This is a genomic window from Stenotrophomonas sp. 63632_Sma, assembly GCF_056482875.1.
In genome coordinates this window covers 1-56,289 of record NZ_CM151220.1, presented here as the reverse complement: position 1 = coordinate 56,289, position 56,289 = coordinate 1, and the positions used below count along the sequence as shown (strand labels likewise).

The 56,289-nt window shown below is 66.3% G+C and carries 50 protein-coding genes (1 of these 50 only partly in view); 17 read left to right on the top strand and 33 right to left on the bottom strand.

What is annotated here, in order from left to right; translation table 11 throughout:
- Together pyrF and ACZK45_RS00245 are read right to left on the bottom strand one after the other, a co-directional pair.
- Positions 1-94: the 5' portion of an orotidine-5'-phosphate decarboxylase gene (pyrF, locus tag ACZK45_RS00250; RefSeq protein WP_478057826.1), read on the bottom strand. It extends 632 nt beyond the left edge of the window; only the first 94 of its 726 coding nucleotides appear in the window; the start codon lies at positions 92-94; its stop codon lies beyond the left edge, outside the window.
- Entirely contained in the window at positions 91-1,014 is a 924-nt protein-coding gene (locus ACZK45_RS00245) for a 5'-nucleotidase, lipoprotein e(P4) family (RefSeq protein ID WP_032128687.1), read from the bottom strand. The genes pyrF and ACZK45_RS00245 overlap by 4 nt, the downstream gene beginning before the upstream one ends.
- A 101-nt stretch (positions 1,015-1,115) precedes the next feature.
- On the opposite strand from ACZK45_RS00245, the gene ACZK45_RS00240 reads away from it, so the two are divergent.
- On the top strand, positions 1,116-1,766 hold the full coding sequence (locus tag ACZK45_RS00240) for a YceH family protein (protein WP_032128686.1): 651 nt from the start codon (positions 1,116-1,118) through the stop codon (positions 1,764-1,766).
- A 98-nt stretch (positions 1,767-1,864) separates the two neighbouring features.
- Here the strand turns inward: ACZK45_RS00240 and ACZK45_RS00235 are convergent, their stop codons facing one another.
- Positions 1,865-2,392, bottom strand: coding sequence for a GNAT family N-acetyltransferase (locus ACZK45_RS00235; protein ID WP_125892999.1), 528 nt, complete (start codon positions 2,390-2,392; stop codon positions 1,865-1,867).
- A 341-nt stretch (positions 2,393-2,733) separates the two neighbouring features.
- On the bottom strand, positions 2,734-4,710 hold the full coding sequence (locus ACZK45_RS00230; protein WP_032128682.1) for a UvrD-helicase domain-containing protein: 1,977 nt from the start codon (positions 4,708-4,710) through the stop codon (positions 2,734-2,736).
- A gap of 101 nt (positions 4,711-4,811) precedes the next feature.
- On the opposite strand from ACZK45_RS00230, the gene ACZK45_RS00225 reads away from it, so the two are divergent.
- Positions 4,812-5,432: a thymidine kinase gene (locus ACZK45_RS00225; RefSeq protein WP_008264720.1), complete on the top strand. Its 621-nt coding sequence runs from the start codon at positions 4,812-4,814 to the stop codon at positions 5,430-5,432.
- A 95-nt stretch (positions 5,433-5,527) separates the two neighbouring features.
- The gene (locus ACZK45_RS00220; RefSeq protein ID WP_032128680.1) at positions 5,528-6,232 is read left to right on the top strand and encodes an SEL1-like repeat protein; all 705 of its coding nucleotides are present in this window, start codon (positions 5,528-5,530) and stop codon (positions 6,230-6,232) included.
- 42 nt (positions 6,233-6,274) lie between these two features.
- Here the strand turns inward: ACZK45_RS00220 and ACZK45_RS00215 are convergent, their stop codons facing one another.
- The 4 genes from ACZK45_RS00215 to ACZK45_RS00200 form a co-directional block, all read right to left on the bottom strand.
- Entirely contained in the window at positions 6,275-7,879 is a 1,605-nt protein-coding gene (locus ACZK45_RS00215; protein ID WP_012509627.1) for an OpgD/OpgG family glucan biosynthesis protein, read from the bottom strand.
- A gap of 105 nt (positions 7,880-7,984) precedes the next feature.
- A complete protein-coding gene (gene mutM, locus ACZK45_RS00210; RefSeq protein WP_478445266.1) occupies positions 7,985-8,797 on the bottom strand; it encodes a bifunctional DNA-formamidopyrimidine glycosylase/DNA-(apurinic or apyrimidinic site) lyase in 813 nt (270 codons plus the stop codon).
- A 19-nt stretch (positions 8,798-8,816) separates the two neighbouring features.
- A complete protein-coding gene (locus ACZK45_RS00205) occupies positions 8,817-9,149 on the bottom strand; it encodes an EF-hand domain-containing protein (RefSeq protein WP_049462410.1) in 333 nt (110 codons plus the stop codon).
- On the bottom strand, positions 9,146-10,348 hold the full coding sequence (locus ACZK45_RS00200; RefSeq protein ID WP_032128677.1) for a DesA family fatty acid desaturase: 1,203 nt from the start codon (positions 10,346-10,348) through the stop codon (positions 9,146-9,148). Before ACZK45_RS00200 ends, ACZK45_RS00205 begins: the two co-directional genes overlap by 4 nt.
- Positions 10,349-10,499: 151 nt before the next feature.
- On the opposite strand from ACZK45_RS00200, the gene ACZK45_RS00195 reads away from it, so the two are divergent.
- Positions 10,500-11,321 (top strand): ABC transporter ATP-binding protein, encoded by an 822-nt coding sequence (locus tag ACZK45_RS00195; RefSeq protein ID WP_032128676.1) that lies wholly within the window; start codon positions 10,500-10,502, stop codon positions 11,319-11,321.
- 143 nt (positions 11,322-11,464) lie between these two features.
- On the opposite strand, the gene ACZK45_RS00190 is transcribed toward ACZK45_RS00195, so the two are convergent.
- Positions 11,465-12,667, bottom strand: coding sequence for a DUF4785 domain-containing protein (locus ACZK45_RS00190; RefSeq protein WP_478445265.1), 1,203 nt, complete (start codon positions 12,665-12,667; stop codon positions 11,465-11,467).
- Positions 12,668-12,678: 11 nt separating this feature from the next.
- On the bottom strand, positions 12,679-13,557 hold the full coding sequence (locus tag ACZK45_RS00185; RefSeq protein WP_478445264.1) for a hypothetical protein: 879 nt from the start codon (positions 13,555-13,557) through the stop codon (positions 12,679-12,681).
- 262 nt (positions 13,558-13,819) lie between these two features.
- On the opposite strand from ACZK45_RS00185, the gene ACZK45_RS00180 reads away from it, so the two are divergent.
- Positions 13,820-14,659, top strand: coding sequence for an acid phosphatase (locus ACZK45_RS00180; protein ID WP_049399001.1), 840 nt, complete (start codon positions 13,820-13,822; stop codon positions 14,657-14,659).
- Between the two features lie 112 nt (positions 14,660-14,771).
- Here the strand turns inward: ACZK45_RS00180 and ACZK45_RS00175 are convergent, their stop codons facing one another.
- On the bottom strand, positions 14,772-17,045 hold the full coding sequence (locus ACZK45_RS00175) for a TonB-dependent receptor (RefSeq protein ID WP_478445263.1): 2,274 nt from the start codon (positions 17,043-17,045) through the stop codon (positions 14,772-14,774).
- A 159-nt stretch (positions 17,046-17,204) separates the two neighbouring features.
- Between ACZK45_RS00175 and ACZK45_RS00170 the strand changes: the two genes are divergently transcribed.
- Positions 17,205-18,221: a TIGR00266 family protein gene (locus ACZK45_RS00170; RefSeq protein WP_032129262.1), complete on the top strand. Its 1,017-nt coding sequence runs from the start codon at positions 17,205-17,207 to the stop codon at positions 18,219-18,221.
- A 230-nt stretch (positions 18,222-18,451) separates the two neighbouring features.
- Positions 18,452-19,444, top strand: a complete 993-nt coding sequence (locus ACZK45_RS00165; protein ID WP_019337382.1) for a patatin-like phospholipase family protein — start codon at positions 18,452-18,454, stop codon at positions 19,442-19,444.
- Positions 19,445-19,483: 39 nt separating this feature from the next.
- On the opposite strand, the gene ACZK45_RS00160 is transcribed toward ACZK45_RS00165, so the two are convergent.
- Positions 19,484-21,484, bottom strand: coding sequence for a hypothetical protein (locus ACZK45_RS00160; RefSeq protein WP_478445262.1), 2,001 nt, complete (start codon positions 21,482-21,484; stop codon positions 19,484-19,486).
- A gap of 87 nt (positions 21,485-21,571) precedes the next feature.
- Positions 21,572-22,054, bottom strand: coding sequence for an Lrp/AsnC family transcriptional regulator (locus ACZK45_RS00155; protein ID WP_004153377.1), 483 nt, complete (start codon positions 22,052-22,054; stop codon positions 21,572-21,574).
- Between the two features lie 125 nt (positions 22,055-22,179).
- On the opposite strand from ACZK45_RS00155, the gene phhA reads away from it, so the two are divergent.
- The gene (phhA, locus tag ACZK45_RS00150) at positions 22,180-23,073 is read left to right on the top strand and encodes a phenylalanine 4-monooxygenase (RefSeq protein WP_071228653.1); all 894 of its coding nucleotides are present in this window, start codon (positions 22,180-22,182) and stop codon (positions 23,071-23,073) included.
- 105 nt (positions 23,074-23,178) lie between these two features.
- Here phhA and ACZK45_RS00145 read toward each other — a convergent pair whose 3' ends face one another.
- Complete coding sequence (locus ACZK45_RS00145; RefSeq protein WP_032129266.1) at positions 23,179-24,234, bottom strand: LacI family DNA-binding transcriptional regulator; 1,056 nt, start codon at positions 24,232-24,234, stop codon at positions 23,179-23,181.
- A 239-nt stretch (positions 24,235-24,473) separates the two neighbouring features.
- Between ACZK45_RS00145 and ACZK45_RS00140 the strand changes: the two genes are divergently transcribed.
- The 4 genes from ACZK45_RS00140 (at position 24,474) to ACZK45_RS00125 (ending at position 27,462) form a co-directional block, all read left to right on the top strand.
- Positions 24,474-25,064 (top strand): cysteine dioxygenase family protein, encoded by a 591-nt coding sequence (locus ACZK45_RS00140; RefSeq protein WP_293799116.1) that lies wholly within the window; start codon positions 24,474-24,476, stop codon positions 25,062-25,064.
- A gap of 116 nt (positions 25,065-25,180) precedes the next feature.
- Entirely contained in the window at positions 25,181-25,819 is a 639-nt protein-coding gene (gene eda / locus ACZK45_RS00135; RefSeq protein ID WP_478445261.1) for a bifunctional 4-hydroxy-2-oxoglutarate aldolase/2-dehydro-3-deoxy-phosphogluconate aldolase, read from the top strand.
- Between the two features lie 95 nt (positions 25,820-25,914).
- Positions 25,915-26,943: an alcohol dehydrogenase AdhP gene (gene adhP, locus ACZK45_RS00130; protein WP_182266977.1), complete on the top strand. Its 1,029-nt coding sequence runs from the start codon at positions 25,915-25,917 to the stop codon at positions 26,941-26,943.
- 126 nt (positions 26,944-27,069) lie between these two features.
- The gene (locus ACZK45_RS00125) at positions 27,070-27,462 is read left to right on the top strand and encodes a hypothetical protein (protein ID WP_197617072.1); all 393 of its coding nucleotides are present in this window, start codon (positions 27,070-27,072) and stop codon (positions 27,460-27,462) included.
- Between the two features lie 68 nt (positions 27,463-27,530).
- Here ACZK45_RS00125 and ligD read toward each other — a convergent pair whose 3' ends face one another.
- The 3 genes from ligD to ACZK45_RS00110 form a co-directional block, all read right to left on the bottom strand.
- A complete protein-coding gene (gene ligD / locus ACZK45_RS00120) occupies positions 27,531-30,017 on the bottom strand; it encodes a DNA ligase D (protein ID WP_478445260.1) in 2,487 nt (828 codons plus the stop codon).
- A 3-nt stretch (positions 30,018-30,020) separates the two neighbouring features.
- Positions 30,021-30,938 carry a non-homologous end joining protein Ku gene (ku, locus tag ACZK45_RS00115; RefSeq protein ID WP_180837982.1) on the bottom strand — a complete coding sequence of 306 codons (918 nt, stop codon included), beginning with the start codon at positions 30,936-30,938 and terminating at the stop codon, positions 30,021-30,023.
- Between the two features lie 157 nt (positions 30,939-31,095).
- Positions 31,096-31,494, bottom strand: a complete 399-nt coding sequence (locus tag ACZK45_RS00110; RefSeq protein ID WP_478445259.1) for a hypothetical protein — start codon at positions 31,492-31,494, stop codon at positions 31,096-31,098.
- A gap of 146 nt (positions 31,495-31,640) precedes the next feature.
- Between ACZK45_RS00110 and ACZK45_RS00105 the strand changes: the two genes are divergently transcribed.
- On the top strand, positions 31,641-31,985 hold the full coding sequence (locus ACZK45_RS00105; protein ID WP_032129273.1) for a hypothetical protein: 345 nt from the start codon (positions 31,641-31,643) through the stop codon (positions 31,983-31,985).
- 303 nt (positions 31,986-32,288) lie between these two features.
- Here ACZK45_RS00105 and ACZK45_RS00100 read toward each other — a convergent pair whose 3' ends face one another.
- Positions 32,289-34,379 (bottom strand): TonB-dependent receptor family protein, encoded by a 2,091-nt coding sequence (locus ACZK45_RS00100; RefSeq protein ID WP_478445258.1) that lies wholly within the window; start codon positions 34,377-34,379, stop codon positions 32,289-32,291.
- Between the two features lie 171 nt (positions 34,380-34,550).
- Here ACZK45_RS00100 and ACZK45_RS00095 point away from each other — a divergent pair, with 171 nt between their 5' ends.
- From ACZK45_RS00095 to ACZK45_RS00085, 3 genes are all read left to right on the top strand, one after another.
- On the top strand, positions 34,551-35,753 hold the full coding sequence (locus ACZK45_RS00095; RefSeq protein WP_478445257.1) for an amino acid aminotransferase: 1,203 nt from the start codon (positions 34,551-34,553) through the stop codon (positions 35,751-35,753).
- Positions 35,754-36,175: 422 nt separating this feature from the next.
- On the top strand, positions 36,176-37,192 hold the full coding sequence (locus tag ACZK45_RS00090; protein ID WP_014035428.1) for a class 1 fructose-bisphosphatase: 1,017 nt from the start codon (positions 36,176-36,178) through the stop codon (positions 37,190-37,192).
- A 108-nt stretch (positions 37,193-37,300) separates the two neighbouring features.
- On the top strand, positions 37,301-38,008 hold the full coding sequence (locus ACZK45_RS00085) for a 2OG-Fe(II) oxygenase (protein ID WP_065724008.1): 708 nt from the start codon (positions 37,301-37,303) through the stop codon (positions 38,006-38,008).
- A gap of 54 nt (positions 38,009-38,062) precedes the next feature.
- Here the strand turns inward: ACZK45_RS00085 and ACZK45_RS00080 are convergent, their stop codons facing one another.
- From ACZK45_RS00080 to cls, 4 genes are all read right to left on the bottom strand, one after another.
- Entirely contained in the window at positions 38,063-39,154 is a 1,092-nt protein-coding gene (locus tag ACZK45_RS00080) for a PA0069 family radical SAM protein (protein WP_478445256.1), read from the bottom strand.
- Between the two features lie 147 nt (positions 39,155-39,301).
- Positions 39,302-40,045, bottom strand: coding sequence for a pyridoxine 5'-phosphate synthase (locus tag ACZK45_RS00075; protein ID WP_121504965.1), 744 nt, complete (start codon positions 40,043-40,045; stop codon positions 39,302-39,304).
- Positions 40,046-40,054: 9 nt separating this feature from the next.
- A complete protein-coding gene (locus ACZK45_RS00070) occupies positions 40,055-40,324 on the bottom strand; it encodes a hypothetical protein (RefSeq protein WP_032129280.1) in 270 nt (89 codons plus the stop codon).
- 40 nt (positions 40,325-40,364) lie between these two features.
- Positions 40,365-41,825: a cardiolipin synthase gene (gene cls / locus ACZK45_RS00065; protein ID WP_032129285.1), complete on the bottom strand. Its 1,461-nt coding sequence runs from the start codon at positions 41,823-41,825 to the stop codon at positions 40,365-40,367.
- 138 nt (positions 41,826-41,963) lie between these two features.
- Between cls and ACZK45_RS00060 the strand changes: the two genes are divergently transcribed.
- Positions 41,964-43,166 (top strand): ISL3 family transposase, encoded by a 1,203-nt coding sequence (locus ACZK45_RS00060; protein ID WP_478445906.1) that lies wholly within the window; start codon positions 41,964-41,966, stop codon positions 43,164-43,166.
- Positions 43,167-43,242: 76 nt separating this feature from the next.
- Here the strand turns inward: ACZK45_RS00060 and ACZK45_RS00055 are convergent, their stop codons facing one another.
- The 11 genes from ACZK45_RS00055 to dnaA form a co-directional block, all read right to left on the bottom strand.
- A complete protein-coding gene (locus ACZK45_RS00055) occupies positions 43,243-43,656 on the bottom strand; it encodes an ExbD/TolR family protein (protein WP_032129281.1) in 414 nt (137 codons plus the stop codon).
- Between the two features lie 3 nt (positions 43,657-43,659).
- Complete coding sequence (locus tag ACZK45_RS00050; protein ID WP_012509603.1) at positions 43,660-44,085, bottom strand: ExbD/TolR family protein; 426 nt, start codon at positions 44,083-44,085, stop codon at positions 43,660-43,662.
- A 57-nt stretch (positions 44,086-44,142) separates the two neighbouring features.
- A complete protein-coding gene (gene exbB / locus ACZK45_RS00045; RefSeq protein WP_004132614.1) occupies positions 44,143-44,904 on the bottom strand; it encodes a TonB-system energizer ExbB in 762 nt (253 codons plus the stop codon).
- A gap of 94 nt (positions 44,905-44,998) precedes the next feature.
- Positions 44,999-45,667 carry an energy transducer TonB gene (locus ACZK45_RS00040; protein WP_049399022.1) on the bottom strand — a complete coding sequence of 223 codons (669 nt, stop codon included), beginning with the start codon at positions 45,665-45,667 and terminating at the stop codon, positions 44,999-45,001.
- 143 nt (positions 45,668-45,810) lie between these two features.
- Positions 45,811-46,998 (bottom strand): tetratricopeptide repeat protein, encoded by a 1,188-nt coding sequence (locus ACZK45_RS00035; RefSeq protein WP_032128511.1) that lies wholly within the window; start codon positions 46,996-46,998, stop codon positions 45,811-45,813.
- A gap of 132 nt (positions 46,999-47,130) precedes the next feature.
- A complete protein-coding gene (locus ACZK45_RS00030; protein WP_032128510.1) occupies positions 47,131-47,937 on the bottom strand; it encodes a M48 family metallopeptidase in 807 nt (268 codons plus the stop codon).
- 71 nt (positions 47,938-48,008) lie between these two features.
- Positions 48,009-48,854 (bottom strand): CPBP family intramembrane glutamic endopeptidase, encoded by an 846-nt coding sequence (locus tag ACZK45_RS00025; RefSeq protein ID WP_049399023.1) that lies wholly within the window; start codon positions 48,852-48,854, stop codon positions 48,009-48,011.
- Between the two features lie 67 nt (positions 48,855-48,921).
- Entirely contained in the window at positions 48,922-51,381 is a 2,460-nt protein-coding gene (gene gyrB, locus ACZK45_RS00020; protein WP_032128508.1) for a DNA topoisomerase (ATP-hydrolyzing) subunit B, read from the bottom strand.
- A gap of 112 nt (positions 51,382-51,493) precedes the next feature.
- A complete protein-coding gene (gene recF / locus ACZK45_RS00015) occupies positions 51,494-52,588 on the bottom strand; it encodes a DNA replication/repair protein RecF (protein WP_121504964.1) in 1,095 nt (364 codons plus the stop codon).
- A gap of 993 nt (positions 52,589-53,581) precedes the next feature.
- Positions 53,582-54,682 carry a DNA polymerase III subunit beta gene (gene dnaN, locus ACZK45_RS00010; RefSeq protein ID WP_005411731.1) on the bottom strand — a complete coding sequence of 367 codons (1,101 nt, stop codon included), beginning with the start codon at positions 54,680-54,682 and terminating at the stop codon, positions 53,582-53,584.
- 275 nt (positions 54,683-54,957) lie between these two features.
- The gene (gene dnaA, locus ACZK45_RS00005; RefSeq protein ID WP_005411730.1) at positions 54,958-56,289 is read right to left on the bottom strand and encodes a chromosomal replication initiator protein DnaA; all 1,332 of its coding nucleotides are present in this window, start codon (positions 56,287-56,289) and stop codon (positions 54,958-54,960) included.

Here is a 56,289-nt window from a genome sequence, read left to right as displayed (position 1 = left end):
GGTCGACCCACTCCAGCGCCTGCACGCGGTCCGGCACGTCCAGCGCGAAGATCAGGCGCTCGTCATCGCGCAGCGGCAGCGGCGCGCGGCTCACGGTGCGTAGTCCAGCGCAGCGCGCTTGGCGTCGTGGCGGGCCTGGCGCGACTGGCTGTAGTCGTTGTTGAACTGCGCCGGCTCGAAGCCGCCGTAGGTCGGGTTCGGCAGCATCCACCAGCGCTCGCCGAACCAGTCGTGGTACTGCTGCAGCAGCGCGTCACGACCGTCGTTGGTGTTGGCGGTCACTTCGACGAAATCGCCCAGCTGGTCGCCGAACTGCATCAGCACGCGGTATTTCTGCCCGGCCAGGCGGCGGCGGCAGTTCTTCTCGCTGCCGGCCTGCTCGCAGCCTTCGACCACGGTGCCCAGGCCAAGGAACACGCTGTCATCGGCCACCGGCAGGCCCTGCTCGCGCAGGTTGGCCAGGGTTGCGTCCTTCAGGTGCACGGCGCGGTTGGAGATGTACAGCAGGGTCACGCCCTTGGCGTTGGCGGCCTTGGCGAAATCAACCACGCCCGGAATGGCCTTGGCCTTCTTTTCGGCCACCCACTGGTCCCAGGTCAGCTCGTCGTATTCCTTGCCGTCGCGCACCAGGCGCGCCTGGTAGGGCGAGTTGTCCAGCACGGTCTCATCCACGTCCAGCACCACGGCCGGCTTCAGGCCCTTGGCCTCGTTGCCGCGTTCTTCCGGCACCAGCGCATCCCAGTGGGCTTCCTTCAGCGCGGCATCCAGGTGGTCGGCGGCGGCACGGTAGGTCTGCTCGGTGATCGCCTTGTATTCCTGCGCACGCTGCATCCACAGCACCGCATTGAGGTTGTCGTTGGCAGTGGCATCGAGCGCGCCGTCGGCCTTGGCAGCGGCGGCCGGGGCCTCCGGTGCAGCGGCTTCGGCGGCAGGCGCATCCACGCGCTTGCAGGCGGACAGGCCCAGCGCCGCGGTGGCGAGCAGGGTCAGGGACAGGGAAACGGGACGACGCATGGATTCACCGGCAATCAGATATACCGGCGCATTTTACCGGCAAAGGCGGTCCCGGGACGGCTATGCTTGGCGGTTGACCCGTTGCCCTTCCGGAGGCCGCCATGACCGATTCCACCCAGACCCCCGACGTCCCCCTGCTCGACGCCGTGCAGGCCCGCCTGCTGGGCTGCCTGGTGGAGAAGGAGGCAACCACCCCGGACACCTATCCGCTGACGGTCAACGCCGCCCAATCGGCCGCCAACCAGAAGACCGCCCGCGAGCCGGTGATGAACGTCGATGCCGGCAGCGTGCAGCACGCGCTGCGCCAGCTGGAAACACTGGGCCTGGCCCGCCAGCACTTCTCCTCCCGTGCAGACCGTTACGAGCACCGCCTGCAGGCCGCGCTGGACCTGACCCGGCAGCAGACCGTTCTGCTGGCGATGCTGCTGCTGCGTGGGCCGCAGACCCTGGGCGAACTGGTCACGCGCAGCGAGCGCCTGCACCGCTTCGCCGACGCCGACGAAGCCCGCCACGCCATCGAGCGCCTGCAGCAGCGCGCGCTGCTGGTAGTACTGCCGCGCGCCAGCGGCCAGCGCGAAGACCGCTACATGCACCTGCTGTGCGGTGAAGTGGACGGCGCGGCGCTTGCGGCCAAATACGCCAGCAGCGGCGGTGGCAGCGACGCGGCCGATCCGGGCCTGGCCGAGCGCGTGGCCCAGCTGGAAGCGGCCGTGGCCGAGCTGCAGGCGCAGCTGGCCGAACTGCGCGGCTGATGGTGGGTGCCGACCGTTGGTCGGCACTGCATCTGAATCGTGCCGACCAACGGTCGGCACCCACCGTCAGCTACTACTGTGCCGGCCAGCGGCCGGCACTACCCGACGTCAGCCGCACCCAAGGTGGCGTACAGCCGGCTGGGCGTTTCGATGCCCGGCAACTGGATCACCCCGCGCTCCTGCATGCCCAGGCCCAGCAGGATCTTCCCGGACACCACGTTGTCCAGATCGGTGATGCCGTACAGATCCTGCAGGCCCAGCTCAGCGCGCGCATGCGCGAACACCGCCCGCGCCGCCTCACCGGCATAACCCTGCCCGGCGAATTCAGACAGCACCGCGTAGCCGATGTCCGGCCCCGGCAGGCCATCGCGGCGCACCAGCCCGGCATTGCCCAGCCACGCCCCATCGGACAACCGCTCGATGGCATACATGCCGAACCCATTCAACGCATAGCTGTGCAGCACCCGCAGCGCGATGTACTCACGCGCCTGTTCTTCACTGCGCACGTTGCGGTCACCGATGAAGCGCACGAAGCCCGGATCATTCAACAGCGCCAGCATCTGCGCCGCATCGCGATCAGGTTCAATCGCACGCAGGCGCAGGCGTTCACTTTCAATTGGATGCACGCGCAGACCTCCAGCCGAAACCCCGATTCTGCCTCAACCCCCGGCTGTTGCTTTTGATTTTCTTTTTTCTTTTCCGTGGCTGGCGCGCACGGAACCTGTCAGAGGCCGGGCGGGTGGGCTGGGCGGGACCGTCCGCGGCATGGGCCCGAGGCATGCCTCGGGCGGGTTGGGCAGGACGCCCAACCCCGGTCTTGCCGTGTGCGCAGGACAGCGCACACGAGCAAGCCGCGGCCGAGCCCCCATGGACGGGTTTACGGCGTGTCCCGACCAGCCCACCCGCCCGGCCCACCACGAATGCGCTGCGAACGGCGGCAGCCACGAGGGGCTGCGCCGTTCGCCGGTCAATCGAACAGCGCCTCGATCGCCGCCAACCCCGCACTCGCCCGTTCCTTCTTGCGCACCGCATCGGCCACCGGATCAGCACCATCGCGCTGGATCTCCTCCGCCGGAATCTCCTCGAAGAACCGGCTCGGCTTCAACCGCACGTGCTCACCGAACTTGCGGGTCAGCTTGCTGTAACTCATCCACAACTGGATCTTGGCGCGGGTGATGCCCACGTACAGCAGGCGCCGCTCTTCCTGCAGGTTGCCCTCGTCCAGGCTGACCTGGTGCGGCAGCACGCCATCCTCGCAGCCGACGATGAACACGTACGGGAATTCCAGGCCCTTGGAAGCATGCATGGTCATCATGCGCACCTGGTTGCCGCCCTCGTCCTTGTCGCTGCGCGACAGCAGCGCCAGCTGGCCGGCCAGGTCGGCGGCAGTGGCACCGCGCGGGCCCCCCTCGAACCACTGCGCCAGTTCCTCGATGTTGTTGGCACGGCGCTGGTAACTCGCCTCTTCCTTGGCCTGCTGGCGCAGTTCGCTGAGCAGGCCGGATTCCTTGGCGACCTTGCGGATCATGTCGCCGGAAGTGACCTGCCGGGTCTGTGCGCGCAGGTCACGCAGGATGTCGGTGAAGCGCGCCAGGCTGTTGGCCGCGCGCGGGGGCAGTTGCTGCAGGGCACCGATCGCCTCGGCAGCCTGCGCCATCGGCATGTCCTTCTCCTGCGCCAGCTCGGCCAGCTTGGCCAGCGTGCCAGCACCGACGTCGCGCTTGGGTGACTGCACCGCACGCATGAACGCGGTGTCGTCGTCCGGGTTCACCAGCAGGCGCAGCCAGGCCAGCGTGTCCTTCACTTCCTGGCGTTCCAGGAACATGGTGCCGCCGGTCAGGTGGTAGGGAATGCGCAGCAGCTGCATCGCCTTTTCCAGCGGACGCGACTGGAAGTTGCCGCGGAACAGGATGCAGAAATCACTCCACGGCACATTGCGCGACTGCGCCACGAAGGCGATCTCGGCGGCAACCTTTTCCGCCTCATGTTCGCTGTTGCGGCATTCCCACACGCGGATGCGTTCGCCGTCGGCCTGGTCGCTCCACAGCTTCTTCAGGTGCTCGTGCGGATTGTTGGCGATCAGCGCATTGGCCGCGCGCAGCACGCGGTTGGAGCAGCGGTAGTTCTGCTCCAGCTTGATGATCTCCAGCTTGGGATAGTCGCGCCCCATCTGCTGCAGGTTTTCCGGATTGGCGCCGCGCCAGGCATAGATCGACTGGTCATCGTCACCCACGCAGGTGAAGTTGCCCTTGTCACCGGCCAGCTGCTTGAGCAGCCGGTACTGCGCGTCGTTGGTGTCCTGGCATTCGTCCACCAGCAGGTAGCCGATGCGCTCGCGCCAGGCCAGCGCGATCTCCGGATTTTCTTCCAGGATCTGCACCGGCAGACGGATCAGGTCATCGAAGTCGACCGCATTGAACGCGGTCAGGCGCAGCTGGTAGCGCTCGTAGACGCTGGCCGCTTCCTTCTCGCGATTGCTGCGCGCGGCGGCCATCGCCTGTTCGGGCGACAGGCCGGCGTTCTTCGCGCGCGACACCAGGTTCTTCATATCCTCGATGTCATCAGGCTTGGCCCCGTACATCAGGTCCTTGATCTGCGCAGCGGCATCGTCGGCATCGAAGATCGAGAAGCCGCGCTTCAGGCCAACGGCCGCGTGCTCGATCTGCAGGAACTTCAGGCCCAGCGCATGGAAGGTGCAGATGGTCACCTCGTCGGCGTCCTGCTCGCGCAGGCGCTTGGCCACGCGCTCGCGCATTTCCTTGGCCGACTTGTTGGTGAAGGTGATCGCCGCGATGCGGCGCGCCGGATAGCGGCCGCAGCCGATCAGGTGGGCGATCTTTTCCACGATCACACGCGTCTTGCCGCTGCCCGCGCCGGCGAGCACCAGCAATGGACCTTCGATGTGCAGGACGGCGGCGGCTTGGGGGGGATTGAGACCGTGCATGGGATGGGGATTGTAGCGGGGCCGGGTGACGACCACAGCGGGCCGCCGGTGGGGTTGCTGAACGGCTTCGGCGAAGCGGGGCTGCGGCGTACAATCCGTCGATGGCCAAGCTCTACTTCTACTATTCGGCGATGAACGCCGGCAAGACCACCACCCTGCTGCAGAGCGCCCACAACTACCGCGAGCGCGGCATGCGGGTGGCGATCCTGACCCCGCGCCTGGACGATCGTGCCGGCGCCGGCGTGGTCGCCTCGCGGATCGGCCTGCGTGCGGACGGCATGGCCTTCGACCGCGATACCGACCTGCAGCGCTGGGTCGAGCAGGATCTGGCAGCCAACGGCCCGATGGGCTGCGTGCTGGTGGACGAGGCGCAGTTCCTGACCCGCGCCCAGGTCTGGCAGCTCAGCGAAGTGGTCGACCAGCTGCGCATTCCGGTGCTGTGCTACGGCCTGCGCACCGACTTCCGCGGCGAGCTGTTCGAAGGCAGCCAGTACCTGCTGGCCTGGGCCGATGAGATGCAGGAGATCAAGACCATCTGCCACAGCGGCAAGAAGGCGACGATGACGGTGCGTGTGGACGAGCATGGCCACGCGGTGCAGGACGGCCCGCAGGTGGAGATCGGCGGCAACGACCGCTACGTGTCGGTCAGCCGCGCCGAGTTCAAGAAGATCACCCGCGGCGAAGGGCGGATCGATCCGGCGCAGGCGCCGCTGCCGCTGTAGCAGGCGTGCCGGTGCGCCATGACCTCCAGCGGTTTACAAGCACGCGCTGTCGCGCCTAGGCTGCGGCTCCCCTGCTGCCGAACTGGACGTCCGACATGCGCTCTGCCCTCCTGCTGCTGCCGCTGCTGTTGCTGCCCCTGCTGGCCACCGCGGCCGAGCGCCCGTCAGGTGAAGACGATGCGGCGGTAATCGGCGCCGGTTTCATGGACAGCCACCCGGACATGATGTACCGGCAATGGGGCGTCAACGCGCTGCGTCGCAACGATGTCAACGGCGCGATGGACAACTTCCGGCTGGCCGCGCGGTATGCGGACAAGCCTGCCCAGGGCTACCTCGGCGAGATGTACTGGTACGGGGTAGAGCAGCCGCGCAATCCGGTCATGGCCTATGCCTGGATGGAGGTGGCGGCCGAGCGTGGCTATCCGTTGTTCGTCGAGCTGCGCAACGAGTACTGGGCCACGCTGCCGCTGGAGCAGCATGATGCGGCGCGTGCGCAGGCAAGCGCGCTGCGCGCCGAGTATGGTGACGAAGTCGCGCGCCCACGCATGGCCGAAGTGCTCAGAAAGGGGCGCCGCGAGATGACCGGCAGCCGCGTCGGCTCGATGTCCAACAACGTCGACATCGTGTACATGGACGGCGGAATCTCCCGCACCATCAAGGCCGATCGCCTCTACGACCCGAAGTACTGGGACCCGAAGCAGTACGAACGCTGGCAGGACGAAACCTGGATGAAGATCCGCCGGGGCACGGTGGAAGTGGGTGTGCCGACCCAGTCGCACGCCACCGACAGCAAGCCTTGAAACAACGGTGCCGGCGTGTGGCCGGCACCGGGCCGCATCCATTCAGTACAGCGTGCGCTCCGGCGCACCTGCCGGCGGCGGGGTGTACTGGTACAGCCAGGTCTCGGTGAGGGTCTTGCCGCCACTGCGCAGGAACAGGCGGATGTCGATCTGCTCGGTGCTGCCTTCCGGCGGCACCAGGTCGAACATCGCGCGGTAGCCGTTGATCTCGCGCAGCGGGCGCGCCGACACGATCTCGACCCGGCCACGGCTGGCTTCCACCACGGCCTCGACCTCACCCTTGTCGATCAGCCTGGCCAGTTCGCCGCCTTCGAAGTCCACCGCGAAGCGCCAGCTGAAATACTCGCGCTTCTTGCCGACCACGCCGCCCAGGCCGGTGCGGCTGGCCACGCAGTGCGCCAGCGGCGGCCGTGCCGGCGGCTCGGCGCCCCAGTACAGGCGGTAGCCGACCAGCAGCTCCTGGCCCGGCTGCGGCTTTTCCTTCGGGTTCCAGAACGCCACGATGTTGTCGAAGGTCTCGTCCACGGTGGGAATCTCCACCAGCTGCACCGAGCCCTCGCCCCATTCGCCCTTCGGCTCCACCCACAGGCAGGGGCGCTTCTCGTAGAACACGCCGTCGTCCTGGTAGTGGTCGAAGTTGCGGTCGCGCTGCAGCAGGCCGAAACCACGCGGGTTGCGGTCGACGAACATGTTGAAGCGCAGGTTGCGCGGATTCAGCAGCGGTCGCCAGATCCATTCGCCGGCACCGGTCCACAGCGAAAGGCCGTCGGTGTCGTGGATCTCCGGGCGCCAGTCCCATGCCATGCGGCGGTCGTTCTCGCCCACCTGGTACATGCTGGTGCACGGGGCGATGCCCAGCCGCTCGATCGCCTTGCGCGGGTACAGCGCGCTGTCGATATCCATCAGCAGCACGTCGCCGTTGGTGATGGCGAAGCGGTACGCACCGGCCACGCTGGGCGAATCCAGCAGGCCGTAGACCACGATCGTCTCCGAATCGGCCGACGGCTGCTCCAGGTAGTAGGCGATGAAGTCCGGGAATTCCTCCGGCTTGCCCATGCCGGTGTCGATCGCCAGGCCGCGCGCGGACTGGCCGTACTGGCCTTCCTTGCCGACCGCGCGGAAGTAGCTGGCGCCGAGGAAGGCCGCGAAGTCGCGGTCGGTGTCCTTGCGGGTGTTCAGGCGGAAGCCGGCGAAGCCCAGATCGGCCGGCAGCTCGCCGTCCTTGATGCCGCTCTTGCCGTAGTTGAACGCCGCGCCGTCATAGGCCAGCTCCTGCGCCTTGCCGTCGACCACGTCGAACATGCGCACCGGCGAGTGGAAGTACAGGCCCAGGTGGAAGAACTTGGCCTGGAACTTGCCAGGCTGGTCAGCCCACAGCGCATGGTCCTGGCGGTAGCCGATCGACTGGTACTGGTCCCAGTCCAGGCCTTCCAGGCGGCCCGGCAGCACCCGCTTGTGGCTCTTGTAGGGTGCCTGTGCCAGCGCGCGCGCCTGGCCCTTCAGGGTGGCGAAGTCGAACGGCTGCGGCTGGCCGAGGCGGCGCAGGCCCATCTGGCCGCTCTTGCTGGCCGCGCACGCGGGCAGGGACGGCAGGCCGAATGCAGCCAGGGCGAGGGAGGCATTGCGGATGAAGTCGCGTCGTTGCATGCAGGCGCGTCAGGCACAGAGGGAAGGTCGGCCATCATAGGCAGACAAACGTTAACGGGCAGCGGAGACGTGCCCTGCCCGTTCAGCTGCCGCTGGCCGCCCGGCTCAGCGCTGGCAATGGCTGCACCAGACGCTGGCGCGCTGGCCGATGGTGGCGTGCTTCAGCGCGCGACCACAGTTCGGGCAGGGCAGCCCGTCGCGGCCGTACACCAGCAGTTCCTGTTCGAAATAGCCCGGTGCGCCGTCAGGGCTGATGAAATCGCGCAGCGTGGTGCCGCCACGGGTGATGGCGTAGCCGAGGATTTCCTTCACCGCGTCGGCCAGCCGCTGATAGCGCCCGCGCGAGATCTTGCCGGCCTCGCGCAGTGGACTGATGCCGGCCTTGAACAGGCTCTCGGCGGCGTAGATGTTGCCCACGCCCACCACCACCGCCTGGTCCATCAGGAAGGTCTTCACCGGCGCGCTGCGGCCACGGCTGCGGGCGAACAGGTAGTTGCCGTCGAACGCGTCGTCCAGCGGCTCCGGGCCCAGCCCCTGCAACAGCGGGTGGATGTCGCCGGCCGGCTGCCAGAGCAGGCTGCCGAAACGGCGCGGGTCGTTGAAGCGCAGCAGGCGGCCGTTGTCCAGGCTGATGTCGACGTGGTCGTGGGCGCGTACCGGCGTATCACCGGGCAGCACACGCAGGCTGCCGGACATGCCCAGGTGCAGCACCGCGCTGCCGATGGCGGTATCCAGCAGCAGGTACTTGGCGCGCCGGCGGATCTCCTCGATGCGCTGCCCCGGCAGCAGCTCGGCCACTTCCGGCGGAATCGGCCAGCGCAGGTCGGCGCGGCGCAGGATCACGCCATGCACGCGGCGGCCCTGCAGGTGCGGCGCCAGGCCGCGGCGGGTGGTTTCGACTTCGGGCAGTTCAGGCATGAACCGATTCTACGCCCGCTCAGCGTGGCGGTGCCGCCAGTTCACGGGCATCCAGGACGCCATCACCGTTGGCATCCTGCTTGTGGAAACGCTGCACGATCACCTGCCGCTGCTGCTCGCGGCTGATCGCCCTGCCCTTGCCGCCGGGCAGCTCGTCTGCGCTCAGCACGCCATCGCCATTGCGGTCCATGCGGTCGAAGGCATACAGCATCCACTGCACGTATTCGGATTCACTCACCCGGCCGTCGCCATCGCTGTCCATCCGCTGCAGGTAGCTGGTGGTGTCGGTGACCTGGGCCAGCGCCGCGCCCGGCAGCAGCATCGCCAACGCAAGCCCATACCCAGCCCTCACGCGCCCACCAGGCTGTAGCCCTTCAACCGTGCGGCATAGGCCTGCAGCGCGGCGATCCCGCTTTCCTCGGCCTCACGGCACCACGCCTGCAACTGATGCAGGCGCTCGGCGGCATCGTGGCCGCGGGCCTCGAGCAGCGCCGCCAGCCGCGCGCGGTACTCGACCAGGGTGCGGATGCGCGGGCGCTGTGCCACCCATTCGCTGAGCTGGGCACGACTGTCCGGCTTCAGCCAGCGGCCATCGTTGACCAGGCCACGGCGCAGCCGGCGTGGCAGCAGGCGGCGCAGCTTGGCCCCGGCCTGCACGGCTTCCTCGCGCAGGGCCGGCATGAACACATTGCGCTGGTAATCGGTCATCGCCTGGAAGCGGTGCGACAGCAGCGCCTTCAGGGTTTCGGCATCGGGCACGGCGATGTTCGGGCGCACGTCCATGGCCGGCGCCACCCGCAGCACCTTGGCCAGGCGCAGCGCCTGCAGCAGGCGGATCGCACTCCAGCCGATATCGAACTCCCAGCGCCGCATCGCGAAGCGCGCCGAACTGGGGAAGGCATGATGGTTGTTGTGCAGCTCCTCGCCACCGATCCAGAACCCCCACGGCGTGAGATTGGTGGAGGTGTCGGCGGACTCGTAGTTGCGGTAGCCCCACCAGTGCCCCAGGCCATTGACCACGCCCGCGGCCCAGAACGGGATCCATGCCATCTGGATCGCCCACAGGGCCACGCCCGGCAGGCCAAACAACACGGTATTGATCGCGAACAGCAGCACCGGCCCCAACGTGGCATGCGGGGTATACAGGCGGCGCTCGATCGCATCATCCGGGGTGCCGCGCCCGTACTGCTCGATGTCCGCGCGCATGCCACGCGCTTCGCGGTACAGCTCCACGCCGTGCCAGAACACCTTGCCGATGCCACGGGTGACCGGGCTGTGCGGGTCGTCCTCGGTTTCCACCTTGGCGTGGTGCTTGCGGTGGATGGCCACCCACTCGCGGGTAATCATCGAGGTGGTCAGCCACAGCCAGAAGCGGAACACATGGGCCAGCGCCGGGTGGAAATCGACCCCGCGATGAGCCTGGCTGCGGTGCAGGTACAAGGTCACCGAGAAGATGGTGATCTGGGTAAAGACCAGCAGCACCGCCAGCATGGCCCACCAGCCCAGGCCGAGCACACCACCGGTCAACAGGGACATCAGGGCATCTGGCATGACGGCTCTCCGGGTCGACGCGGGGATGGCAGACATCATGGGCGCTTGCGTTGCAAACTGCATCCCTGCGGCGATGCTCTGCATCGCCATCCGAGGCACCGTTCACAGTTGGGGACCTGAGTTGTCGAGCCTTGATCCACGCGCCAGCGCCATGACCGCCGCCCCGCCCCTGGCGGAGCAGCCCCCCTTGATCGAACTGGACCGCGCCACCGTGGTACGCGGCCAGGTGAAGGTGCTGCACGGGCTCAGCCTGCGCATCGCGCAGGGCCAGCACACCGCCCTGCTCGGCCCCAACGGCTGCGGCAAGTCCACCTTCATCAAGCTGATCACCCGCGAGCTGTACCCGCTGGCCCAGGGCGACGGCGCGGTGGCGGTGAAGGTGCTGGGCCAGAACCGCTGGCAGGTGGACCGGCTGCGCTCGCAGCTGGGCATCGTCACCGGCGACCTCAGCAGCAACCTGGCCGACATGCCGGGGCTGACCGTGGAACAGGCGGTGCTGTCCGGCTTCTTCGCCAGCTACGTGGTACCGGCCTTCCGCGAGGTGACCGCCGACATGCGTGCACGCGTCGGCGAGACACTGGCGATGACCGGCGCGCTGTCGCTGCGTGAACGCGCCTACGCCGAGCTGTCGGCCGGCGAGACCCGCCGCGTGCTGATCGCCCGCGCGCTGGTCAACCGGCCGCAGGCACTGCTGCTGGATGAGCCCTCCACCGGCTTGGACCTGGTCGCCCGCGAGCAGCTGGTGGCGACCATGCGGGTGTTGGCACAGCAGGGCATCACCCTGGTGCTGGTGACCCATCACATCGAAGAGATCATTCCCGAGATCGAGCGGGTGGTGCTGCTGCGCGACGGCCGCGTACTGGCCGATGGCACCCGCGCCGAGCTGCTGCGCAACGAACCGCTGTCGGCGGTGTTCGGCGGCGCGATCACGGTGGTCGAGCAGGAAGGCCGACTGACCGCGTACGCGGGATAGACAGATGCATCGCTCTCCGTAACCGTCTGTAGAGTCGAGCCATGTTCGACTGCCGTTCGCCGCGAGCAGAAGCAGCCGAGCATGGCTCGGCTCTACAGAAGGCGGGGCAGCGGGCCGGATTCTCCGGCCCGCCACCGCTTCGCTCAGAACCGCAATGCCAGCGCGCGCGACTCGATCGGTGCCATCCGGCTCTGGTCCTGCAGCTGCAGGTCGCGCAGCTCATACGGCGCACCGAATCCGGCCGGCAACGCCGCCTGGTCGAACGGCAGCACCAGCTGGCCTGCGCCCGGGCCATCGAACCACGCGGCCGCATGTGCCTGTGCGACCGGCTTCAACTGGCCATCGCGGGCGGTGGCATACAGCGTGCCCCGCGCCTCATAGCGGCCGGCCGCGGCCACCTGCAGCGGCAGTGCCACCTGACGACTGGCCGGGTCCGGCGCGGCCTGTCCACTGAAGCGGGCAGTCGGCCGTGCCACCGCAAAGGCGACCTTGCCATCGCGCAGCACACCGTCGGCCTGGGCGAACACCTGCAATTCCCATAGACCCTGCACGCTGCCGACATCGGCGGGGATCCGCACCTGCGCGCGCAGGCTGCCATCGGTGGTGCGCAGCAACCGCTGCGGCCAGCTGCGGCCATCCGGCGCGACCAGCAGGGCTTCTCCGCCGAGGCCGCCACGGCGCGATGCCAGCTGCGCGGTGGTGGCGCCGTCTTCCAGCAGGCGTGCCTGCAGCTGCACGTTGCCACCGGCCAGCACCTGCGCCTGGTTGGCCTGCACTTCCAGCCGCAGCGGACTGTTCGGCTCCAGCACCTGTACCACGTAGCGGCCCTGGGCCTGCGCGCTCTGCAGCGTGTAGGCACCGACGGCACTGGTCGCGCCGGTACGCAGCATACTGCTGCCATCGCTGACCGGCATGCCGGCGTCCTGCAGCGCGCGCGCATCAACACTGCGCGCCACGCTGCTGCGGCCGGCCGGGTCGCGCACCTGTAGCGTGTTGGCCGGCAGCGCGCGGGCACCTGCGGTCGGGCTCAGCTGGATCACCGCATCCGGCGCCGTCAGTGGCAGGTCCAGGCCTCGCTGCAGCTGCGTGCCATCAACCTGCTGCCAGTAGCTGCGGCTGACCGATGCATACGGCGTAGCCGCCTGCAGCGGTTGTGCGGGGTCCAGCGCCCAGGCAAAGGCCAGTGGCGCGTGTTCGCTCTCATCGGCGGGAAGCGGCGCGGCTACCAGGGCGGCAGGCACCTGATCGCCCGCACGGGCGGCCTGCAGCGGCTGCGCGGCCTGCGCTACGGAAAGGGACAGCACTGCCAGGGTGGCGCCGGCCAGCAGGGTGGATTGAATCGTCATGGTCGTCTCCCTCACTGGGTCAGGTCGTTGCGCAGCAGGGTGCCGAGGCCGAAGCACTCGCGGCGGCTCTGGTTGTGGCTGAGTGGTTCCGCGCCTTGGGTGCGCGCCTTGTCGGTGAACCAGGTGGTGCCGGCGGCCTTCTGGCTGCTGCACTCCAGGAAGCCATCGGAGCAGGACGACAGCCAGTTCTGGGTGAACTCCAGGCCGACGTTGGCGGCATAGCCACCGCAGTAACTGTTGCTGTCCCACACCGCCGATTCCACATCGCTGCCCACCACCGCGCGGAACGGTTTGGGCAGCGCCGGGCGGCCAGCGGTGCCGTAGAGGTTCTGCGCGTTGTAGGTGGCCATGCTCGCCACCTGCTGCTGGCGCACGGCGTCGTTCTTGTAGCCCAGCAACCAGCCCAGCGAGGTTTCAAAGGTGTTGCCGTTGAGCACCGCATCGGCCAACGGCGTGCCGGCCGAAGACGGTGCCAGCGCGTTGACCTTGCGCACCGTGCGGATGATCTTCGGATAGCGGCTGTCATAGGTCGGGTTGGACAGGATCCAGCGCATCACGTTGCCGCCGTTGGAGTGGGTGATCACCACCAGCTGGGTGATGCCACGGCTGTCGATGAAGCCGGTCAGCTGATTGGCCAGACAGCCGGCCGCTTCCGGCTTCCACATGTACTGGGTGAAGTCACAGTTGATGACGACGTAGTTGCTGCTGTTCGGCAGGCCCTGGCGCACGGTGTCGATGATCGCCGGCTGCCAGTACTCCTGGGTGGCGTTGGTCTGTGCGCCGGTGCCATGCACGAAGGCCACGCCGACCACGTCGGCCGCCTGAGCCGGCGCGGCTGCCAGCCCGAGGAGCAGGGCCAGGACGGTACTTCCTGTTGCGGTGCTGCGCATCGCTTCTCTCCCTCTGTCAACGGATCCCCCCGACCCGGCTGGAACTGGACGGCCCCTGGTGCTTGCCGTTGTGCCGATGCTCGCGGCGCGGCCGCGTGAAAGTCCGTGCGCTGCGCCCGGATTCAGGAGACTGACGTCACTCGATGACGCTTTTCATATCACCGGGATGACCATGCCGGGTCTGGCCGTATGACCGATGGCCACTGCGGTGTCGTATACGGGCTGCGATCATGGCGCGATGTTTTTCCTCCGGAGCCTGTCCATGTCGCTGATTTCCCACCCTGCCCGCCCGCTGCTCGGCCTTGCCGTCATCGCGGCCCTGGCCGGTTGTGCCGCCACCGCCGCCAAGCCGACCGCCGTCGAAGCCAACATCACTACCAAGGCGGTGGGCTATCTGGACAAGAGCGCGGTACCGGCCAGCCTCGACCTGGTGCCGGCACCGCCGGTGGCCGGTTCGGCCGCCCTCGCCCTCGACGAACAGGTCAGCCGTGAAGCCCGCGCGCTGCGTGGCAGCCCGCGCTTCGCCCAGGCCGGTGTCGATGCCGAACTCGGCTTCCCAGAAGGCGCCAACCACTTCTCCTGCGCCGCCGACATCGACGTCGATGCGGTGAAGACCCCGGCGCTGTACCGCCTGCTGGAGCGCAGCCGGATCGACGCCAGCGCCGCCACCAAGGCCGCCAAGAACCACTACCAGCGCCCGCGCCCGTTCATGGTCAACGGTGAACCGACCTGCTCGCCGAAGGACGAAGAAGGCCTGCGCAAGAACGGCTCATACCCGTCTGGCCACACCTCGATCGGCTGGGCCTGGGCCCTGATCCTGTCGGAGATCGCACCGGATCGCGCCGATGCCATCCAGGCGCGCGGCCGCAACTACGGCGAGAGCCGCCTGGTCTGCAACGTGCACTGGCAGAGCGACATCCTCGAAGGCCGCTTCATGGGCGCCGCCGCCGTGGCCCGCCTGCATGACAACGCCGCGTTCAACAAGGACCTGCTGGCCGCACGCAAGGAGATCGCTGCCGCGCGCAAGGCCGGCCTGCACTCCAGCCGCGACTGCGCGGCCGAGGAAGCGGTGCTGAAGGTGCGCCCGCAGAGCGCGCTGTAAGCGCCTGGCGGTTCAATTGTTGCCGGCCAGCGGCCGGCACTACCGATGGGTGTAAAGCAGAAGGGCCGGCATTGCGCCGGCCCTTCTTCATTGCATCAACGCAGCAACCGCATCAGAACTTCGCGGTGAACTCCACGCCCCAGGTACGCGGCTCGTTGAGGAAGCCGGTCAGGTTGTTGAAGTCGATCGCGCCGACCACGCGGGTCTGGTTGGTCAGGTTGCGGCCGAACACGGCCACGTCGTACTGGCCGTAATCCCAGTTGTAGCCCAGGCGCAGGCCGCCTTCCAGCGAACTACGGCCGCGGAATTCCGGCGACTCGTAGATGAAGAAGTTCACCGCGCTGCGGTAGGCCCAGTCGGTGTAGGCATACAGCTCGCTGCCATCGCTGAGCGGGAAACCGACACGCAGGGTCGCGTTGTGGATCCACTTCGGCGCCTGCGGCAGCGGGTTGCCGTTCACCAGCGCATAGGTGCCACCGTTGATGACGGTGGTCGGGTCGTTGATGGTGCAGCCACCGCCGCAGATCGCTACCGCCAGATCCTTGTCCTTGATCTCGGTGTCGTTGTAGCTGCTGCCGAAGGTCAGCAGCACGTTGTCAGCCAGATAGGCTTCCAGGTCCAGCTCCACGCCCTGGCCAATGGTCTTGTCAGCGTTGAGCAGGGTGGCGGTGTTGTTGGTGCCGCCCACCGCGATCAACTGCTGGCCGTCAACGTTGTAGCGGAACACGCTCAGGCCCAGGCGCGCGCGGCGCTCGAACAGGTCGGCCTTGATGCCGGCTTCGTACGAGATCACCTTCTCCGAATCGGCCTGCGACAGGCCCGGCGCGAAGGCCAGGCGGCCCTGGATCGACGGCGCACGGAAGCCCTTGGCCACGCGGGCGTAGGCATTCACGTTGTCGGTCAGCTTGTACACGCCGCTGACATCCCAGCTGACGTCGTTGACGTCGGTGTTGGCCAGGTACGGGCCACTGACCGGGGTGCCGAACGGAAGGACGGCCTGCAGCACGCTGGCGTTGAAGTCCTTCTTGTCCTGGGTGTAGCGCACGCCGGCGCGCAGCTTGAAGCGGTCGGTGACATCGAAGTCACCCGAGGCGAACACCGCCCAGGCCTTGTTGCGCTGGTTCTGCACCACGTGGCCGGTCTGCGGATTGCCCGGCTTCAACGAGTTGTAGTTGAAGTTGTTGATGGTCACGTCTTCGTCGAAATAGAAGACGCCAGCCTGCCAGTCGAAGCGGCCCCATTCGTTGGATTCAACGCGGAATTCCTGCGTCCACTGGCGATGGTGCGGCAGGCCGTCGGCCGACTCCGACGAGAACGGGATGAAGCCCGGCCCATAGTTGCCAGCGCCCAGCGATGCGTCGCCGTAGCCACCGTCGATGTCACCACGATTGAGCGATTCGGCGGTTTCATAACCGGTGATCGAGTGCAGGGTCACCGAACCGAGGTTCCACTGCAGGCGCGCGCTGCCGCCCCAGGTTTCCAGGTCGGAGAAGTTGACGCCATCGTTGGCCACCTTGTCGCGATCGAAGTTCTCGACCAGGCCGTTGCCACCCTTCTGGATGATGTTGGCACGGAACAGGCGGGCGGTGCCGTTGAGCTTGCGCTTGTGCAGGTTGAACAGTGCTTCGAAGTCGTCGCCTTCGTACAGGAACTGCACGCGGCCGGCGGCTTCGTCATAACCTTCGAAACCGCTGTTGGGCGCACCGGCGCGGGTGTTGTCGACCCAGTCGTCACGGCGCTGGTAGATGGCCGAGACGCGTGCCGACCAGCGGTCGGTCAGCGAGCCGCCATAGGCGCCCTGCACGTTCCAGCTGTTGTAGCTGCCATAGCCCACGCGCACGTAGCCGTCGGCATCCTGCGACGGGCGCGCCGAATCGAACTTGACCACGCCGGCCGGGGTATTGCGGCCGAACAGCGTGCCCTGCGGGCCGCGCAGCACTTCCACATTGGCCAGGTCGAACAGCGGGAAGCCCTTCAGCAGCGGGCTTTCCTGCACCACGTCGTCGTACACCAGCGACACCGGCTGCGACGCATTGAGGTCGAAGTCGGTGTTGCCCAGGCCACGGATGTAGAAGCGCGGGAAGGCACGGCCGTAGGACGACTCGATGTTGAGGCTGGGCACGCGCGCGGCCAGGAAGCGGATGTCGTCGCCCGCCGAACCCAGCACATCGAGCTTCTCGCCCTGGATCGCGCTGATCGCGACCGGCACGTCCTTGGCGTTCTCGACGCGGCGCTGCGCGGTCACCTGCAGGGCATCAAGGGCAACCGGATCCTTGGCAGCGGGAGTTTCCTGGGCGGCTGCTACCAGCGGCAACAGGGCGGAAAGAGCGGCAACGAGGGGGCGCGCGACCGGAAGGCGGCCACGGGAAGTGCGGGTCGGAGACATGGCGGTAGGCTGTGTTTGGAGGGGTGGTAAAACGGCGCTACCAGATAATTGTTGCAATACAGCACCTGCCCCGCAAATGCCTGCCGTTCATGGCCGCGTCGCCCCGGCCCCCGCGCCCTCGCTAGACTCGAGGTTTTCCAGCCCTGCAGAGCCGCCGCGATGACCCAGTGGTACTTCCATGCCTCCGCCCAGGCCGAGCGTATCGGCCCGCTTGATGACGAGGCCGCGCGCCGTTATGCGCAGGCCAACCCGCGCGCCCTGGCCTGGTGCCAGGGCATGAGCGGGTGGACCTCGATTGCCGAGGTGCCCGAACTGCAGTCCGCGGCCCCGGGCATGCCGAACACCCCGCCGCCGGTCCCCGCCGCGGCCAGCGGCCGCGCCGACGACATCGAGTTCCGCATCGTCGGCCATGAAATGCAGTTCGTGGAGATCGAGCTCGACCCCGGCGAGAGCGCCATTGCCGAGGCCGGCGCATTGATGTTCAAGGATGCCACCGTGCAGATGGACACGGTGTTCGGCGCCGCCAACGGCGACCAGGGCGGCGGCTTCATGGGCAAGGTGATGGCCGCCGGCAAGCGCGTGCTGACCGGCGAGAGCCTGTTCGCCACCGTCTACACCCAGAGCGGCCACGGCAAGGGCAAGGTCGCCTTCGCCGCGCCCTACCCCGGCACCGTGCTGGCAATGAAGCTGGACCAGCATGGCGGCCGCCTGATCTGCCAGAAGGACAGCTTCCTTGCCGGCGCGCGCGGCGTGCAGATCGGCGTGCAGTTCCAGCGCAAGATCATGACCGGCCTGTTCGGCGGCGAAGGTTTCATCATGCAGAAGCTGGAAGGCGACGGCTGGGTGTTCATCCATGCCGGCGGTTGCGTGGTGGAGCGCGAGCTGGCCGCGGGCGAGCGCCTGGACGTGGATACCGGCTGCGTGGTGGCCTACCACCCGACCGTAGACATGGATGTGCGCCGGGTGGCCGGCATCAAGAGCATGCTGTTCGGCGGCGAAGGCGTGTTCCTGGCCACGCTGACAGGTCCGGGCAAGGTCTGGCTGCAGTCGCTGCCGTTCTCGCGTCTGGCCGGCCGCATGTGGATGGCCGCGCCGCAGGGCGGTGGCCAGAACCGCGGCGAAGGCTCGGTGCTGGGCGGCCTGGGCCGGATGCTGGACGGCGACAACCGGTTCTGACCGCCCCCGGTCGTGCCGGCCGCTGGCCCGCAACCTCATGGACCTTGGCGCGCATCCCGGTAGTGCCGGCCGCTGGCCGGCAGCCTCATGGACCGTTGCCAGGTTCCCAATGATTGCCGGCCAGCGGTACTACCTTTATGAATGGGCGATGTTTCCCACCCTGCCCGCCCCGCCACGGCTTCGGTATGCTGGCGCCCTTTCCTGAATCCGGCGCCGCGAGCGCACTGCCGATGAGCCTGTTCCGCCCCCGCATGCTGCTGTCCGTCGCCCTGATCGGCCTGCTGGCCGGCTGCGGTGGCGACCCGGTCCGCCCCACACCGCCGCCGGCGCCGACCGTGGTGCCGCAGGCCAAGCCGGTGAAGATCGGCATCGCCCTCGGCGGTGGCGCAGCCAAGGGCTTCGCGCACATCGGCGTGATCAAGATGCTGGAGGCCAACGGCTTCGAACCGGCCGTGGTGTCCGGCACCAGCGCCGGCAGCGTGGTCGGTGCGCTGTACGCCAGCGGCATGGACGCGTTCCAGATGCAGAGCAAGGCGGTCGCGCTGGACGAAGCCAGCATCCGCGACGTGCGCCTGTTCTCCGGCGGCCTGGTGCAGGGCCAGAAGCTGCAGGACTACGTCAACGAGCAGGTCGCCAACCGTCCTGCCGAGCGACTGAAGAAGCCGTTCGCCGCCGTCGCCACCCAGCTCGAAACCGGCGAGCGTGCGATCTTCGTGCGCGGCAACGTCGGCCAGGCGGTGCGCGCGTCCAGCAGCATTCCCGGTGTGTTCGAACCGGTGAAGATCGGCGGCCGCAACTACATCGATGGCGGCGTGGTCAGCCCGGTGCCGGTGGATGCCGCGCGCCAGCTCGGCGCCGACTTCGTGATCGCCGTGGACATCTCCAGCAAGGCCAGCGGCAAGGCGCCGACCGACATGCTGGGCATCGTCAACCAGTCCATCTCGATCATGGGCCAGCGCCTGGGCGAGCAGGAACTGGCGCGCGCCGACATCGTCATCCGCCCGAAGGTGCTGGACATCGGCGCCGCCGATTTCAGCCAGCGTGGCACCGCCATCCTGGAAGGCGAAAAGGCCGCGATGGCAGCCATGCCGCAGATCCGCGCGAAGATCCAGCAGCTGCAGCGCGCACGTGCCGCGGCGGCCGCACCGGCACCGGTGGCCGCGCCGAAGTGCGAGGAAGCCTCGCGCCTGGGCAAGCTGATGGGCCGCAAGGACAAGTGCTGACCTGAGCCAGCGTGTCGCTGCCAGACAGCGACGCGCGTGCTAGCGCGCGGGCCGGTAACCGCTGGCCTGCTGCCGCTCGCGCCTGCGCATCTGGCGTGCCTGCTCCTGCAGTGTCGCCGTGTGCTGCAGCTGTTCCATGCCATCGCCCGGTACGTGCAGCTGGCGTCGCGCACGGGTCAGCGCCAGATAGACCGCGCGCACCGGGTTGTGCCAGATGCGCCCGCCCTGCCCCGCACTGAAGCAACCGGGCGACAGCGAGACCACGTCGAACTGCAGGTTCTTCGCGTGTTCGGCCAGGCACAGCGCCACCCGCCCTTCAGCGGGCGTGTCCTGGTCATCAAGCGCCAGCAGCAGTGACTGCACCCGATCGGCAGACGCAAACAGTTCGACCAGCGCGCCCTGCCCTTCGTCGGCCTGCGTGGCCAGGAAGCGCTCCCATTCCTGGTCCGATGCACTGTCGCGGCGCCGGCGCCACGCATCCAGCGGCCGCTGCAGCACGCTGCGCAGCGCGCGCAGCGATGCCGGATGCAGGTAGGGCCGCAGCCCGAGTGCGTGCAGCTGTGCCGCGTCCAGGGCCAGATCGGCGACGCTGCCATGGATGCGCAGGCCCTCGCTCGGCACCTGCGCCCAGTCGCGGTAATGCAGCACACCGGTGGCGCGGTCGGTGGCACCGACGAACGGCCCACTGTCCTGGCCCAGTCCATCCAGTGCCAGGGTCTGGTTGACCAGGCCCTCGACCTGGTTGCCCTGGCGCACCGACTGGTGCATTTCCAGCACCTTCGACGCGGCCCAGCGCGGCACCGTACCGGTCAGGCACTGGTGCGGATCACCCAGGCTGACCACGCCAGGCGCATGGCCGGCCAGCAACTGCTTCCACGACGGGCTCAGGTCATGCGCCTCGTCCACCAGCAGCATGCCCATGTCCAGCGGCGGGGTGACGCCGCGCAGGGCCAACCACTTGCCGATGTGCGCCGGGCTGAGGCTCAGCAGCGTGCCCCGCTGCAGTTCGGCGTCGAACATGCAGCGCCAGACGTGCTCGGCGGCCGCCATGTACGGCGACACATCGAGCATCGCGGCAGGCACCGAACGGTCGAAATGCTGGAAGGCCATGCGCGGCGCGGACGAGGCGCACCAACGGTTGATGGCCTCGAACGCGGTCAGCAGCACCTGCTCCGGGCTGCGCCCACCGATGCCCTGCAGCCCGATGCGGCCGGCAATCTCGCGCGGAGTACGGGTGCTGCGCCGGTAGCTGGCAACGAAGCCACCGGTCTGGCCGCTGCGCGCGGCGTGCTGGGCCACGCGGTTGGCGAACTCGATCTGGGTCAGCAGGCGCACCGCAGTGCTGGTCGGCACGCGGGCGCGGAAGGCTTCCACCTGCCCACGCGAGGGTGCCACGTAGGTGTAGCGGCCCGGCCGCGCCTCCATCAGCGCCAGCACCAGGTGGCCCTTGCCGGTGCCGGCATAGCCATCGAGGTCGATCAGCTCATCGGGGTTGGCGGCGATGGCGCGCAGCACGCGGGCCTGCTCGGAGGTGTACAGGCCAAGGTGCTCGACCGACCGCGCATCCTCGGCGACAACCTCATCCTGCGTGGCCTCGTCATCGTCACTGGAAATGGTGGCGGGAAAGCGGATCTCATGTTCGACCAGGGTTTCCTGGCAGGCCTGCTGCAGGGCCAGGCCCGGATACTCCCGTGGCGACTGCGCGATGACGTCCTGCAGGATCTCCGCCGGTGCCAGCAGCACGCCGTGGGCAACCAATGCGGTCAGCCAGGCATCCAGCTCCGGCTGGCCACCGCCACCGGGGCCAGCCAGTTGTGCAGCTGCGCCTTCGTTGCCGGCAAACAACGCGCAGGCATCATGCAGCAGGCGCTCGATCTCGGCTGCTGGATGCAGGCGCGTCCGGCACAGCTGCGCGGCCATCAGTCCGGCCTGCTCCACTGCGGTCGGCGGTGGCGTGCCATGGGCGACGTAGCGCGCCAGCGACTTGCGCTGCAGCGGCAGGAACGTGGTGGTGGGCAGCGGGTGCTGGAGTTCGGACATGCGTGGAACCGGAAAGGAACGCTGCGACGCGCGCAGGGCGGAGATGCTCGGCTACCCGCCCGGCGCCGTCAAATCGCAGCGGCGCGTTCATTCCAGCTGCGAAAGCGGCAATGCCTGGAAGCCCTTCACCGTGCGCAGCACGAAGCTGGAATTGGCATCGGCCACGCCGCCGGCATTGAGCAGCCGGTCCAGCAGGAAGTGCGAGAAGTGCTCCAGGTCGCGCACGTAGACGTGCAGCAGGTAGTCCATGTCGCCGGTCAGTGCATGGCAGGCCACCACTTCATCCCAGCCCTGCACGCTGTCCACGAAGTGGCCGATGGCGGCCTGGTCGTGCTTTTCCAGCTGCACGCGCACGAAGGCCTGCAGGCCCAGCCGCAGCTGCCGTGGCTCCAGCCGCGCGCCATAGCCGACGATCACGCCCTCGCTTTCCAACCGCTGCAGGCGACGCAGGCAGGCCGAGGGCGAGAGGTTCACCCGCGTCGCCAGCTCGGCGTTGGTGGCGCGCCCATCCCGCTGGATTTCAGCCAGCAGACGTATATCCGTGCGATCGAACTGGACTTCTCCGGCCATTGTTGCCCCGCAACATGGTGAGTACGCAAGGATATTGCGCCAACAAGGCCAATCGGCGCAACTTTTGCAACCCTGTTGCGCGCGCCCTGCCCTAGCATCGTGGGTATCTCATCCCGGAGTGCCCCATGGACCTCGCCCAGCCCCGCCGCGTCGAACACCAGCAGACCGACAAGGGCTACGTGCCGGTGTATACCACCGCGCTCGTCGAGCAGCCGTGGGACACCTACAGCGCCGACGACCACGCCACCTGGAGCACGCTGTACCAGCGCCAGCGCGAACTGCTGGTCGGCCGCGCCTGCCAGGAATTCCTGGATGCACAGGACGAGATGGGCATGAGCGCGCACATGATTCCGCGCTTCGACCAGCTCAACGAAGTGCTCGGCGCCGCCACCGGCTGGACCCTGGTCGGCGTGGAAGGCCTGCTGCCGGAACTGGACTTCTTCGACCACCTGGCCAACCGTCGTTTCCCGGTGACCTGGTGGATCCGTCGCCCGGACCAGATCGATTACATCGCCGAACCGGACCTGTTCCACGATCTGTTCGGCCATGTGCCGCTGCTGATGAACCCGGTGTTCGCCGACTACATGGAGGCGTACGGCCGTGGCGGCGTCAAAGCCCACGCGATCGGCCCGGATGCGCTGCAGAACCTGACCCGCCTGTACTGGTACACGGTGGAGTTCGGCCTGATCGATACGCCCGACGGCCTGCGCATCTACGGCGCCGGCATCGTGTCGTCGAAGGGCGAATCGCTGTACTCGCTGGAATCGGCCGCGCCCAACCGCATCGGCTTCGACCTGCAGCGGATCATGCGTACCAAGTACCGCATCGACACCTTCCAGAAGACCTACTTCGTCATCGACAGTTTCGAACAGCTGATGCAGGCGACCTCGCCGGACTTCACCCCGATCTACGCGGCGCTGTCTGATCAGGCGCATCTGCCGGCGGGCGATGTGCAGCGCGATGACCGCGTGTTCCAGAAGGGCACCGGCGAAGGCTGGGCCGACGGCGGCGACGTGTAGGCGAACGGCACACACCGCTTCGTACTGAAAACGGCGCACCTGGATGCGCCGTTTTCGTTGCTGCCTGCCTGCACCGTTACGGCGGTGCAGGCGAGGGCAGGGCAATCAGGCGTCCACGGCCCGGCAGGAACCGCGCACCATCAATTGCGGATGCACGCTGGTTGCGGTCGGCGCATCCGGCACGTCGGCCTGCACCAGCATCGCCGCCGCCATGCGTCCGATGTCGGACACATGGCGACGCACCGAGGTCAGCGGCGGCCACAGCCGCGACGCCAGCGGGCTGTCGTCGTAGCTGACGATCGACAACTGCTGCGGCACCGCGATGCCCGCACGCAACGCCACCTGATACACGCCGGCAGCCATTTCGTCGTTGCCGGCAAAGATCGCACTGGGGCGTTGTCCGCCCATCAGCAGCCGTTCGGCGGCATGCACGCCCGACTCGAACGTATCGCCCGCTTCCAGCACGCGTTCACCCGGCAGGGTCAGGCCCACCTGCGCCAGCCGGTCGAGGAAGCCATGGGTGCGCTCGCGTGCAGTACGGCGGTCGCCCGGACCGGCAATCACCGCGATGTCGCGGTGGCCGAGCGAGAGCAGGTAGCCCGCTGCCGCGGCTGCACCGTCGCGATCATGGGTGACCACGGCCTGTGCCTCGTCATCCGACACATGCGCGTTGATGCGGACGTAGCGGCATTCAATGCCGTCGAGCATCTCCGTCAACGCAGCCGACTCGGAGGCACGCGGGCCCAGGATCACGCCGTGCAGCTTCTGCTGCTGCACGAAGCGCCGTACGCCGTACGCACAGTCCGGAGCCAAGCTGTCGCAGGGATGCACGACCAGTTCATAGCCGGTGCCGCGCAGCGCTTCCAGCGCGCCGTGCTGCAGGTCGACGATGCATTGGGCGCCCGGGTCGTCATACACCAGGCCGATCAGGAAGGAGCGGCGGAACGCGAGGCCGCGCGCCAGGGGGTCGGGCACGTAACCGACCTCGCGCATCAACGCCTCGACCTTGTCGCGGGTGTCTTTGCGCACCAGCGGCGAGTTGTTGATGATTCTTGAAACCGTTTTCTTGGAAACTCCCGACAGTCGTGCGATGTCGTTGATCGTGGCAGCCTTGCCCTTCGATGCCGGCAACGCGGCATCGCTAATAATTCGCACTGACATGTATAGAACCAGGTAAGTCGGAGAATTCTAGCCTTGCGCCCGTGGGGCGCGAAGTTGCGGAATGTCGCAGCGAAGATGGATCGCGTCGTGTTCGACCGCTTCTGCTGCGCGAGGTTCCATTGTGATCGCTCTACTTGATGTCCATCTGAACCGTTCTTCCGCGCGTGTTCACCTTGAATGCGGGCGCGACGCGCGCGAACGCCAACATTCCCTTAACCAGGCTCCGCTACAGTCGGGGCATGGACCTGCAGACTTCTCCGTTTCCGGTGTTCCGTGGCCGCGACAGGTTGATCGCTGCGGTCGACGCGGCGATGACCTCCGGTGACCCCGAGCGCATCACCGCCGACCTGCAGCTGGCGCTGCAGGAAGCCATCGCGGACAGCCGCATCGAATTGCCCGAGTGCGTACACCGTCCGGTCAGTGATCATTACGCGCGACGCCCGCTGTACCACAGCCGCGAACACGGCTACAGCGTGATTGCCATGAGCTGGGGCCCAGGGCAGGGCACGCCGCTGCACGACCACGATGCCATGTGGTGTGTGGAGGGAGTGTGGTCAGGCGAGCTGGAAATCACCCGCTATGAACTGCTGGAGCGCAACGGTGAGCGCTGCCGCTTCCGCCGCCACGCCGTGCTGCGCGGGGGCTGCGGCAGTGCCGGCAGCCTGATTCCGCCGCACGAGTACCACACCCTGCGCAACGCCAGCAACGAAGCGCTGGCGATCTCGGTACACGTGTACGAGGCGCAGATGGAGCGCTCTGCGGTGTTCGATCCGCTCGGTGGTGACTGGTACCAGCGCCGCATCCAGGCATTGCAGGCCGACCCGGCCTGAGCCGGGGGCAGGGCGGGGCACCACCAGCACCGTCGTGAGCCACGTGGCATCATGCGCCGCTGCGCTGCCGGACCCGGCGGCGATCCGCGATGCCCGGTCGGGCAAGGAGCAAGACGATGTCCAGCGCTGATCCGCGCCTGCGCGCGCTGTTGAAGCTGGCACCGGTGATTCCGGTGTACACCCCCGAAGATGTGAATGAAGCGGTCGAAGTGGCCCAGGCGCTGTTCCGCGGCGGCCTGCCGGTGATCGAAGTGACGCTGCGCACGCCGCAGGCGCTGGATGCGATCAAGGCGATGGTCGAGGCCGTGCCCGATGCGGTAATCGGTGCCGGCACCGTGCTCAACGCCGCGCAGATGCAGGCAGCCAAGGAGGCCGGTGCGCGTTTCGCGGTGTCCCCCGGTGCCACGCCGACGCTGTATGCCGCCGCGCGTGATGCCGACCTGCCGTACCTGCCTGGTGCCGCCACTGCCTCCGACCTGATCCTGGGCCTGGAGCACGGCCACGACACCTTCAAGTTCTTCCCGGCGGTGCAGGCCGGTGGCGCTGCGTTGCTGGCGGCCTGGCACGGCCCGTTCGCCGATGTGCGCTTATGCCCGACCGGCGGCATCAGCGCGCAGACTGCGCCGCAGTTCCTGCACCTGCCCAACGTGCTGTGCGTGGGCGGCTCGTGGCTGACCACCCCGGCGCTGCTGCAGACCCGCGACTGGGATGCGATCGAGCGTCTGGCCCGCGAGGCCTCGGTACTGGCCGGCTGAACCGCTGCACGAATCGTCAAAGGTTTGATCGTGATCAAAGCGCCGGCCTCGAGCCGGCGTCATTCTGTGGGCAAGCGCACTACGGAGATCCGAACATGAATTCGACCATGAAGGCCGCCGTGGTGCGTGAGTTCGGCAAGCCACTGGTGATCGAGGAAGTCCAGGTACCGCGCCCGGGGGCGGGCGAAGTACTGGTCAAGATCGAGGCCTGTGGCGTCTGCCACACCGACCTGCACGCCGCCGAGGGCGACTGGCCGGTGAAACCGAACCCGCCGTTCATCCCCGGTCACGAGGGCGTGGGGCACATCGTGGCCGTGGGAGGCGGGGTAGGGCACGTCAAGGAAGGCGACAGGGTCGGCATCCCCTGGTTGTACTCGGCGTGTGGCCATTGCGAACACTGCCTGGGTGGCTGGGAAACGCTGTGCGAGACACAGCGCAACACCGGCTACTCGGTCAACGGCGGCTTCGCCGAGTACGCACTGGCCGATGCCAACTATGTCGGCCTGCTTCCGAAGGACGTGGGCTTCGTCGAGATCGCGCCGGTGCTGTGCGCCGGCGTGACCGTCTACAAGGGCCTGAAGGTCACCGACACCAAACCCGGTGACTGGGTGGCGATTTCCGGCATCGGTGGCCTGGGCCACATGGCGGTGCAGTACGCCCGCGCGATGGGGCTGAACGTGGCTGCGGTGGATGTGGACGACAACAAGCTGGCATTGGCCCGGCAGCTCGGCGCGCAGATCACCGTGAACGCGCGTACCACCGATCCGGCCGCCTTCCTGAAGAAGGAAATCGGCGGCGCGCACGGCGCGCTGGTCACCGCGGTGTCGCCGAAGGCGTTCGAGCAGGCGCTGGGCATGGTCCGCCGTGGCGGCACCGTCTCGCTCAACGGACTGCCGCCCGGTAATTTCCCGCTGGACATCTTCGGCATGGTGCTCAACGGCATCACCGTGCGTGGCTCGATCGTCGGCACCCGGCTGGACCTGCAGGAGTCGCTGCAGTTCGCTGCCGAAGGCAAGGTCGCGGCCACGGTCAGCACCGACCGCCTGGAAAACATCAACGACGTGTTCGCGCGCATGCACGCGGGCACCATTGAAGGCCGCGTGGTGCTCGACTTCGCCGCCTGACCGCCTGTGCATGGCCGCCGTCGCTCCGTCCCCCTCTCCCACGGACGCGGCGGCCATGCCTATCCCCGGTGGTGCCGGCCGTTGGCCGGCAACCCCAGGCATTTCGCGCCGCCGTACAATGCGCGCATGCCCGGCCTGCTCAAGACCCTGTTCCTGTCCCTCGTCGCCCTGATCGGCGGCGTGCTGTCGCTTGCGCTGGTCAGCAGCGTCGCCAGCTGGCTGCCCCCGTTGCTGGGCATGTCGCCGGACAACAACAGCGTGCAGCTGGGGTGGGACCTGGCCTTCAGCGTACTGGGCGGCATCGCCGGCATTTCCTTCGCCACCTACTACGCGCCGTGCTGGCCGCGTTCGCATGGGTTCTCGATCTGGTCGTTGATCGCACTCGGATGCGGTTACGCGATGTGGAGCGCCGGCGCGGATTTCCCACTCTGGTTCGTCATTTCGCTGCTGGCATCGCTGCCGTTGCAGCTGCTGGCCGGCTGGTGGTTCGGCCGCCGCGCGTCGCGCGATCCGCGCTGAGCGCATCCAGGTAGTTACCGCCGGCCTACAACCTCGCCCATCCTACAGGTGCCGGCCAGCGGCCGGCACTACCGCTTCAGCGACGGCAGCGTCTGCTTCAATCGCGCGATGCCCTGCCATGGGTCACCCTTCAGCCGCTTGGCACGCGCCAGCGCCTTGGCCATCGGAAACGCGTCGGCCGCGCTCACCCGCGCCAGTTCTTCCCAGCGCAGCGGCACCGCCACGCCGCCAGAATCGCGTGCACGCAGCGACCACGAGCACACGCTGGTGGCGCCTCGGGTGTTGCGCAGCCAGTCGATGAAGATGACGCCATTGCGCTTCGCCTTGCTCATCGTCGCCACGTAGCGGTCCGGCGCCTGCTCCGCCATCGCCTGTGCGAACGCCTCGCAGAATGCCTTGGCTTCGCCCCAGCCAGCCTTGGGCTGCAGTGGTACCACCACGTGCACCCCCTTGCCGCCAGACAGGCGTACGAAGCTCTCCAGACCCACCTGCTGCAGGCGGTCACGCACATCGCGTGCACCGGCTTTCACCTGTGCCCAGCTGACGCCGTCACCAGGGTCGAGATCGAACACCAGTCGGTCCGGATGCTCCGGGTCAGCCACGGTCGCACCCCACGGATGCAGCTCCAGGGTGTTCATCTGCACCAGCTGCAACAGGCCACGTGCATCGTCGATATAGACATAGTCCTCGCGGCCGCTCTTCTGCTGGAGGGGCACCGCATGTACCGCATCGCCCAGGCCGGAGCCATGATGCTTCTGGAAGAAGCAGGCCTTGCCGACGCCATCCGGACAGCGCAGCAATGACAGCGGACGTCCGGCGACTTCGGGCAGGATCCAGCGCGCCATGCGCTGGTAGTAGTCGGCCACGTCGCCCTTGCTCAGTTTCTGCTTTGGAAACACCACCCGCTCAGGATGGGTGATCTGGACCTCACCTCCGGCTTCGGCATCTGCGGTGCTCATTCCCAGGTCCTCCTTCTGCTTGTCGCTGCGCAGCCGCTTGAAACTGGCCTGGCGCAGCAGGCCTTCCTTGCCCCAGCCACGGAACGCCACCTCCGCCACCGTCACCGGTTTCACCCAGCGTACGCTGGCGGCGCGGAACGGCACATGCACCGGCAGCTGCAGCACCGGCGTCTTCACTGCCAAAGGCTGCAGTGCCTTGAGCAGCGCGCGCAGGCGCTCGTCGTCGAAGCCGGTACCCACGCGGCCCACATAGCGCAGCCCGGCCTTGTCCGGCGTGGCCAGAAGCAGCGAGCCGAATCCCACCCGGGAACCCTTGGGTGCCGTATAGCCGACGATCACGAACTCGTCGGTGTCTTCGTGCTTCACCTTCACCCAGCTGCGCGCGCGGGTGTTTACGTACGGCGCATCCACCTGCTTGCTGACGATGCCTTCGAAGCCGGCCTCGCCGCTGGCATCGAACACCTGCGGCCCATGGTCGACCACGTGTTCGCTGAAGGCCAGTGTGCCGGGCGCCGGCCCGATGAAATCCTTCAGCAGCGCCTTGCGTTCCAGCAGCGGCGCACGACTGATGTCCACGCCGGCCATACCCGGAAGATCGAACACGATGTAACGCAACGGTTGCTTCGAGCTTCCATCGATCACGCGCTGCAGTGCTGCGAAATCGCTGCGTCCTTCCTTGTCCAGAACCACCAGCTCGCCATCCAGGCGCGCATCGCGCACCGGCAGTGCCAGCACGGCCTGCGCGACCTCGGGAAAATCGGCCGTCCAGTCCAGGCCGTTGCGCGAGCGGAGTTTCACCTCGCCATTGTGCAGATCGGCCAGCAGACGATAGCCGTCCCACTTGATCTCGTGCAGCCAGCGCTCGCCGTCGGGGGCACTGTCGCGATGATCGGTCAACTGCGGTTTGAACCCAAGGGGATAGGGCGTATCACGTGCGCCGTGCAGTTGCAGCGCGCGTGCACGCCAACGCGCATCGGCCTTGCGCGTGGTCGTGCGTGCGACGGGTGCAGCATGCGCCGCCTTCGCTGTGGAACGCTTCTTCGCCGCAGATGCTCGTTTCGGCGTGGGTGCCGTCAGCAGGTCATCCGCCTCCGCGTCGCGCGCTTCGCCGTCGTCGCGCTTGATCAGCAGCCACTGCACCTGGCGGCCTTTCATCGCGGTCCGCACCAGCTTCCAGCCACCGGCCAGGCGTTGCCCGTGCAGCACGAAGTCGATCTTTCCAGCCGCCAGCGCCTGCAGTGGATCACCTTCACAGGCCCAGGTGCCGTGATCGAAGACATCCACGTGGCCAGCGCCATAGTGGCCTTCAGGAATGTCTCCTTCGAAACCGGCGTAGGACAACGGGTGATCTTCCACCTCCACGGCCAGCCGCTTCTCACCGACGCGCAGCGAAGGCCCCTTGGGCACGGCCCAGCTCTTCAGTACGCCGTCCATTTCCAGGCGGAAGTCATAGTGACGCGAGCTTGCGTGATGCAGCTGGATGACGAAGGTCGGCCGCCGCTTCGGATCGCCGCGTGCGGGCGTGTCGTCAGGCTCCGGCGTCTGCCCGGCGCCACCACCCAGTCTGCGCTTGCGCCGGTACTGGTGCAGCGACATGGTTCAACCTGCCTTGCGCCGCGTGGTCTTCTTTACGGCCTTTTTGGCGGCCTTTTTGGCGGCCTTCTTCGCAGCCTTCTTCGCCGGTGCCTTGCGCATTGCCGTCTTCTTCGCCGGCGTGCGCTTGTTGGCGTCCAGGCTCTTCTGAAGCAACGCCATGAAATCCACCACATTGGTGGTGGCATCTTCACGCGGTGCGGGCTCGTCTTCCACCCGGGTAGTGCCGCCCTTGGATTTGATGCGCTTGTTCAATACCAGCTGCAGACGCTCGCGGAACTCATCGTGATAATCCGAAGGATCCCAGTCACCGGCCATTGACTCGATCAGCTGTTCGGCCATCGCCGTTTCCTTGCTGGTGATGCGATAGTCGGACAGTTTTCCGGTGGGCAGCTTGTAGTCCTCGGGATCCACCAGCTCCTGCGGATAGCGCAGGATCATCAACACCAGCGCGTCCTCATGCGGCATCACCGCGCACAGGTATTCGCGCGTGCGCACCACCACCCGCGCGATGCCCACCTTGCCGGTACTGCGCAGCGTTTCGCGCAGCAGCACATAGCCCTTTTCGGCCTTCTTGCCGGGCACCAGCAGATACGGTTTCTCGTAGTAGCGTGGGTCGATCTGCGCCGCATCCACGAACGATTCCACCTCCACCGCTTCGTGGCTTTCCGGCGCCGCCGAACGGATATCACCTTCCTCCAGCACGACATAACTGCCCTTGTCGTACTCATAGGCTTTGACGATGTCCTTCCAGGGCACTTCCTCACCGGTGTCGGCGTTGACCCGTTCGAAACGGATCGGCTTGCGATCGCGGGAGTCGAGCATGCGGAACTGCAGATCGACCTTGCGTTCGCCGGACATCAGTGACACCGGCACGTTGAGCAGGCCAAACGACAACGTGCCGGTCCAGATCGGGCGGGCCATGGGCGCACCTTTGGCGGGGCAGGGTGCCCAGCGTGGGCCGGAGGGCGTAAACCAGCCGTGTCCATGCCGTGCACGTGGGTTCTACGGTAGTGCCGGCCGCTGGCCGGCTGAGGCTCGCGGACTGAAGTTTCCTGGGGTTGCCGGCCAGCGGCCGGCACTACTGCAGCAACGGCCTCACCGCCGCCGCCGGAATATGGTCCAGTGCGCGCCAGGCGTCCTCCACCACCGGCCTCGCCTGCGACCAGCTCAACCGCGACTGCCCGCGCATCTGCTCCCAGTGCTCGGCCAGTTCCTCGCAGGTATCGGCGGCATCACCGCGCGGCCAGTCGGCGGCATGCGTGGTCAGCGCGAAGGCATACACCGGGCACAGATCGCGCCAGTTGCGGTGGCTCTGGCCTCGGCGCTCTTCGTAGTCACTGAGCATGTACTGCAGGTAGTCCTGCGCCACCGCCTGCGGATCTTCCTGGCCGCGCGTGCGGCGCTGCGCGGTGCGCTGGCCGAGCGGATCGAGCAGGGCGTTGAACACGGACGGTGCGGGTCGTTCAAGACGGGGCATGGCCGGTTCCTGCAGCGGGGGCGGGTGGGCAGGAATACGCGCGGTGCCGTTACCGGGGGGTGAGCGAGATGTTCATGACGCCAGGTTCGCGGCGGCTTTACCTGCAGGGCGGTGTAGTGGGAGCCTCCGAGTGCAGGTACCAGACCATGAGCCGAGAGACCTCACGAGACCCGCTGCGCGAAAACCACCCGCCCATTCCCGGCGAGCAGCGCGGCAAGCGCGATGCCGACAATGCCGACTACCGCGGCACCGGTGCACCGTTCTTCGATGCCGAGCATGCCGGAGAGCATCTGCCGGTGAAGCACGAGTCTGAACAGGCCGCGCTGGACCGCAAGGACGGCGGCGACCGCCATCGTGGCGGCCAGGAAAGCCCGCTCAAGCGGCGTGAGCGCAAGCAGCGCGCCAGCGACAACCAGGATGAGGCGCTGGAGGAGACCTTCCCGGCCAGCGACCCGACCTCGCCGTTCGTGCCGGCCAAGGCCCCCGACTGACGGTAGTGCCGGCCGTTGGCTGGCAACCTCCTGACGTCCTGCACGGCGCGATGCCGGCCACAGCCCCCGTTTTACGGGTAGCGCCGGCCGCTGGCCGGCAACCTCCTGACGTCCTGCACAGCGCGATCCCGGCCAGGGCCCCCGATTTACGGGTAGTGCCTACCGCTGGCTTACAACCTTCTGACGTCCTGCACGGCGCAATGCCGGCCAGGGCCCTCGATTTACGGGTAGTGCCGGCCGCTGGCCGGCAACCTCCTGACGTCCTGCACGGCGCGATGCCGGCCAGCGGCCGGCACTACCACTTCAGCGCCACGACCACTGCAGGCCGACATTGGCCCGCCGTCCGGGTCCCGGCTCGTAGAAGCGGCCATTGCCGTCATTGACGATCACCGAGCCGATGTAGGCCTGGTCCAGCACGTTCTCCAACCGTGCGAAGGCCCGCAGCTCGCCACCCGGCAGGTTCCAGCGACGCCCGCCTTCCAGGTGCAGCAGGGCAAAGCCGGGCGCACGCTCGGTGGCCACGTCGTTGACCAAGGTATCGCTGCTGGCGGAGGCCTCCAGCGCCCATTGCCAGTCGGCGGGGGTCCACTGCAGCCTGGCGAAGGCCTGTTGGCGCGGCACACCTGGCAGGCAGCTGCCCGCGGCGACCACGCTGTTCGAGGTCAGGTACGACGAGCGCACCTGCGCCTGCAGCCATGTCCATGCCAGCTGCAGTTCCAGCTGCTCGGCCAGCGGCTTTCGGTACTGAAGTTCCACACCCTGGCGGCGGGTGCGGCCGATGTTGCGATAGGTGCTGCGCCCACCAGAGTTGCTGGCAACTGCCAGCTCATCGTCGGTATCTGCGCGGAACAGGCTGATATCAAGCTGGGTTCCGTCCTGTGCGTGCCATTTGCTGCCTATCTCCAGATTGCGGCTGCGCGCGGCCGCCAGATCCAGTGCCAATCCCGCCTGGCCGTCGGCGCGATACCCCAGCTCATTGAAGGTAGGCGTCTCGAAGCCCCGGCCCACGGCGGCGTGCAGCCGCCACTGCGGGCTTGCCTCGAAGCTGACACCTGCCACCGGCGTGGTTGCCTGATAGCGACGGTGGCCGCTGTCGTCCGGATTGCGCCCGGTGATGTAGCGGTCATTCGATTCGAATCGCACGGCGCTGTGGCGCAGCCCGGCCAGCAACGACCAGCGCGGGCTCCACTGCCACCAGGCCTGGGCGAACTGGTCCACGTTCTGCACGACGTCGATCTGGTCACGACGCAGGCGCCCACGCACGCCCAGGGTGCTGCCGATGAAGTTCTCGTAGCCGGTGCGGTGCTGGCGCTGGCGGTCCGCACTGAGCCCGGCCACCAGGTCCAACGGTCGGCCGGCGAGGTCGCCATGCCAGCCCCAGCGCGCGTCCAGTCCGCCGTAGCCCGCGTCCAGATCGATCACGCCGCCCGCATGCAACGGGTTGGCCTGTGCGGTCGGCGGAATCGGCAGGTATTGGGTGACCTCACGCTGCCCGGCATAGCCCATCAGCTGCCAGCGCTGGGTGTCGGTTTCCCGGGTCCAACGCAACCCAGCCTGCTGCTGGCGCACCGATTTGCGGGTGTTGTACTGGCGAGCCACTGCCGTGGCCTGGCGCGGATCGGCCGCCACCTGGGAACGGCTCAGGCCCAGCGGATCCTGCGCATCGGGGGCATCGAGCGCGTTGAGCAGCAGCTCGAGCCGTCCACCGCCCAGATCACCACCAATACGTGCGTTGAGCGATTCACGGCGCGCACGGCTGTGATCGCGCCATCCATCGGTGCGGAAGTGATTGGCGGCGATGTTGTAGTCCAATGCTTGGCCGGCACCCTTCAGTTGCGCGCCGACACTGAGCGTGCTGTCGGCGCCGGCGTTCACGCGCAGCCGCCACGGGTCGCCGGCCTGGCCCTGCGCGCTCCAGACCTGCAGCACGCCGCCGGAGGAATTGCCGTACAGCGCCGAGAATGGCCCGCGCAGCACCTCGATGCGTTCGGCGCCCAACAAGCTGGCGTGCGCCAGCTGACCCTGGCCATCGGGCATGGTCGCCGGCACCCCGTCGATCAACACCCGTACCCCGCGCACACCGAAGGTCGAGCGCGCGCCGAAGCCACGGATCGACAGCTGCGTGTCCTGGGCGAAGTTCTGCCGGTCGCGTGCCAGTAGTCCCGGTACGCCGGCCAACGCCTCGGACAGCTGTGCGCCGGTGCCCGCGCGGCTGGCGTCGATCCAGACCGTGTCCTGGCTGGCCGGCAGCGCGAACGGGTCGATACCCGGCACCCGCGCCACCTGCACCTGCACGGCGGGCAGGGCGGTGGGCGCAGGCTCGGCCATGGCCGCCCAGGGCGACAGCAGCAGGGCGGACAGCGGCAGGCAACGGCGTCGTGCGGCAGGATTCATGATTCAGGTTGATGGATCGGGCGGCAACGCACGCCATGGTACGGGGCCGCGGATGACGATGGCGGCGGCCAGCCCCGGCAGGCTTTGTTACGATGGGCTGTTTCCGGCCGAAAAGCCGCAGACCGCGTGGCGCAATTCCTCCCCCTTTCCGTCTACCGAACGAGTACCGCCGTGTCCTTCTTTGCAAACGTGGAACTGGTCCCAGGCGACCCGATCCTGGGCCTGACCGAGGCGTACAACGCCGACAGCCGCCCGACCAAGGTCAACCTGGGTGTGGGCATCTACTACGACGAGAGCGGCCGCATTCCGCTGCTGCGCGCCGTCAAGCAGATCGAGCAGCAGCTCGCCGCTGAAGCCAAACCGCGCGGCTACCTGCCGATCGATGGCCTGCCGGCGTACACGCAGGCCACGCGCGAGCTGGTGTTCGGCAAGGACTCGCCGCTGCTGGCCGCCGGCCGCGTCACCACCGCACAGACCGTCGGTGGCAGCGGTGCGCTGCGCGTCGGCGCCGACGTGCTGAAGAAGCTGCTGCCGCACGCCACCGTTGCGCTGAGCAACCCGAGCTGGGAAAACCACCGCGCCGTGTTCAGCGCGGCCGGCTTCGAAGTGGTGGATTACACCTATTTCGACCCGACCACCCACGGCGTCAACTTCGACGGCCTGCTGGCCGACCTCGGCAAGCTGGAAGCCGGCACCGTGGTGCTGCTGCACGCCTGCTGCCACAACCCCACCGGCGCCGACCTCACGGTCACCCAGTGGAAGCAGGTCGCGGAGCTGCTGAAGGAGAAGCAGCTGTTCCCCTTCATCGACATGGCCTACCAGGGCTTCGACAAGGGCATCGAGCAGGACGGCGCCGCCGTGCGCATCATCGCCGAAGCCGGCATCGACAGCTTCATCGTCGCCAATTCGTACTCCAAGTCGTTCTCGCTGTACGGCGAGCGCGTGGGTGCGCTGTCGATGGTGGCGCCGACCGCCGCTGACGCCAAGGCCGTGCAGTCCCAGGTCAAGCGCGTGATCCGCACCATCTACTCCAGCCCGTCCACCCACGGTGCCGCGCTGGTGGCCGGCGTGCTGACCAACCCGGAACTGCGCGCGATGTGGGAGCAGGAGCTGACCGAGATGCGCGAGCGCATCCACGCACTGCGCCAGGGCCTGGTCGAGAAGCTGGCCGCTGCCGGTGCCCCGCAGTTCGGCTTCATCAACGAACAGGCCGGCATGTTCTCCTACTCCGGCCTGAGCCGTGAGCAGGTCGAGCGTCTGCGCGACGAGTTCGGCATCTACGCCGTCGGCACCGGCCGCATCTGCGTGGCCGCGCTGAACCAGAACAACCTGGAATACGTCGCCAAGGCCGTGGCCACCGTCGCCAAGGGCTGAAACAACGCTCCAGTAGCTTGAAGACAAAGGCGCCGAAAGGCGCCTTTGTTTTTTTGCTTTTGCTCTTGCCTTTGCCATCCCCACCGCGCTCGCGGCGAACCCTGAAGCGCAGGGCGAGGCACACCGTGGCCAGGACCGTGAGGCGCATGGATGCGCCGATCGAGCCCCCATGGGTGAGGGCGCTTTGCCTGCGAAGCACTGCTTCGCAAGCGCCCGAACGCCCTGCCGCCAGGGGCTGGGCCGGACCCCGGAGGGGGGTTTACGGCGTGTCCTGGCCACGGTGTGCCTCGCCCTGCGCCTCCATGAAGGAAGGCGCCACGAGCGCAACGCATCTGGAAACGATTACGCCTTCCCGCGCTCACGCACGGCCCCGCCATACGGGCGACAATAGGCGTTTTCCCGCTGCCGAGACCTGCCCGCTCATGTCCCGTACTTCGTTGACCCGCTTCCTGATCCAGGAACAGCACGCCGGCCGCATCAATGCCGACCTGCGCCAGCTGATCGCGGTCGTCGCCCGCGCCTGCACCAGCATCTCCATCGCCGTCAGCAAGGGCGCCCTCGGTGGCGTGCTCGGCGACGCCGGTACCGGCAACGTGCAGGGCGAAGCGCAGAAGAAGCTGGATGTGATCAGCAACGAGATCCTGCTCGAAGCCAACGCCTGGGGCGGCCATCTCGCCGCCTGCGCCTCCGAAGAAATGGACCACAGCCAGCCGGTGCCGGACATTTATCCGCGCGGTGATTTCCTGCTGCTGTTCGATCCCCTCGATGGCAGCTCCAACATCGACGTCAACGTCTCCGTCGGCACCATCTTCTCGGTGCTGCGCTGCCCGACCAACGTCGAACTGCCGGGCGATGATGCCTTCCTGCAGCCGGGCAGCAAGCAGATCGCCGCCGGCTACTGCATCTACGGGCCCAGCACCCAGCTGGTGCTGACCGTCGGCCACGGTACCCATGCCTTCACCCTGGACCGCGAGAAGGGCGAGTTCGTGCTGACCACCGAGAACATGCAGATTCCGGCGGCCACCCAGGAATTCGCCATCAACATGTCCAACCAGCGTCACTGGGAAGCGCCGATGCAGGCCTATGTCGGTGATCTGCTGGCGGGCAAGGAAGGCGCGCGCGGCAAGAACTTCAACATGCGCTGGATCGCCAGCATGGTCGCCGACGTGCATCGCATCCTGACCCGCGGCGGCATCTTCATCTACCCGTGGGACAAGAAGGATCCGTCCAAGGCCGGCAAGCTGCGCCTGATGTACGAAGCCAACCCGATGGGCCTGCTGGTCGAACAGGCCGGTGGCGCTGCCTGGACCGGCCGCGAGCGCATCCTCGACATCCAGCCCGACCAGCTGCACCAGCGCGTGCCGGTGTTCCTGGGTTCGCGCGAGGAAGTGGCTGAAGCCGTGCGCTACCACCACGCGCACGACGACGCGCAGGGCTGACGGCCTATCGCCTGACAGCGGTCATGGCAGTTCGATGACATGACCGTGGGGTGACACCGAGGGCGGCAAACGGCACCATCAAGCCGTTGCTGCCTAAGGAATGCACGCATGCACGAGCAGGGCCCGGTCGATTTCATCGAAGTCATCCACAACGCCGTCCCCAGCGAGGTCTGCGCGGCCATCGTTGAGCGCCTGCGCGCTACGCGTGGCCTGCAGCCCGGTGCGGTGGGCAGTGGCGTGTTCCCGGAACTCAAGCACAGCAAGGATCTGCGCATCAGTGGCCTGGACGGCTGGCAGGATGTCGATCAGCAGCTGCAGATCGCGGTGTTCAACGGCCTGCTGACTTATCTACGCCGTTATCCACAGGCGTTGATTGCGCCGCTGATGTTGCAGATCCAGGACAGCAACGGCCAACCGCGACGCCTGTCTGCCGAGGACTTCCCCGACATGCCGCAGCAGCAGCTGGCCGATCTGGCCCGCACCTGCCTGCGCCCGGGTGCGATCAACCTGCAGTGGTATGCGGCAGGCGAGGGCGGCTACCCGTACTGGCATTGCGAGCTGTACCCGAAGGATGCGCAGGCCGAGACCCTGCACCGGCACGTGCTGTGGACGCTGTACCTCAACGACGACTTCGAAGAGGGCGAAACCGAGTTCCTGTTCCAGGGGCGGAAGATCGCGCCGCGCACCGGCAGCCTGCTGATTGCGCCGACTGCGTTCACCCACACGCATCGTGGCAACCGGCCGCAGGGTGGGGACAAGTTCATCGCGACCAGCTGGATCCTGTTCCAGAGTGCGCAGAAGTTGTTTGGAGGGTAGAGTCGAGCTTGCTCGACTGCTTTTCCGTCTCCAGTCGAGCAAGCTCGACTCTACTCAGAACAACGACCCCTGCGGCGAATCCTTCTTCGGCGGCAGCGGCTTCTGGAACCGGCTGCAATCCAGCTTCGGCCAATGGCTGTTCTGCGCATTGAAGCCCAGACGTTTGCGCGCCAGCTTGAAGCGGTTGTTCAACAGATCGGCATACACGCCCTGGCCCCGCATGCGCGTGCCGAACTGGCTGTCGTAGTCCTTGCCGCCGCGCAGCTGCTGGATGGTACTCATCACATGTGCGGCGCGATCTGGATGATGGGTGTCCAGCCACTCGCGGAACAGCGGTGCCACTTCCAGCGGCAGGCGCAGCAGCACATAACCGGCGGTGCTGGCACCGGCATCGTGTGCAGCCTCCAGCACGGCTTCCAGTTCGCTGTCGTTGATCCACGGAATCACCGGCGCCACCATCACGCCCACCGGAATACCGGCTTCATGCAGGCGCTTCATCGCGCGCAGCCGCGCATGCGGTGCAGACGCGCGCGGCTCCAGCTTTGCGGAAAGATGCGGGTCCAGCGAGGTCACCGAGAAGTGCACGCTGACCAGGTTCTCCGCGGCCAGCGGCGCAAGCAGGTCGATATCGCGCTCGACCAGCGCGTTCTTGGTGATCAGCGAAAACGGATGCTTGGTTTCCAGCATGACTTCAATCAGCTGGCGGGTCAGTTTGAACTTGCGCTCGATCGGTTGGTACGCATCGGTGTTGATGCCCAGCGCGATCGGTTGCGGCACGTAGCCCGGTTTCGACAGTTCCTTGCGCAGCAGCTGGGGCGCATTGGTCTTGGCGAACAGCTTGGTTTCGAAATCCAGGCCCGGCGACAGGTTCAGATAGGCATGCGAGGGGCGTGCAAAGCAGTATGAGCATCCATGCTCGCAGCCGCGATACGGATTGACCGACTGGCTGAAGCCGACGTCCGGCGAGGTGTTGCGGGTGATGATGCTGCGCGCGGTTTCGGCACGCACTTCGGTACGCAGGCGCGGGGCAAGGAACTCCTCGCTCTCGTCGACCGCCCAGCCGTCGTCCACCGCCTCGCTGACAGTGCTTTCAAAGCGCCCGGCAAGGTGGGACGTGGAACCTCGGCCCTTGATCGCAATACCCATTGCGGCAGGGTACGTCGTGGTTGTCTCAATGGCTGCGACGGCCGCCTGAAGGGTTCAGCGCCACCCGTAGAGTCGAGCCGTGCTCGACTCCCACCCAGGGTGGCCCAAGACCGAAGTCGAGCAGGGCTCGACGCTACAGGGGAGGGATCAGAGCAGCGCCAGGTACCCGCGCACCGTGGCGTCCAGCCCGTCGTACAGCGCCTCACCGATCAGCGCGTGGCCGATCGACACCTCCAGCACGTCCGGCACGTTGGCCAGGAAATCGCGCAGGTTGTCCTGCGACAGATCGTGGCCGGCGTTCACGCCCAGGCCAACGGCCTGTGCACGGCGTGCGGCAGTGGCGAACAGCGCCAGCATCGCGTCAGCATCACCAGCCGCATGCGCCTCCGCATAGGGCCCGGTATACAGCTCGATGCGGTCCGCACCCACTTCGGCCGCCTGCTCCAGCAGCGGGTTGCCCGCATCGACGAACAGGCTGACCCGGCAACCCATCGCTTTCAGTTCGGCAATCAGCGGGCGCAGTCGTTCGGCATCCCGCTCGAAGTCGAAACCATGATCGGAGGTGATCTGGCCGTCGCTGTCAGGCACCAGGGTAGCCTGCGCCGGACGGGTCTGTGCACACAGCGGCAGCAGCCCCGGATAACCCTCGCGCGGCGGTGCGAACGGATTGCCTTCGATGTTGAACTCCACCCCACGCGCACGGGTCAGCGTGGACAGGGCCAGCACGTCCTCGGCGGTGATATGACGGCGGTCCGGTCGCGGATGCACGGTGATGCCATGCGCGCCGGCATCCAGGCAGGCCTGGGCGGCGCGTACCACGTCCGGTTCGGCACCACCGCGCGAATTGCGCAGGACGGCGATCTTGTTGACGTTGACGCTGAGCTGGGTCATGGAACGAAACTACTTGGAAAGAGGGGATGGATCGTGATCGTTGGGGTCGTCACCGCGGCGGGCCTGGGCCTGTTCGCGCAGGCGGCGCAGTTCTTCGGCATCGACCAGTGTGGACGGATCGCGCTGTGGATCACCGAAACGGGCCACGTAGCGGCCACGCACCCAGGCCAACAGGAAGGCGAGGGCGGCCAGCAGGCACAGGGTCATCAGCCCGGGGCTGGGGGTCTTCAGCGCGAAGGCGAAACAGCCCAGCGCCAGCAGCAGGTACAACCAGTACATAGTCGGGCTCCCCGGATGATCGGCGCAGTGTAGCGCTGCGTCAGAGCAGCGGCGAGGCCAGCCGGGCGAAGGCCTCGGGCAGGCGGTGCAGCCACAGCGAACGACCGGCCTGGTCGTGCACCCGCGTGGAACGGTCGAATTCGCCCTGCAGCAGTTCGGCCAGCGCAGCCACCCGGTCACGGTCGCTGATCATCATCGACAGCTCGAAGTTCAGCCGGAAGCTGCGGTGATCGAAGTTGGCACTGCCGACGATGCAGACGTCGTCATCGGCGATGAAGGCCTTGGTATGCAGCATGCGTGGGCCGTACTCGTAGATCTTCACCCCGGCATGCAGCAGCTCGTCGAAGTAGGAGCGGGCGGCCTGGGTGACGAACCAGGAATCGCTCATCTTCGGCACCAGCAGGCGCACGTCCAGCCCGCCCAGCGCGGCCGAGGTCAGTGCCATCCGCGCCGCTTCGCCCGGCACGAAGTAGGGCGTGACCAGCCAGACGCGCTCGTGCGCTTCCTGGATCGCCGCCACATGCAGGCGATGGATCGTTTCCCAGCCCGAGTCCGGGCCGGAGACCAGCACCTGGGCGTTGATCGCACCATCGCCGCGCAGCGGCATGTCGGCTGGCCACAGACGCGCGATGTCCATGCGCGAGGGATCCTGTCCACTGGCGTAGAGCCAGTCCTCGGCGAACACCAGCTGCAGGCTGCGCACCACGTGGCCGCGGATGCGCATGTGCAGGTCGCGGTAGGCATCCGCCCTGCGGCTTTCATCCTCGTCGTCGGTGATGTTGATGCCGCCGGTGAAGGCGAGGCGGCCGTCGACGATCACCAGCTTGCGGTGGGTACGCAGGTTCAACCACGGGCGCTTGAATGGCTTCAGCAGCTGCCGTGGGTGGAACCAGATCGCTTCGCCACCGGCGTCGAGCAGCGGCTGCAGGAAGCGGCGGGGCAGGGCCGACGAACCCACCGCGTCGAGCAGCAGGCGCACCTGCACGCCCGCGCGGGCGCGCTCGACCAGGGCGTCGCGCAGCGCGGTGCCGGCATGGTCCGGGTTGAAGATGTAGTACTCCAGGTGCACGTGATCGCGGGCCTGCGCGATGGCGTCCAGCAGGGCCGCGTAGGTTGCCGCGCCATCCACCAGCCAGGTGACTTCGGTGGCGCTGCTCGGCGCGAGCCCGGTCGTGGCCTGTGCGACCTTGGCCAGCTCGGTGCAGTCGGCGTCGGGTGGGCAGACATCGCTGTAGTGCTCCATGCCCGAGCGGGCACGGCCACGGCGCAGGCGCTGCCGCTTCACCTTCTGCGGGCCCAGCAGGTAGTAGATGAAGAGACCCAGGTAGGGCAGCAGCGCCAGCGACAGGATCCAGCTCAGCGTGGCCACCGGCTCGCGCTTCTGCAGCATGATCCAGCCCGCCAGCGCGAACAGGTACAGCAGATAGGCGACCGCCAGGATCGTGCCAAGGTGGGCGATGCCGTCGAGCCAGTGGCGCAGGGAGTCGAAGAGGGCGAGCATCCGCCGATCATAACGGTCCAGGCCGTCAGGCATAAAAAAGGTTCTTCTCCCATCTGAGGGGAGAGGCTCACGGCCGACCCGCTAGATTGTGGTTGTCGAGACTACAAACTGGGGCCGGCCGTGGCCAAGCTGGATTGTATGCCGTTGTTGGGGGACTGGGCGGGGTATCGCCTGGATGGTTGGAGACGCGAGGTTCGTCATGGGGTCTCGTGGCTGGTACTTTCGCTGCTTCCCGATGGACGCCGCAGGCACCGCTGCAGCGGCTGTTCCAAGTGGGTTACCTCCATCCACGACCATGTGATCCGGCGTATCCGTGATCTGCCTGTTTTCGATGAGCCGGTCGAGCTGGAGGTGCAGCGGCAGCGCGTGGCCTGCCCTCGTTGCGGGCCGAAGCTGGAGCATCTGGACTGGCTGGATCGGCACCGCCGGGTCACGCAACGACTCGCAAAGAGCGTTGCACAGATGTGTGCTACCACGTCGATCCATGCCACAGCCAGATGGCACGGACTGGACTGGAAAACCGTCAAGGCGCTTGATTTCAGGCACTTGCAGCAGACGTTGGGACCGGTGGACCTCTCCGGAATCCGTATTCTTGCAATGGACGAATTCGCGATCCAGAAGGGCCATCGCTACGCCACGGTGATAGTAGAGCCGTCCCGCAAACGAGTGCTATGGGTTGGGCGTGGTCGTAGCCGAGCGGATGTTCGCCCCTTTTTCGAGCTGTTGGGCCGGGAGGGCTGCGAACGTATCCAAGCGGTCGCCATGGACATGAATTCGGCATTCGACCTAGAAGTGAAAGCCCAATGCCCAAATGCCGAAGTGGTCTACGACCTGTTCCATGTGGTGGCCAAATACGGCCGGGAGGTCATCGACAGGGTCCGCGTGGATGAAGCCAACAGGCTGCGCCAGGACAAACCTGCTCGGCGTGTGGTGAAGACCTCTCGCTGGCTCTTGCTGCGCAACCGGCAGAATGTCCCGGCGGATCAACGAGTGAAGCTCAAGGAGCTGCTGGCTGCCAACAAGGCACTACTGACGGCCTATGTGCTGAAAGACGACTTGAAGCAGCTCTGGCGCTACCGCAGCCAGGCTTGGGCAGCAAAAGCGTGGAAGAGCTGGCGACAGCGCGCATTGCGTAGCCGCCTGGAGCCCCTGCGAACGTTTGTCCGTCGCCTACAGCCCTATCTGGCAGGCATTCTGGCTCATTGCCGGTGGCCCCTCGGAACGAATCTGGTCGAGGGGATCAACAACAAGATAAAGGTCATAAAGCGCGTCGCCTACGGATACCGGGACGACGCCTATTTCTTCCTCAAAATCCGAGCCGCCTTCCCCGGAGTTGGGTGAAGAACCATAAAAAAGACGCCCCTGTTTCCAGGGGCGTCTGCAGTCGCGTCATGACTGTTGTATTGCGGTGTAGCAGTTACTGCTGCACAAAACCGATCTTCTTCATCTGAGCGTTCTTCGCGGCAGCCAGAACCTTGGCCATCACGTCGTACTCGGAATCCGGGCTCGCATCGATGCGCAGTTCCGGCTGGTTGGTCGGGTCCTTCTGGACCTCGTTCTCCATCCGCTGCTGCAGCTCGCTCGCATTGATCGGGCTGTTGTTCCACGAGACCTGGTTGCTGGCGTCGATCTTGAGTTCGATCGGCGGCGGCGGTTCGACCAGCTGCGGCGGTGGGTTGAGCACGCGCTGCGGCAGGTCCACGGCGATCGGGTACGTCATGATCGGCGCGGTCACGATGAAGATGATCAGCAGAACCAGCATCACGTCCACGAGGGGCGTGACGTTGATGTCTGCCATGGGGCCTTTGCCACCACCACTACTGAATGCCATGGCTTACTGCCCCTTCTCTTTGGTCGCGACGAAGCCGACGTCCAGCATGCCCTGTTCCTGCGCGATCTTGGTCATCTCGTTGATGACACGCATCTTGGTGGTGCGGTCACCACGCAGGTTCAACGGCGGCTGCGGGGTCTGCTGGGCGGCGGTCGCCAAGCGCGACTCGAGAGTCTGCTTGTTGATTTCTTCGTCGTTCCAGTAGATCGAGCCATCTTCCTTGACTGCCAGGGTGATGGGGCCCTTGCGGTCGTTGGTGTCGTCCGGCTTCTGGACCAGGTTGGCCTCCGGCAGATCCACCTTGACCTTGTGGGACATCAGGGGCGCCGTGATGATGAAGATGATCAGCAGCACCAGCATCACGTCCACGAGGGGCGTAACGTTGATGTCGGCCATGGGGCCGCCGCTGTTACCACTACTGAAAGCCATAACGGGCTCCGTCTAGATCGTGTTGACTACGTTCTCGCTGGGTACAGCGCGTCGCAATTAGCGGACGCGCGAACCGGTGGCGAAGAAGTCGTGCAGGTCGTGCGCGAAGGTATCGAACTTGCTGATGGTCGCGCTGTTGATCTTGCTGAAGAAGTTGAAGGCGAACACGGCCGGGATCGCGACGAACAGACCGATCGCGGTCATGATCAGCGCTTCACCCACCGGGCCGGCAACGGCGTCGATCGAAGCGGAGCCGGTGGCACCGATCTTGATCAGCGCGCCGTAGATGCCCCACACGGTACCCAGCAGACCGACGAACGGAGCGGTCGCGCCGACGGTGGCCAGCAGGGTCATGCCCGACTGCAGCTTGTTGCTTTCGCGGGTCACGGCCTGACGCAGAGCGCGGTCGACGAACTCCGAACGGCTCAGGTTCTCACCCACGCCGCCGGTGGCGCCGCCTTCAGCGCGCTGGTGGTGGGCAGCCGCCTGGGCAGCGTCCAGGGCGATCTTGGAGAACGGCTCGGAAGCCGGCTGTTCTTCCATCGCACGGATGGCGTCCTGCGCGTTCGGGGTATCCCAGAACAGGCTGACGACGCGATCAGCGGCGCTCTTCAGGCGGGTGGCGCGGAAGATGTTGATGACGGTCCAGTACCAGGACATGGCCGACATGACGACCAGGGTCAGCAGCACGACCCAGGAAACCGCGAAATCACCCGGCTTGGTGGTCATTTCGTGGATCAGGTGCTCGAAGCCCATCTGCGACAGGGCGTTGGACGGATTGCCCCCGGCAGCAGCGGCGATGAAAATTTCCTGCAGCATGACGCTTACCTTTGTTGTGTGTGGTGATAAAGGGTGTAGCTAAGCTAAACAATCGAACTGGGAGCGGGGGTGGCCAGGCGGCCACCCGGACGCATCAGTTCAGCGCAAAGTTGACCGGGACGCGAACGCGACCTGCCGCCTTCTTACCGCCAGATTCAGCGGCGTTGAAGCGCCACTTGCGAGCTGCTTCCATCGCAGCACGGTCCAGGTCGCGGTTACGGCTGGACTTTTCCACCGTGACATTGGTGACGTTGCCGCTGGCATCGACATCAATGATCAGGATCACTTCGCCCTGGATACCCGCGCGGAAGGCTGCCGGCGGGTAGCGCGGCGGGTTCATGGCCTTCGACGAGATGTCCACGCTGGCCTCGATCGAGGTCGGCGGAGCCGGCGGCGACGGAGGCGACGGCGGGGTGACGATATCGCTCGGGCGCGGTTCCGGCACGTCCACGACCGGCGCCTGCGGCGGCGGCGGGACCGGCGACGGCTTCGGCGGCGACAGGTTCTTCACCGGCGGCGGCGGAGTATCCGTCGGCGGCGGCGGCGGCGGCGGCGGTGGCGGCGGCGGCGGGGCGTCGACGATCGTCACCATGACGTTGCGCTCCTTCTCAGCCACGGCCTTGGGAGCCACGGCGGGGATCAGGAGCATCATGAACGCGGCCAGATGCAGGGCAATTACAAACGCGATGCCGACGATGCGAGGCCAGCTCAGCCCCTTGTCATCGGGTTGTTCGTACCGGTGAACGACTAGTTGTTCCGTCATGCGCCAAGAGCTCAATAGTGGGGCCGGGATGCCGGGGGCGGAATCCCTGATCAGCGGTGCATGACACCGCAGGAACCTCCAAGCTTATACCAATCCTGAGCGCCTGCGCATCAACTGTGCAGGCATTCAGGCGTTATTCCTACTTACTTCAGGTTGATGATTTTTTTGGCATCAGCCTGGTTCTTCACACCCTTCGCCAGCGCCTGCTGGGCGGCCTGCTTGGCCTCCGGGATGCGACCTTCGGCATGCAGGACGCGTGCCAGGTTCAGGTAGGTCTCACCGTCCTTGGACAGCGGGGCAGCCTTCTGCCACGCATCGATCGCCTGCGGCACCTGGTCGGAGTAGTAGTAGGACTGGGCCAGCGCCAGGTAGACCTGGTAATCCGGCTTCAGGATGCCCTTCTGCAACCCTTCGTTGATGACCGCGATGACGTCCTTTTCCTTGTGTTCGGTGTTGGCATAGATCGAGTACAGCTGCTTGTACTCGCGCTCTTCGGTGAGCTGGCCGCTGCTGCGCAGCTTGTCCATCACCGCGGCAGCCTTCTCCATCTGATCGGCCTGCATGTACATGCTGGCCAGGTTCAGCTGGGCCTTCTTGTCGTTCGGGTTCTTGGCGGCCAGTGCTTCGGCTTCCTTCACCGCTTCACCGGACTGGCCGGCTTCGGAGAGGGCCGCCATCAGCAGCTGGTTCCAGTTGTCCTTCGGTTCGGTGGCACCGGCGATGGCCTGCTTCAGCACCGGGATCGCTTCCTGGTAGCGCTCCAGCTGGTACAGCGCCTGGCCCTTGGCGATCAGCTCTTCCGGCTTGGTCGACTTGCTCTCGGCGAAGTACTTGTCCAGGGTCGCCAGGCCTTCGGCGGTCTGGTCTTCCTGCAGCTGCAGCTGGCCCAGCATCAGCATCGACTGGAAGTGGCCGTTGTTGTCCAGGCCGTTGAACTGCAGGACCTGCTTCAGGTAGGCCACGGCAGCCGGGGTGTCGTCGGTCTGGTAGGCGGCCTGCGAGGCCAGCTGCGCGGCCAGCGACTTGTCGTACTCGTTCGCGGCGCTGTCAGCCAGGATCGCGTCGGCCTGCGTGCGCGTCTCCGGGAACTTTTCCTTGTTGTAGCTGTCGATCATCTTCTGCAGCTTGCTGCCCAGCTTGGCCGATGCCTTGACGGTCGGCTCCTCGCGGGTCGCGTTCGGGTACAGCGCTTCGGCCTTGGCCTGCTTGCCGCCGCGGTTGCCACGCTCGGAGGAACGCGAGGACTGCGCGAAGGCATCGGTGACCACGGCGCCGGTCAGGGCGGTCGCGACGAGGACGGAAAGCACAGCTTTGTGGTTACGGAAAATCATCGTTCACCTCGATCGAACCGCCGGATAGCGGCAAAGTCGGACTGTCAGAAAAATCTGAGCCGCCAAACGTATCAGAAACAGATGGCGTGAGAAATCGTTTTATGTGCTGCAATACAGCATAGAACTGCGCACTCATCCGCACTTTGGCCGCAGCCCGGCCGCCTGCGCCTGCTGATAGACCGGCGTCAGTCCCGGTGCATCGCGTCGCAGTTCCTGGATACGGTTGGCTGGATCGGGGTGGGTGGACAGCCATTGCGGGCTGCGGCCGCCACTGGCGGCCATCATGTTCTGCCACAGGTCGACCGCCTGCGCCGGGTTGAAACCGGCCTGGGCCATCAGTCGCTGGCCGATCACGTCGGCCTCGCTTTCCTGGGTGCGTGAACCGGGCAGCAGGAAGGCGGTCTGCGCGCCCATGCCCCCGAGCTGGTTGACGGTGCTGGCAGCGCCTTCTCCGTAGGCCGCGCCGGCCAGCGCACCGAGCACGGCCAGCCCGGTCTGCGCACCCATCTGCCGGGTGATGCGCTCTTCGTGGTGGCGGGCGATGACGTGGCCGATTTCATGGCCGATTACGGCAGCCAGCTGATCCTGGTTTTTGGCGACGGTGAAGATGCCGGTGTTCACGCCGACCTTGCCGCCGGGCAGGGCGAAGGCGTTGGGCTCCTTGTCGACGAACACGGCCGTCTCCCACCGTACGCCACGGTATTGAGGCGGCAGCTGCGCGACCAGGGCGTTGACCACGCACTGCACGTAACCGTTCTGGCGGCCGTCGGTGCTGATCTTTTCCTTCTGCTTGGTTTCGGCGAACGCCTGTGCGCCGAGCTGGTCCAGCTGCGCCTGCGACACCCCGCCCACCATCTGCCGACGGCCGGTAGGGGAGGTCGTGGTCGCGCAGGCGCTGACCAGGGTGGTGATGACAAGGGCCAGCAGCAGTTGTTTCATGGATCCACCCCCGTGTTCATATGCGCAGTGTGTAGCGTAGCGGCTTAATCTTTCGTCAAGCGGACACGGCGTTACGTTGCCCCGAAGAACACAAGCGCGGCAAGCGCCACGCCGTTGTTCAGCGCGTGCGCGGTGATCGCGGCCCAGAGCGTGCCGGTGCGCTGGTACAGCCAGCAGAACGCGGCACCCATGCCGCCATAGACCAGCCACAGCTGCGCGATCTCGGCCGGGCCGTTGGCACTGGTGCCAGGGATTTCATGGATCAGGGCGAAAGCAAGGCTGCTCAGTACCACGCCCAGCCACGGGCGCCCGGCCTTCCACAGGCGGCCAAACAGCACGCGGCGGAACAGCAGCTCCTCGTAGGCCGGTGCCAGTACCACCGCGAACAGCACCAGGAACAACGGGAAGCGCGCGATCGCACTCTGCATCAGCGCCAGATTGGTGGGAACCGGCTCGATGCCGAACTGCTTGGCCAGGAAGGCGATGCCATTGCTGCCGAGCACGATCAGGGTCGCCACCAGCAGGGTCCAGCCCCAGGTGGAGGGACGGCGCAGCGCCTGGCGCGACGCGTGGCGCTCGGCGGCATTGGCCGGCCGTCGCCAGAAGTACAGCAGCAGCGCGGCGCCGCCGGTGGCAAACAGCGCCATGAGAATCTGCGCAAGCGCGCCCGGCTGGCCCAGTGATGCCGCTACCGAACTGGCGTCGGGGGCGCCAGCGCCGGCCTGCGCGTTCGCGTAACCAACCACCACGCCACGGTACAGGCCCCATAGCAGGCCGCTGATCAGGCTCAGGCCGAACAGGGTGACAGCGGCGATACCCAGGTCGATGAAAAACCCCGCCAACGGCGAAACGGCACGCGGCGCGGCAGAAGCCGGCGGAACCGGGGGCGGAGCGGAAACCGGGGCGGATGCGGACATCAGGTACCTGCGTTCAAGAGTCGAAGGCCGGCGCGCCTCCCCGCGCACCGGCCGTGTCCCGATTGTGTCAGATATCCAGGTTTGCGACCTTCAGCGCGTTGTCTTCGATGAAGTCGCGACGCGGTTCGACGACATCGCCCATCAGCGTGCTGAAAATCTGGTCGGCAGCGACAGCATCTTCGATGCGCACCTGCAGCAGTCGACGGGTTTCCGGATTCACCGTGGTGTCCCACAACTGCTCCGGATTCATTTCACCCAGACCCTTGAATCGCTGGATCTGTCGGCCGCGCTTGGCCTCCTCGAGCAGCCAGTTCTGTGCCTTGGCAAAGCTGTCGACTTCGATCGACTTGGCACCGCGGGAAATGGTCGCGCCTTCGCGGACCAGACCGTGCAGCAGCTTCGATGCCTGGTGGATCGCGCGCAGTTCGCCGCTTTCGAAGGCCGACATCGGCAGCACCTGGATGTGCTGTTCGCCCATGTGGCGACGGGTCACCAGCACAGCGGCCGGGCGCTCATCGTTGGCGTCCTGCAGTTCCAGCGTGAAACGCGGGCTGCCCAGGCTGCCCTGGTTGAGACGCTTGGCCAGTGCATCCAGGCCCTCGCCTTCGCCGGCAGCGCGCAGGCTTTCCAGGTCCATCGGGACGAAGTCGACCAGCGCTTCAAGCAGGTTGCGGTCGTAGCGGTGTGCGTTGCGCTCGATCGAATCCAGCGCCGCCGCGTAGGCCAGCAGCAGCTTCTCCAGCGCCAGGCCTTCGATGCCGGGCTCGCCGGTGGCCGGCACCAGTGCAGCGTTTTCCACTGCGCTGCTGGCCAGGTAGCTGTCCAGCGCCGGGTCGTCCTTCAGGTACAGCTCCTGCTTGCCCTGCTTGATCTTGTACAGCGGCGGCAGGCCGATGTAGACGTAACCACGCTCGATCAGCTCCGGCATCTGACGGTAGAAGAACGTCAGCAGCAGGGTGCGGATGTGGGCGCCGTCGACGTCGGCGTCGGTCATGATGATGATCTTGTGGTAACGCAGCTTGTCCGGGTTGTACTCGTCACGGCCGATGCCGGTGCCCAGCGCGGTGATCAGCGTACCCACCTGGTCGGAGGACAGCATGCGATCGAAACGCGCGCGTTCCACGTTGAGAATCTTGCCGCGCAGCGGCAGCACCGCCTGGTTCTTGCGGTTGCGGCCCTGCTTGGCCGAACCACCTGCCGAGTCACCCTCGACGATGAACAGTTCGGACAGCGCCGGATCCTTTTCCTGGCAGTCGGCCAGCTTGCCCGGCAGGCCCGCGATGTCCAGCGCGCCCTTGCGGCGGGTCAGGTCGCGGGCCTTGCGCGCGGCTTCACGTGCACGTGCGGCATCGACGATCTTGCCGGCGATCGCCTTGGCTTCGTTCGGGTTTTCCTGCAGGAACTCTTCCAGCCGCGCACCGAAGGCGTTTTCCACCGCCGGGCGCACGTCGGAGCTGACCAGCTTTTCCTTGGTCTGGCTGGAGAAGCTCGGGTCCGGCACCTTCACCGACAGCACTGCGATCATGCCTTCGCGCATGTCATCGCCGGTCAGGTTGATCTTGGCCTGCTTGGCGATGCCGTTCTGCTCGATGTAGTTGTTGAGCACACGGGTCAGCGCACCGCGGAAACCGGCCAGGTGGGTACCGCCGTCCTTCTGCGGAATGTTGTTGGTGAAGCAGTACATCGTCTCCTGGTAGGAGTCGGTCCACTGCAGCGCCACGTCCACGACGATGCCGTTGTGCTCGCCGGTGACTGAAATGACGTTCGGGTGCAGCGGGGTCTTCAGCTGGGCCAGATGCTCCACGAAGCTGCGGATGCCGCCTTCGTAGTGGAAGTCATCGCGACGGCCGTCGCCACGCTCGTCGGCAAGGACGATCTTGACGCCGGAGTTCAGGAACGACAGCTCGCGCAGGCGGCGGGCCAGGATGTCGTAGTGGAATTCCACGTTGTCGTGGAAGGCGACGGTCGACGGCCAGAAGCGCACGGTGGTACCGCGCTTGGTGGTGGCTTCCAGCTTGGCCAGCGCAGTCACGGCTGCGCCGTTGCTGAATTCCTGCTGGTAGTGGGAGCCATTCTGGAACACGTCCACCAGCAGCTTCTGCGACAGCGCGTTGACCACGCTGACGCCGACGCCGTGCAGGCCGCCCGAAACCTTGTAGCTGTTGTCGTCGAACTTGCCGCCTGCGTGCAGGACGGTCATGACGACTTCGGCCGCAGACACTTCGCGACCGAGCTTGGCGCTCATCTGCTCGTGCTTGCCGGTCGGAATACCACGGCCGTTGTCGGACACCGAGACCGAGCCGTCGGCGTGGATCGTCACTGCAACGTGGTCGGCGTGGCCGGCCAACGCTTCGTCGATCGAGTTGTCGACGACCTCGAACACCATGTGGTGCAGACCGGTGCCGTCATGCACGTCGCCGATGTACATGCCGGGACGCTTGCGGACAGCCTCCAGGCCTTCCAGGGCGGTAATGCTGTTGGCGTCGTAATTGCCGTTGTTTGCCGGGGTGTTCTGTTCGTCGCTCATTGCGCTTGCCGTAGGCTCCGCAGGTCGGGCACCGCTTGGGGCGATGCGCCGAGAATGAAAGGATTCCAACCCGAATTATACCAGCCGGGGTCGAGCGGCCCTGGTGTGCCCACTATGGCACAGCCACGATCTGTGCATGTTCCACGTGGAACCGGGCGATGTGGGTCAGTTCCTGCAGCGCCGCCGGGGTTTCGGTGGCGGTGATGAAGATCTGTGCCGGCCCATTGAGCAGGCGCTCCAGTACCCGCGCCTGATGGGTGCGATCCAGCTCCGAGGCCAGATCGTCCAATGCGATCACCGGCCATTCGCCTCGCTGTTCCGCATAGTCCTCCGCCTGTGCCAACAGGCACGCCAACGCCGTCAGCTTGGCCTGGCCGCGGGACAGCGCATCACGACCTGGAATGCTGTGGAAATCCACACTCCAGTCCGCGCGGTGCGGGCCCACCGAGGTATACCCGGCCTGCCGGTCACGTTCCCGGGCCAGAAGCAGGGCATCGGCCAAGGGAAGCTCGTGCCGCCGCCAACCGGGGCTCAGCCCCAATCCCTGGATACCGAGCTGTGGAGCGAGGCTGGCGGCCAAGGCGACCGTGCGCTGCTGCAGACGCTCCAGGTAGTGCTGGCGGCGGCTGGTCAGTGGTTCTCCTGCCTCGGCCAGCTCGTGATCCCAGGTATCGAGCATCCGCGACGGCCCGCCCTGCTTGAGCAGGGCATTGCGCTGCTTCAGCGCCCGGGAGTAGCGACGCCACAGGGACAGAAAATCCGGTTCCACGTGGAACAAGCCCCAGTCGAGGAAGCGGCGGCGGGGTTCACCACCACCACTGACCAGTGCATGGCTCCCGGGCTCGAACGTCACCACGGCCAGCGCTGCGCAGAGATTACCCAGCTGTGCGACATCCTCGCCGTCCAGTCGCCCCTTCCAGTCCTGACCACTGTGGCGCAGGCCGGCTTTTCGGCGGTGGGGCGGGTGATGGGCACGCTGTTCGTCCCATTCCACGAAGATTTCCAGCGCTTCCTGGCCCTGGCGTACCAGACCGTCGCGCACCCGGCCACGGAAGCTGCGGCCATAGGCCATCAAGTGCAGGGCTTCGAGCACGCTGGTCTTGCCGGCACCGTTGTCGCCGGTCAGCAGGTTCAATCCCGGCTGGGGCGACAGGTCCACCGCACTGAAACGACGCAGTTGATGCAAGGCGAGGCGGCGGATCTGCATGGGGCGCGAAAGACCATCCGCACAAGGCGGTAGAGGGACAGGGAATCCATCAGCTTACTGCATCGGTCAAGCCAGCCGTGCCGCCCCAGACATCGCCACTGTGCTGAAGCCTCCGTCTGGCAACCCTACGCGTGTTCCACGTGGTGGCGCTCCCTCACCTGGGCTCGCCTGGGTCTGGATACGCCCGGGAATCCTTGAATTCTGAGCGGCGGCGCAGGGTACCGGCCCTCAGATTTCAGCGATTTCAGCCTCATTCCGCGAGCATCGCCAGGTGCCCCGACGGTGGTTTGCGCGAACACCGCGCAGATTTCTTGAAATCTACGATGCGATGCCCTGGAGGGTTCCACAGATTTCAAGGATTTCGAGCCCGCCGTTTCACACTGTCCACAGCAGGTCTGTATGACTTATACACAAGGTATGGGCAAACTGTGGATAAAAAAGCCCTTTTGCCCGACCTGCGAAACTATCCACAGGTTCCCCCCCAGCCTGAGGGGCCTCTATACAGGGGGTTTCAGGTGCATAAATCTCTTCAAAATCAACTAGATAATGCATTTCTCCACGAAATCTGGGCCTACCATCACCACCATGCTTTAGATTTATACCCAGATTTAGAAGCTAGGCCGGCCCCGATCCGACCCCAACGAGACCTGTGGACAGTGGCGTCTGCAGATGAAGCAACCGCAGCGTTGCGACCCACGATCTGCTTCACCCCTCCGGCAAGTTCGGGGAACGTGCATCAGGCTGAAGACCCAGAACGGCATACTCGATCGAGAGCGGCTGGACAGCGCCCAAGCTCACAACCTGGATTCCAATCGCTCAGCGCCGATTGCATCGGAAGGGCAGCCAGGATCAATCGGCAACCAGCGATCTCAAGGAAGCCATTCACCCACACCTGGAGATCCGCCCATCGCGATGCTCCACGTGGAACCTGCAAAAAAAAAACGCCCGGGAAGATCCCGGGCGTCGTTCGGTTCCACGTGGAACAGGCTGCCGTTAGAGACGCAGCGGCATCACCACATGGCGCGACTTCTCGCTGCTGGATTCACGCACCAGCGCCGAGGAGTTGGAGTCGCGCAGCTGGATGATGACTTCCTCGTCGCGCAGGGCAGACAGGGCATCCAGCAGGTAGTTCACGTTGAAGCCGATGGCCAGATCGCTGACCGTGGTGTCGGCTTCGATCTCTTCCTGGGCTTCTTCCTGTTCCGGGTTGTGCGCGCTGATCTTCAGGTTGCCCGGCGAGACTTCCACGCGGATGCCGCGGTACTTCTCGTTGGACAGGATCGCGGCACGCTGCAGCGAGGCACGCAGTGCTTCGCGATCAACCTTCACTTCGCGGTCGGCACCGATCGGAATCACCGCTTCGTAATCCGGGAAACGGCCGTCGATCAGCTTCGAGGTGAAGGTGACATCGTCGCGCTTGACGCGGACGTGGCTGCGGCCGACTTCCAGCTCGATCTCGCGATCGCCGCTCTCCAGCAGGCGCTGCAGTTCGGTCACGCCCTTGCGCGGCACGATGATCTGGCGCTTGGAACCACTGGGCTTGGCCAGATCGGTTTCACACAGCGCCAGGCGGTGGCCGTCGGTGGCGACGGTACGCAGCGCATCGCCGCGCAGATCGAACAGCAGACCGTTGAGGTAGTAGCGCACGTCCTGCTGGGCCATCGCGAACGCGGTGCGTTCGATCAGTTCCTTCAGGGTCGCTTCGCCGATGGCCACGCGCTCGGTGGCTTCCACTTCGTCAACCGACGGGAAGTCGTTGGAGGGCAGGGTGGCCAGGGTGAAGCGGCTGCGGCCGGCCTGCACGGTGATCTTGTCACCGGTCTGCGAGACCGTGATCCGGCTGCCGTCGGGCAGGGCGCGGATGATCTCGAACAGCTTGCGGGCGGGGATGGTGGTTTCGCCGTCCTGGGCATCTTCAACCGCGATCCGCGACACCATCTCCACTTCCAGGTCGGTACCGGTCAGCGACAGCTGGCCGTTCTGCACCTGGACCAGGAAATTGGCCAGAACCGGAAGGGTCTGGCGGCGTTCGACCACGTTGACGACCTGTGCCAACGGCTTGAGAAAGGCTTCGCGCTGCAGTGTGAAACGCATGTGGTTCCGTGCCCCTATGCTTTAAAAAATGTGGAATAAATCAAAAGCTTGGTGGTGCTGGTAGAGACAGAATCGCTGGAAAACAACGCTAAGTCTTTGTAAGTAAAAGAATTTCATGCCTCGAAACCCTCTGTATTACCGACCCCCAGGGGGTGGGGAAAGCTGTGGATAAATTCGACGCGATTTCAGACGCCATTTTTATCCACAACGTGTCCCGCGCTTGCTACCGGATTCTGCACCGTTTTGTGCGATGACGCCTCATCGGCATCCGTGCATCATTCGCTCAGCTTCCGGATCAGCTTGTCCCAGTCCTCGCGGAGCTTGCCGTCGGTTTCCATCAGGGTCCGGATCTGGCGGCAGGCATGCAGCACCGTGGTGTGGTCGCGACCGGCAAAGGCGTCGCCGATCTCGGGCAGGCTGTGCTCGGTCAGTTCCTTGGTCAGGGCCATGGCGACCTGGCGGGGGCGGGCCAGCGAGCGGGTCCGACGCTTCGACAGCAGATCCTTGATCTGCAGGCCGTAGTAGTCGGCAACGGTTTTCTGGATGTTGGGAATGCTGATCGCCTGCTGCTGGGCGCGCAGCAGGTCGCGCAGGGTTTCCTGGGCGAATTCGGTGGTGATCGCGCGGCCGGTGAAATTGGCGCGGGCGGTCAGGGTATTGAGCGCACCTTCGAGGTCGCGCACGTTGGAGCGCATCTTCTTGGCGATCAGGAACGCAACATCATCGGGAATCTCTGCACCGCGTTCGCGTGCCTTGGCCAGCACGATCGCGGCGCGGGTCTCGAAGTCCGGCGGTTCGATCGCGACCGACAGGCCCCAGGCAAGCCGCGACTTCAGGCGTGCTTCCAGGCCTTCGACCTCGCGCGGATAGCGGTCGCAGGTCAGGATGATCTGCTGCTTGCCATCGAACAACGCGTTGAAGGTGTGGAAGAACTCTTCCTGGGTGCGGTCCTTGCCGGCGAAGAACTGGATGTCATCGATCAGCAGCGCGTCCACCTGCTGGAACTGGCGCTTGAACTGATCCATGGTCTTTTCCTGCAGAGCCCGGATCATCGCGCTGAAGAACTGTTCCGAACGCAGGTACAGCACCTTCGCACCCGGATTGGCCTGGCGCATGGCATTGCCGGCGGCGAACATCAGGTGGGTCTTGCCCAGGCCCGTGCCTCCGTACAGCAGCAGCGGGTTGTGCGCGCGGTCGCCCGGCTTCTGCGCTGCCTGGAAGGCGGCGGCCAGGCCCAGCTGGTTGCTGCGGCCTTCGACGAAGTTGGCGAACGTGTAGTGATTGTCCAGGTTGCCGGCAAACGGCACCTGCGGTTCGCTGGACACATGCGCCGACGGCGTGGAAACCGGCGCGTTCTGCGCCTCCACGGGACGCGGGCGCGAGCCGATTTCAAGAAAAACGTCGCTGAAACCGGCGAAATGGGCCAGCAGTTCGCGGATCCGGGCCAGGTACAGCTCGCGGACCTGGTCGACGATGAAGGCATTCGGTGCATACAGCACCAGGCTGTCCACGCGCAGATCGGCCTGCAGCGGCTTCAACCAGGTATGAACGTCTTCCGGCGGGAACTCCGCTTCGAGGCGCTCGAGACTACGGGACCAAGCATCCAT

Bases quoted from the DNA above. Each gene is read 5' to 3' on its own strand.
- ACZK45_RS00245 (WP_032128687.1), bottom strand. From the start codon at position 1,014: ATGCGTCGTCCCGTTTCCCTGTCCCTGACCCTGCTCGCCACCGCGGCG.
- ACZK45_RS00240 (WP_032128686.1), top strand. From the start codon at position 1,116: ATGACCGATTCCACCCAGACCCCCGACGTCCCCCTGCTCGACGCCGTG.
- ACZK45_RS00230 (WP_032128682.1), bottom strand. From the start codon at position 4,710: ATGCACGGTCTCAATCCCCCCCAAGCCGCCGCCGTCCTGCACATCGAA.
- ACZK45_RS00225 (WP_008264720.1), top strand. From the start codon at position 4,812: ATGGCCAAGCTCTACTTCTACTATTCGGCGATGAACGCCGGCAAGACC.
- ACZK45_RS00220 (WP_032128680.1), top strand. From the start codon at position 5,528: ATGCGCTCTGCCCTCCTGCTGCTGCCGCTGCTGTTGCTGCCCCTGCTG.
- ACZK45_RS00215 (WP_012509627.1), bottom strand. From the start codon at position 7,879: ATGCAACGACGCGACTTCATCCGCAATGCCTCCCTCGCCCTGGCTGCA.
- mutM (WP_478445266.1), bottom strand. From the start codon at position 8,797: ATGCCTGAACTGCCCGAAGTCGAAACCACCCGCCGCGGCCTGGCGCCG.
- ACZK45_RS00200 (WP_032128677.1), bottom strand. From the start codon at position 10,348: ATGCCAGATGCCCTGATGTCCCTGTTGACCGGTGGTGTGCTCGGCCTG.
- ACZK45_RS00195 (WP_032128676.1), top strand. From the start codon at position 10,500: ATGACCGCCGCCCCGCCCCTGGCGGAGCAGCCCCCCTTGATCGAACTG.
- ACZK45_RS00190 (WP_478445265.1), bottom strand. From the start codon at position 12,667: ATGACGATTCAATCCACCCTGCTGGCCGGCGCCACCCTGGCAGTGCTG.
- ACZK45_RS00185 (WP_478445264.1), bottom strand. From the start codon at position 13,557: ATGCGCAGCACCGCAACAGGAAGTACCGTCCTGGCCCTGCTCCTCGGG.
- ACZK45_RS00180 (WP_049399001.1), top strand. From the start codon at position 13,820: ATGTCGCTGATTTCCCACCCTGCCCGCCCGCTGCTCGGCCTTGCCGTC.
- ACZK45_RS00175 (WP_478445263.1), bottom strand. From the start codon at position 17,045: ATGTCTCCGACCCGCACTTCCCGTGGCCGCCTTCCGGTCGCGCGCCCC.
- ACZK45_RS00170 (WP_032129262.1), top strand. From the start codon at position 17,205: ATGACCCAGTGGTACTTCCATGCCTCCGCCCAGGCCGAGCGTATCGGC.
- ACZK45_RS00165 (WP_019337382.1), top strand. From the start codon at position 18,452: ATGAGCCTGTTCCGCCCCCGCATGCTGCTGTCCGTCGCCCTGATCGGC.
- ACZK45_RS00160 (WP_478445262.1), bottom strand. From the start codon at position 21,484: ATGTCCGAACTCCAGCACCCGCTGCCCACCACCACGTTCCTGCCGCTG.
- ACZK45_RS00155 (WP_004153377.1), bottom strand. From the start codon at position 22,054: ATGGCCGGAGAAGTCCAGTTCGATCGCACGGATATACGTCTGCTGGCT.
- phhA (WP_071228653.1), top strand. From the start codon at position 22,180: ATGGACCTCGCCCAGCCCCGCCGCGTCGAACACCAGCAGACCGACAAG.
- ACZK45_RS00145 (WP_032129266.1), bottom strand. From the start codon at position 24,234: ATGTCAGTGCGAATTATTAGCGATGCCGCGTTGCCGGCATCGAAGGGC.
- ACZK45_RS00140 (WP_293799116.1), top strand. From the start codon at position 24,474: ATGGACCTGCAGACTTCTCCGTTTCCGGTGTTCCGTGGCCGCGACAGG.
- eda (WP_478445261.1), top strand. From the start codon at position 25,181: ATGTCCAGCGCTGATCCGCGCCTGCGCGCGCTGTTGAAGCTGGCACCG.
- adhP (WP_182266977.1), top strand. From the start codon at position 25,915: ATGAATTCGACCATGAAGGCCGCCGTGGTGCGTGAGTTCGGCAAGCCA.
- ACZK45_RS00125 (WP_197617072.1), top strand. From the start codon at position 27,070: ATGCCCGGCCTGCTCAAGACCCTGTTCCTGTCCCTCGTCGCCCTGATC.
- ligD (WP_478445260.1), bottom strand. From the start codon at position 30,017: ATGTCGCTGCACCAGTACCGGCGCAAGCGCAGACTGGGTGGTGGCGCC.
- ku (WP_180837982.1), bottom strand. From the start codon at position 30,938: ATGGCCCGCCCGATCTGGACCGGCACGTTGTCGTTTGGCCTGCTCAAC.
- ACZK45_RS00110 (WP_478445259.1), bottom strand. From the start codon at position 31,494: ATGCCCCGTCTTGAACGACCCGCACCGTCCGTGTTCAACGCCCTGCTC.
- ACZK45_RS00105 (WP_032129273.1), top strand. From the start codon at position 31,641: ATGAGCCGAGAGACCTCACGAGACCCGCTGCGCGAAAACCACCCGCCC.
- ACZK45_RS00100 (WP_478445258.1), bottom strand. From the start codon at position 34,379: ATGAATCCTGCCGCACGACGCCGTTGCCTGCCGCTGTCCGCCCTGCTG.
- ACZK45_RS00090 (WP_014035428.1), top strand. From the start codon at position 36,176: ATGTCCCGTACTTCGTTGACCCGCTTCCTGATCCAGGAACAGCACGCC.
- ACZK45_RS00085 (WP_065724008.1), top strand. From the start codon at position 37,301: ATGCACGAGCAGGGCCCGGTCGATTTCATCGAAGTCATCCACAACGCC.
- ACZK45_RS00080 (WP_478445256.1), bottom strand. From the start codon at position 39,154: ATGGGTATTGCGATCAAGGGCCGAGGTTCCACGTCCCACCTTGCCGGG.
- ACZK45_RS00075 (WP_121504965.1), bottom strand. From the start codon at position 40,045: ATGACCCAGCTCAGCGTCAACGTCAACAAGATCGCCGTCCTGCGCAAT.
- ACZK45_RS00070 (WP_032129280.1), bottom strand. From the start codon at position 40,324: ATGTACTGGTTGTACCTGCTGCTGGCGCTGGGCTGTTTCGCCTTCGCG.
- cls (WP_032129285.1), bottom strand. From the start codon at position 41,825: ATGCTCGCCCTCTTCGACTCCCTGCGCCACTGGCTCGACGGCATCGCC.
- ACZK45_RS00060 (WP_478445906.1), top strand. From the start codon at position 41,964: ATGCCGTTGTTGGGGGACTGGGCGGGGTATCGCCTGGATGGTTGGAGA.
- ACZK45_RS00055 (WP_032129281.1), bottom strand. From the start codon at position 43,656: ATGGCATTCAGTAGTGGTGGTGGCAAAGGCCCCATGGCAGACATCAAC.
- ACZK45_RS00050 (WP_012509603.1), bottom strand. From the start codon at position 44,085: ATGGCTTTCAGTAGTGGTAACAGCGGCGGCCCCATGGCCGACATCAAC.
- exbB (WP_004132614.1), bottom strand. From the start codon at position 44,904: ATGCTGCAGGAAATTTTCATCGCCGCTGCTGCCGGGGGCAATCCGTCC.
- ACZK45_RS00040 (WP_049399022.1), bottom strand. From the start codon at position 45,667: ATGACGGAACAACTAGTCGTTCACCGGTACGAACAACCCGATGACAAG.
- ACZK45_RS00035 (WP_032128511.1), bottom strand. From the start codon at position 46,998: ATGATTTTCCGTAACCACAAAGCTGTGCTTTCCGTCCTCGTCGCGACC.
- ACZK45_RS00030 (WP_032128510.1), bottom strand. From the start codon at position 47,937: ATGAAACAACTGCTGCTGGCCCTTGTCATCACCACCCTGGTCAGCGCC.
- ACZK45_RS00025 (WP_049399023.1), bottom strand. From the start codon at position 48,854: ATGTCCGCATCCGCCCCGGTTTCCGCTCCGCCCCCGGTTCCGCCGGCT.
- gyrB (WP_032128508.1), bottom strand. From the start codon at position 51,381: ATGAGCGACGAACAGAACACCCCGGCAAACAACGGCAATTACGACGCC.
- recF (WP_121504964.1), bottom strand. From the start codon at position 52,588: ATGCAGATCCGCCGCCTCGCCTTGCATCAACTGCGTCGTTTCAGTGCG.
- dnaN (WP_005411731.1), bottom strand. From the start codon at position 54,682: ATGCGTTTCACACTGCAGCGCGAAGCCTTTCTCAAGCCGTTGGCACAG.
- dnaA (WP_005411730.1), bottom strand. From the start codon at position 56,289: ATGGATGCTTGGTCCCGTAGTCTCGAGCGCCTCGAAGCGGAGTTCCCG.